This is a genomic window from Nocardioides sp., assembly GCF_047602075.1.
Classification (GTDB): Bacteria; Actinomycetota; Actinomycetes; order Propionibacteriales; family Nocardioidaceae; genus Nocardioides.
This window is the reverse complement of sequence record NZ_JASGIF010000002.1, coordinates 1,197,808-1,255,478: the sequence shown is the minus strand read 5'-3', so window position 1 is coordinate 1,255,478 and position 57,671 is coordinate 1,197,808. Positions and strand designations below refer to the sequence as shown.

48 protein-coding genes and 1 pseudogene (2 of these 49 only partly in view) are annotated in these 57,671 nt (G+C 70.1%); 24 read left to right on the top strand and 25 right to left on the bottom strand.

Translation table 11 applies throughout. The features are described from left to right. From QM714_RS18695 to QM714_RS18680, 4 genes are all read right to left on the bottom strand, one after another. On the bottom strand, nucleotides 1-417 hold the 5' portion of the coding sequence (locus tag QM714_RS18695; protein WP_415102843.1) for a 2'-5' RNA ligase family protein. Its footprint begins 111 nt before the window's first position; only the first 417 of its 528 coding nucleotides appear in the window; its start codon is at nucleotides 415-417; its stop codon lies off the left edge, out of view. Nucleotides 418-434: 17 nt separating this feature from the next. Continuing rightward, nucleotides 435-1,499 carry a tryptophan--tRNA ligase gene (gene trpS, locus QM714_RS18690; protein ID WP_415102842.1) on the bottom strand — a complete coding sequence of 355 codons (1,065 nt, stop codon included), beginning with the start codon at nucleotides 1,497-1,499 and terminating at the stop codon, nucleotides 435-437. A 35-nt stretch (nucleotides 1,500-1,534) separates the two neighbouring features. After that, on the bottom strand, nucleotides 1,535-2,767 hold the full coding sequence (locus QM714_RS18685) for an MFS transporter (RefSeq protein WP_415102841.1): 1,233 nt from the start codon (nucleotides 2,765-2,767) through the stop codon (nucleotides 1,535-1,537). 95 nt (nucleotides 2,768-2,862) lie between these two features. Next, nucleotides 2,863-5,091: an NADP-dependent isocitrate dehydrogenase gene (locus QM714_RS18680; protein ID WP_415103062.1), complete on the bottom strand. Its 2,229-nt coding sequence runs from the start codon at nucleotides 5,089-5,091 to the stop codon at nucleotides 2,863-2,865. A gap of 179 nt (nucleotides 5,092-5,270) precedes the next feature. Here QM714_RS18680 and QM714_RS18675 point away from each other — a divergent pair, with 179 nt between their 5' ends. After that, nucleotides 5,271-6,494, top strand: coding sequence for an MIP family channel protein (locus tag QM714_RS18675; RefSeq protein ID WP_415102840.1), 1,224 nt, complete (start codon nucleotides 5,271-5,273; stop codon nucleotides 6,492-6,494). Between the two features lie 291 nt (nucleotides 6,495-6,785). Here QM714_RS18675 and QM714_RS18670 read toward each other — a convergent pair whose 3' ends face one another. Next, on the bottom strand, nucleotides 6,786-7,550 hold the full coding sequence (locus tag QM714_RS18670) for a hypothetical protein (protein ID WP_415102839.1): 765 nt from the start codon (nucleotides 7,548-7,550) through the stop codon (nucleotides 6,786-6,788). Between the two features lie 126 nt (nucleotides 7,551-7,676). Between QM714_RS18670 and QM714_RS18665 the strand changes: the two genes are divergently transcribed. Then, entirely contained in the window at nucleotides 7,677-8,666 is a 990-nt protein-coding gene (locus tag QM714_RS18665) for a malate dehydrogenase (protein WP_415102838.1), read from the top strand. Nucleotides 8,667-8,715: 49 nt separating this feature from the next. Here QM714_RS18665 and QM714_RS18660 read toward each other — a convergent pair whose 3' ends face one another. The 5 genes from QM714_RS18660 to QM714_RS18640 all read right to left on the bottom strand — a co-directional run bounded on the left by QM714_RS18660 (nucleotide 8,716) and on the right by QM714_RS18640 (nucleotide 13,595). After that, nucleotides 8,716-9,117: a DUF3017 domain-containing protein gene (locus QM714_RS18660; protein ID WP_415102837.1), complete on the bottom strand. Its 402-nt coding sequence runs from the start codon at nucleotides 9,115-9,117 to the stop codon at nucleotides 8,716-8,718. Between the two features lie 6 nt (nucleotides 9,118-9,123). Beyond that, nucleotides 9,124-9,975: a bifunctional methylenetetrahydrofolate dehydrogenase/methenyltetrahydrofolate cyclohydrolase gene (locus QM714_RS18655; RefSeq protein ID WP_415102836.1), complete on the bottom strand. Its 852-nt coding sequence runs from the start codon at nucleotides 9,973-9,975 to the stop codon at nucleotides 9,124-9,126. A gap of 72 nt (nucleotides 9,976-10,047) precedes the next feature. Then, nucleotides 10,048-11,664, bottom strand: coding sequence for a bifunctional phosphoribosylaminoimidazolecarboxamide formyltransferase/IMP cyclohydrolase (gene purH / locus QM714_RS18650; RefSeq protein ID WP_415102835.1), 1,617 nt, complete (start codon nucleotides 11,662-11,664; stop codon nucleotides 10,048-10,050). Next, nucleotides 11,661-12,281, bottom strand: a complete 621-nt coding sequence (gene purN, locus QM714_RS18645; protein ID WP_415102834.1) for a phosphoribosylglycinamide formyltransferase — start codon at nucleotides 12,279-12,281, stop codon at nucleotides 11,661-11,663. The genes purH and purN overlap by 4 nt, the downstream gene beginning before the upstream one ends. Before the next feature lie 36 nt (nucleotides 12,282-12,317). Beyond that, nucleotides 12,318-13,595: a DUF6350 family protein gene (locus QM714_RS18640; RefSeq protein WP_415102833.1), complete on the bottom strand. Its 1,278-nt coding sequence runs from the start codon at nucleotides 13,593-13,595 to the stop codon at nucleotides 12,318-12,320. Between the two features lie 142 nt (nucleotides 13,596-13,737). On the opposite strand from QM714_RS18640, the gene QM714_RS18635 reads away from it, so the two are divergent. Continuing rightward, nucleotides 13,738-15,615 carry an RNA polymerase sigma factor gene (locus QM714_RS18635; RefSeq protein ID WP_415102832.1) on the top strand — a complete coding sequence of 626 codons (1,878 nt, stop codon included), beginning with the start codon at nucleotides 13,738-13,740 and terminating at the stop codon, nucleotides 15,613-15,615. A gap of 16 nt (nucleotides 15,616-15,631) precedes the next feature. Here QM714_RS18635 and sucD read toward each other — a convergent pair whose 3' ends face one another. The 3 genes from sucD to QM714_RS18620 form a co-directional block, all read right to left on the bottom strand. Next, nucleotides 15,632-16,513, bottom strand: a complete 882-nt coding sequence (gene sucD, locus QM714_RS18630) for a succinate--CoA ligase subunit alpha (RefSeq protein WP_415102831.1) — start codon at nucleotides 16,511-16,513, stop codon at nucleotides 15,632-15,634. Between the two features lie 20 nt (nucleotides 16,514-16,533). Then, on the bottom strand, nucleotides 16,534-17,697 hold the full coding sequence (gene sucC, locus QM714_RS18625; protein ID WP_415102830.1) for an ADP-forming succinate--CoA ligase subunit beta: 1,164 nt from the start codon (nucleotides 17,695-17,697) through the stop codon (nucleotides 16,534-16,536). 72 nt (nucleotides 17,698-17,769) lie between these two features. Continuing rightward, nucleotides 17,770-18,630 carry a sulfotransferase gene (locus QM714_RS18620; protein WP_415102829.1) on the bottom strand — a complete coding sequence of 287 codons (861 nt, stop codon included), beginning with the start codon at nucleotides 18,628-18,630 and terminating at the stop codon, nucleotides 17,770-17,772. Nucleotides 18,631-18,881: 251 nt separating this feature from the next. Here QM714_RS18620 and QM714_RS18615 point away from each other — a divergent pair, with 251 nt between their 5' ends. Further along, entirely contained in the window at nucleotides 18,882-19,955 is a 1,074-nt protein-coding gene (locus QM714_RS18615; RefSeq protein WP_415102828.1) for a M23 family metallopeptidase, read from the top strand. 15 nt (nucleotides 19,956-19,970) lie between these two features. Here the strand turns inward: QM714_RS18615 and pcrA are convergent, their stop codons facing one another. The 4 genes from pcrA to QM714_RS18595 all read right to left on the bottom strand — a co-directional run bounded on the left by pcrA (nucleotide 19,971) and on the right by QM714_RS18595 (nucleotide 25,923). Then, nucleotides 19,971-22,409 carry a DNA helicase PcrA gene (gene pcrA / locus QM714_RS18610; protein WP_415102827.1) on the bottom strand — a complete coding sequence of 813 codons (2,439 nt, stop codon included), beginning with the start codon at nucleotides 22,407-22,409 and terminating at the stop codon, nucleotides 19,971-19,973. Between the two features lie 90 nt (nucleotides 22,410-22,499). After that, a complete protein-coding gene (locus QM714_RS18605; RefSeq protein WP_415102826.1) occupies nucleotides 22,500-23,570 on the bottom strand; it encodes a TIGR03032 family protein in 1,071 nt (356 codons plus the stop codon). Continuing rightward, nucleotides 23,567-25,333 (bottom strand): ELWxxDGT repeat protein, encoded by a 1,767-nt coding sequence (locus QM714_RS18600; RefSeq protein WP_415102825.1) that lies wholly within the window; start codon nucleotides 25,331-25,333, stop codon nucleotides 23,567-23,569. The genes QM714_RS18605 and QM714_RS18600 overlap by 4 nt, the downstream gene beginning before the upstream one ends. A gap of 248 nt (nucleotides 25,334-25,581) precedes the next feature. Further along, nucleotides 25,582-25,923 (bottom strand): hypothetical protein, encoded by a 342-nt coding sequence (locus QM714_RS18595; RefSeq protein ID WP_415102824.1) that lies wholly within the window; start codon nucleotides 25,921-25,923, stop codon nucleotides 25,582-25,584. Between the two features lie 118 nt (nucleotides 25,924-26,041). On the opposite strand from QM714_RS18595, the gene QM714_RS18590 reads away from it, so the two are divergent. The 5 genes from QM714_RS18590 (at nucleotide 26,042) to QM714_RS18570 (ending at nucleotide 30,745) form a co-directional block, all read left to right on the top strand. Further along, on the top strand, nucleotides 26,042-27,037 hold the full coding sequence (locus QM714_RS18590; protein ID WP_415102823.1) for an ABC transporter ATP-binding protein: 996 nt from the start codon (nucleotides 26,042-26,044) through the stop codon (nucleotides 27,035-27,037). After that, a complete protein-coding gene (locus QM714_RS18585) occupies nucleotides 27,018-27,938 on the top strand; it encodes an ABC transporter permease (RefSeq protein ID WP_415102822.1) in 921 nt (306 codons plus the stop codon). The genes QM714_RS18590 and QM714_RS18585 overlap by 20 nt, the downstream gene beginning before the upstream one ends. Continuing rightward, a complete protein-coding gene (locus QM714_RS18580) occupies nucleotides 27,935-28,849 on the top strand; it encodes an ABC transporter ATP-binding protein (protein ID WP_415102821.1) in 915 nt (304 codons plus the stop codon). Before QM714_RS18585 ends, QM714_RS18580 begins: the two co-directional genes overlap by 4 nt. After that, on the top strand, nucleotides 28,846-29,553 hold the full coding sequence (locus QM714_RS18575; RefSeq protein WP_415102820.1) for a hypothetical protein: 708 nt from the start codon (nucleotides 28,846-28,848) through the stop codon (nucleotides 29,551-29,553). The genes QM714_RS18580 and QM714_RS18575 overlap by 4 nt, the downstream gene beginning before the upstream one ends. 115 nt (nucleotides 29,554-29,668) lie before the next feature. Beyond that, nucleotides 29,669-30,745, top strand: a complete 1,077-nt coding sequence (locus QM714_RS18570; RefSeq protein ID WP_415102819.1) for an NAD/NADP octopine/nopaline dehydrogenase family protein — start codon at nucleotides 29,669-29,671, stop codon at nucleotides 30,743-30,745. Nucleotides 30,746-30,879: 134 nt separating this feature from the next. Here QM714_RS18570 and QM714_RS18565 read toward each other — a convergent pair whose 3' ends face one another. Then, on the bottom strand, nucleotides 30,880-31,524 hold the full coding sequence (locus QM714_RS18565) for a LuxR C-terminal-related transcriptional regulator (RefSeq protein WP_415102818.1): 645 nt from the start codon (nucleotides 31,522-31,524) through the stop codon (nucleotides 30,880-30,882). After that, nucleotides 31,517-32,935, bottom strand: a complete 1,419-nt coding sequence (locus QM714_RS18560) for a PspC domain-containing protein (protein WP_415102817.1) — start codon at nucleotides 32,933-32,935, stop codon at nucleotides 31,517-31,519. The genes QM714_RS18565 and QM714_RS18560 overlap by 8 nt, the downstream gene beginning before the upstream one ends. Nucleotides 32,936-33,078: 143 nt before the next feature. On the opposite strand from QM714_RS18560, the gene QM714_RS18555 reads away from it, so the two are divergent. From QM714_RS18555 to QM714_RS18540, 4 genes are all read left to right on the top strand, one after another. After that, nucleotides 33,079-34,410, top strand: coding sequence for a PspC domain-containing protein (locus tag QM714_RS18555; protein ID WP_415102816.1), 1,332 nt, complete (start codon nucleotides 33,079-33,081; stop codon nucleotides 34,408-34,410). 20 nt (nucleotides 34,411-34,430) lie between these two features. Beyond that, a complete protein-coding gene (locus QM714_RS18550) occupies nucleotides 34,431-34,766 on the top strand; it encodes a hypothetical protein (RefSeq protein ID WP_415102815.1) in 336 nt (111 codons plus the stop codon). Continuing rightward, nucleotides 34,763-34,990, top strand: a complete 228-nt coding sequence (locus QM714_RS18545) for a PspC domain-containing protein (RefSeq protein WP_415102814.1) — start codon at nucleotides 34,763-34,765, stop codon at nucleotides 34,988-34,990. The genes QM714_RS18550 and QM714_RS18545 overlap by 4 nt, the downstream gene beginning before the upstream one ends. A 139-nt stretch (nucleotides 34,991-35,129) precedes the next feature. After that, on the top strand, nucleotides 35,130-35,672 hold the full coding sequence (locus QM714_RS18540) for a YbaK/EbsC family protein (protein ID WP_415102813.1): 543 nt from the start codon (nucleotides 35,130-35,132) through the stop codon (nucleotides 35,670-35,672). Nucleotides 35,673-35,728: 56 nt separating this feature from the next. On the opposite strand, the gene QM714_RS18535 is transcribed toward QM714_RS18540, so the two are convergent. Continuing rightward, nucleotides 35,729-37,426: an aminotransferase class V-fold PLP-dependent enzyme gene (locus QM714_RS18535; protein WP_415102812.1), complete on the bottom strand. Its 1,698-nt coding sequence runs from the start codon at nucleotides 37,424-37,426 to the stop codon at nucleotides 35,729-35,731. A gap of 153 nt (nucleotides 37,427-37,579) precedes the next feature. Here QM714_RS18535 and QM714_RS18530 point away from each other — a divergent pair, with 153 nt between their 5' ends. From QM714_RS18530 to QM714_RS18500, 7 genes are all read left to right on the top strand, one after another. Further along, nucleotides 37,580-39,349 carry an ABC transporter ATP-binding protein gene (locus tag QM714_RS18530; protein WP_415102811.1) on the top strand — a complete coding sequence of 590 codons (1,770 nt, stop codon included), beginning with the start codon at nucleotides 37,580-37,582 and terminating at the stop codon, nucleotides 39,347-39,349. Then, nucleotides 39,346-41,103: an ABC transporter ATP-binding protein gene (locus QM714_RS18525; RefSeq protein WP_415102810.1), complete on the top strand. Its 1,758-nt coding sequence runs from the start codon at nucleotides 39,346-39,348 to the stop codon at nucleotides 41,101-41,103. Before QM714_RS18530 ends, QM714_RS18525 begins: the two co-directional genes overlap by 4 nt. A 231-nt stretch (nucleotides 41,104-41,334) precedes the next feature. After that, complete coding sequence (locus tag QM714_RS18520; protein ID WP_415102809.1) at nucleotides 41,335-42,492, top strand: ABC transporter ATP-binding protein; 1,158 nt, start codon at nucleotides 41,335-41,337, stop codon at nucleotides 42,490-42,492. Nucleotides 42,493-42,527: 35 nt separating this feature from the next. Beyond that, on the top strand, nucleotides 42,528-43,730 hold the full coding sequence (locus QM714_RS18515) for a spermidine/putrescine ABC transporter substrate-binding protein (RefSeq protein ID WP_415102808.1): 1,203 nt from the start codon (nucleotides 42,528-42,530) through the stop codon (nucleotides 43,728-43,730). Beyond that, complete coding sequence (locus QM714_RS18510; RefSeq protein WP_415102807.1) at nucleotides 43,723-44,643, top strand: ABC transporter permease; 921 nt, start codon at nucleotides 43,723-43,725, stop codon at nucleotides 44,641-44,643. The genes QM714_RS18515 and QM714_RS18510 overlap by 8 nt, the downstream gene beginning before the upstream one ends. Further along, nucleotides 44,640-45,530 carry an ABC transporter permease gene (locus QM714_RS18505; protein ID WP_415102806.1) on the top strand — a complete coding sequence of 297 codons (891 nt, stop codon included), beginning with the start codon at nucleotides 44,640-44,642 and terminating at the stop codon, nucleotides 45,528-45,530. The genes QM714_RS18510 and QM714_RS18505 overlap by 4 nt, the downstream gene beginning before the upstream one ends. 3 nt (nucleotides 45,531-45,533) lie before the next feature. Further along, a complete protein-coding gene (locus tag QM714_RS18500) occupies nucleotides 45,534-47,186 on the top strand; it encodes an amidohydrolase (protein ID WP_415102805.1) in 1,653 nt (550 codons plus the stop codon). 637 nt (nucleotides 47,187-47,823) lie between these two features. Here QM714_RS18500 and QM714_RS18495 read toward each other — a convergent pair. Then, nucleotides 47,824-49,100 (bottom strand): annotated as a pseudogene (locus tag QM714_RS18495) (DUF4921 family protein). Between the two features lie 79 nt (nucleotides 49,101-49,179). On the opposite strand from QM714_RS18495, the gene QM714_RS18490 reads away from it, so the two are divergent. The 3 genes from QM714_RS18490 to QM714_RS18480 are packed head-to-tail and all read left to right on the top strand — an operon-like array spanning nucleotide 49,180 to nucleotide 53,354. Beyond that, entirely contained in the window at nucleotides 49,180-50,214 is a 1,035-nt protein-coding gene (locus QM714_RS18490) for an LLM class F420-dependent oxidoreductase (RefSeq protein WP_415102804.1), read from the top strand. A gap of 22 nt (nucleotides 50,215-50,236) precedes the next feature. Beyond that, the gene (locus tag QM714_RS18485) at nucleotides 50,237-51,226 is read left to right on the top strand and encodes a glycerophosphodiester phosphodiesterase family protein (RefSeq protein WP_415102803.1); all 990 of its coding nucleotides are present in this window, start codon (nucleotides 50,237-50,239) and stop codon (nucleotides 51,224-51,226) included. Nucleotides 51,227-51,254: 28 nt separating this feature from the next. Next, on the top strand, nucleotides 51,255-53,354 hold the full coding sequence (locus QM714_RS18480; RefSeq protein ID WP_415102802.1) for an MMPL family transporter: 2,100 nt from the start codon (nucleotides 51,255-51,257) through the stop codon (nucleotides 53,352-53,354). Here the strand turns inward: QM714_RS18480 and QM714_RS18475 are convergent. Then, a complete protein-coding gene (locus QM714_RS18475; protein WP_415102801.1) occupies nucleotides 53,303-54,247 on the bottom strand; it encodes an NAD-dependent epimerase/dehydratase family protein in 945 nt (314 codons plus the stop codon). The genes QM714_RS18480 and QM714_RS18475 overlap by 52 nt on opposite strands. 148 nt (nucleotides 54,248-54,395) lie before the next feature. Here QM714_RS18475 and QM714_RS18470 point away from each other — a divergent pair, with 148 nt between their 5' ends. Further along, the gene (locus tag QM714_RS18470) at nucleotides 54,396-55,118 is read left to right on the top strand and encodes a TetR/AcrR family transcriptional regulator (RefSeq protein WP_415102800.1); all 723 of its coding nucleotides are present in this window, start codon (nucleotides 54,396-54,398) and stop codon (nucleotides 55,116-55,118) included. Between the two features lie 10 nt (nucleotides 55,119-55,128). Here the strand turns inward: QM714_RS18470 and QM714_RS18465 are convergent, their stop codons facing one another. The 3 genes in view from QM714_RS18465 to QM714_RS18455 are tightly spaced (at most 17 nt apart) and all read right to left on the bottom strand, a layout consistent with a single transcriptional unit that may run on beyond the window. Beyond that, complete coding sequence (locus QM714_RS18465; RefSeq protein WP_415102799.1) at nucleotides 55,129-56,160, bottom strand: substrate-binding domain-containing protein; 1,032 nt, start codon at nucleotides 56,158-56,160, stop codon at nucleotides 55,129-55,131. 17 nt (nucleotides 56,161-56,177) lie between these two features. After that, entirely contained in the window at nucleotides 56,178-56,981 is an 804-nt protein-coding gene (locus QM714_RS18460; RefSeq protein WP_415102798.1) for a gamma-glutamyl-gamma-aminobutyrate hydrolase family protein, read from the bottom strand. Nucleotides 56,982-56,984: 3 nt separating this feature from the next. After that, nucleotides 56,985-57,671: the 3' portion of a substrate-binding periplasmic protein gene (locus QM714_RS18455; protein ID WP_415102797.1), read on the bottom strand. It continues 27 nt past the right edge of the window; 687 of the gene's 714 nt are visible here — the last part of the coding sequence; the start codon falls outside the window, past its right edge — the gene reads right to left on this strand; the stop codon is at nucleotides 56,985-56,987.

The window sequence follows — 57,671 nt, the reverse complement described above, 5'->3', positions numbered from 1 at the left end:
GTCGGCGAGCTCCGCGTGGGCGCGGTCCAGAGCCGGGTCGGGGAGTTGGTGGGCCACTGTCACATGAGGGTGGTACTCGAACTGCAGGCTCACATCCAGTGGCCCACGACGAACCTGCTCGGCCAGCCGGGTGCAGCGGTCGAAACCGTGGGCGACCGTGACGAAGACCACCGGCGAGATCGGTCGGAAGGTGCCGGTGCCCTGGAGCCGGACCCCGAACGAGTCGAACCCGGCAGCGACCGCCGCCAGGTGGTCGCGGATCAGGCCGAGGTCGGTCCCCGTCGTCTCGATCGGGGGAACCAGCGTGATGTGGGTCGGGATCTGCGCCGCCGCCACGTCACCGATCGAGATGCGGTAGTCCTGCAGCTCTCGGCCCCAGGGCTCCGGGATGGGGAGCGCGACTCCGATGGTGGGCATCGAACCTGACCTTAGCCCTAGCGCGTGGCTCGCGAGGTGAAGCCGACCCGCTCGTAGACGTCGCGCAGGGTCGCCTCCGCGACCGCTGCGGCCCGGCTCGCGCCGTCGTCGAGGATCGCCTGCAACTCGTGCGGGTCGTCGAGCAGCTCCAGGGTCCGGTCACGGAAGGGCGTCACGAAGCCGACGACCACCTCGGCCAGGTCCTTCTTCAGGTCGCCGTAGCCACGGCCGGCGTACTCGCTCTCCAGATCGGTGATGCTGCGACCGGTCAGCGCGGAGTAGATGGTGAGCAGGTTGCTGACTCCGGGCTTGGCGTCGGGGTCGAATCGGATCTGGGTGTCGGAGTCGGTCACCGCCGAGCGGATCTTCTTCGCGCTCGCCCTCGGATCGTCGAGCATCTCGATGATGCCCTGCGGGGAGGAGGCCGACTTCGACATCTTGGCGGTCGGCTCCTGGAGGTCACCGATCTTCGCGGTCGCCTTGAGGATGTAGGGCTCCGGGAGCCGGAAGGTCTTCTTGTAGCGGTGGTTGAATCGCTGCGCGAGGTCGCGGGTGAGCTCGAGATGCTGGCGCTGGTCCTCGCCCACCGGGACGTAGTGCGGGCGGTAGAGCAGGATGTCGGAGGCCTGCAGGATCGGGTAGGTGAACAGTCCGACGCTGGCCGCGCCCTCGCCGCCCTTGGCCGACTTGTCCTTGAACTGCGTCATCCGGCGCGCCTCGCCGAAGCCGGTCAGGCACTGCAGCACCCAGCCCAGCTGGGCATGCGCCGGCACCTGGCTCTGGACGAAGACCGCTGACCGCGCCGGGTCGATGCCGGCGGCCAACAGCTGTGCCGCGGCGGTGAGGGTGCGTCGGCGCAGGGTCTTGGGGTCCTGCTCCACCGTGATCGCGTGGAGATCGGCGACGAAGAAGAACGGTTGGTAGTCCTCCTGCAGGTCGACCCACTGCCGCAACGCGCCGAGATAGTTGCCGAAGTGGAACGAGTCGGCGGTCGGCTGGATGCCCGACAGCACCCGCGGCCGGGCCGACCCTGCGGATGCCGCGGCGACCGCGGTCTCCGGCTCGAGGGACACAGAAGGCATGGCCGGAATTGTGTCACTTGACGCCCGATCGGCGGTCAGCGGCTCCACTGAGCTCGGCGGGCCCGCAACGCGAGCATCGCGCTGAGCAGCACCACCGAGAATCCGGCCACCGACAAGACCGCGCCGACGTACGCCGTCGAGACGTACCCGAAGCCCGCTGCGATCACCACGCCACCCAACCAGGCACCCAGAGCGTTTGCCACGTTGAGGGAAGCGTGGTTCATCGCCGCGCCCAGGGTCTGGGCGTGCCCGGCGACATCCATCAGGCGCAGCTGCAGGTTCACGACCAGGACCGAGCCGATGGTGGTGACCGCGAAGGCCGGTCCGATCGCTACCCATCCGTAGGGGATCACCAGGCCGAAGGCCAGCAGCGCCAGGGCGAGGCCGAGGGCCGACGCGAGCAGGGAGCGCAGCACTGACCAGTCCGCGAGCCGTCCGGCCGTCCAGGTGCCGAACACCATGCCGAGCCCGAAGACCAGGAGGAACACCGGAACGGCACGATGCGAGAGGCCGGCGACGTCGGTGACCAACGGGGCGACGTACGACATCACCGCGAACATCCCGCCGAAGCCGATGGCACCGGCGAGCAGGGTGAGCCAGACCTGGGGGCTCCTGAAGCCGGAGAGCTCCCGGCGACCCGAGGAGTCGGGGTCGGCCGGACAGCGGGGCACGAACCAGAGGACGAGCGCGACGGTCACCAGCGCAAGGAACGCGGTCGACACGTAGGCCCATCGCCAACCCAGCGACTGCCCCAGCCAGGTCGCGGCCGGGACGCCGACCACGTTGGCTACGGAGAGCCCGAGCATCACGCTGGCTACAGCTCTCCCCTTGCGGCCCACCGGAGCGAGCTCCGCGGCCACCAGCGAGGCGACCCCGAAGTAGCCACCGTGGGGCAGGCCGTCGACGAACCGGGCCACCGTCAACGACGCGAACCCGGGCGCCAGGGCGCTGACCAGGTTGAACAGCGCGTAGACGGCCATCAATCCCACCAGCAGCGAACGGCGCGGCAGCCCGGCCCCGAAGTAGGCCAGCAGCGGAGCCCCGACCACGACGCCGAGGGCGTAGGCGGAGATCACGTGACCGGCCTGCGGGATGGAGACGCCGACCCCGGCGGCGATGTCGGGCAGCAGACCCATGGTGACGAACTCGGTGGTGCCGATCGCGAAGCCGCCGATGGCCAGGGTCAGCAGGGCGAGGCCGAGGTGCCGCGCCCGCACCTCGGTGGATCCGGGGGTGGGCGACGTCTCGGGGGCGATCGTTCGAGTCATCTCCACGCTAGTGTCCAAGAGCGGCGCGCGGTGACCTATTCCTCGCTGTCCATCTCCGGGACGTCATACCTCCCGGTCGCCATAGCGACCAACCGCTATGACGTCCCGCCCAGCAGCTCCAGGGCGGCGTTGAACGTGGCCGAGGGGCGCATCACCGCCGAGGTCAAGGTGTCGTCGGGGCGGTAGTAGCCGCCGATGTCGGCCGGGGAGCCCTGGACGGCGAGCAGCTCGGCGACGATAGTGTCCTCCTGCGCCGTGAGCGCCTCGGCGAGCGGGGCGAACGCCGCGGCGAGGTCGGCATCGTCGGTCTGCGCGGCGAGCTCCTGGGCCCAGTAGAGCGCGAGGTAGAAGTGGGAGCCGCGGTTGTCGATGCCGCCGACGCGGCGGGCGGGCGACTTGTTCTCGTCGAGCAGCGTCCCGGTGGCCCGGTCGAGCGTGTCGGCGAGCACCTGGGCCTGCACGTTGCCGTTCGCCTGCGCGTAGTGCTCGAAGCTGGCCGCCAGTGCGAAGAACTCACCGAGGCTGTCCCAGCGCAGGTAGTTCTCCTTGAGCAGTTGCTGGACATGCTTGGGCGCCGACCCGCCGGCCCCGGTCTCGAAGAGGCCACCACCGTTCATCAGCGGCACGATCGACAGCATCTTCGCCGAGGTGCCGAGCTCAAGGATCGGGAACAGGTCGGTGTTGTAGTCCCGCAGCACGTTGCCGGTCACCGAGATGGTGTCCTCGCCGCGGCGGATCCGTTCCAGGGAGTACGCCGTCGCTGCCGCCGGCGCCATGATCTCGATGGTGAGACCGTCGGTGTCGTGCTCGAGGAGGTAGTCGCGCACCTTGGCGATCAGGTTGGCGTCGTGGGCGCGGCCCTCGTCGAGCCAGAACACCGCGGGGGCGCCGGTAGCGCGGGCGCGGGTGACGGCCAGCTTGACCCAGTCTCGGATCGGCGCGTCCTTGGTCTGGCAGGCGCGCCAGATGTCGCCGGCCCGCACCTCGTGCGCCATCAGCACCTCGCCAGCACTGTCGACCACCTGGACGGTGCCGTCGACGGGGATCTCGAAGGTCTTGTCGTGGCTGCCGTACTCCTCCGCCGCCTTCGCCATCAACCCGACGTTCGGCACCGAGCCCATCGTGGCGGGGTCGAAAGCGCCGTGTGCCCGGCAGTCCTCGATCACGGTCTGGTAGACGCCCGCATAGGACGAGTCCGGGATCACGGCGAGTGTGTCGTGCTCCTGGCCGTCGGGACCCCACATGTGGCCGGAGGTGCGGATCATCGCCGGCATCGAGGCGTCCACGATCACGTCCGAGGGGACGTGCAGGTTGGTGATCCCCCGGTCGGAGTCGACCATCGCCAGCTCCGGCCCGTCGGCGAGTCCGGCCGCGACAGCAGCCTTGATCGCCTCACCCTCGGGCAGTGACGCCGCACCTGCGAGGAGGGCACCGAGTCCGTCGTTGGCGGACAGGCCGGCGGCGGTGAGCGCGTCGCCGTACTCCTCGAAGAGCCTGGGGAAGAACGCCCGCACCACGTGACCGAAGATGATCGGGTCGGAGACCTTCATCATGGTGGCCTTGAGGTGCACCGAGAAGAGCACACCCTCGGCCTTGGCCAGGGCGATCTGGGTCGCCAGGAACTCGTCGAGCGCCACCACGTCCATGAACGTTCCGTCGACGACCTCGCCGGCCAGCACAGGCACGGACTCCTTCAGCACCGTGACGGTGCCGTCGGTGGCCACCTGCTCGATCCGCAGGGTGTCGTCGGCGGGCAGCACGACGGACTTCTCGTTGGTGCGGAAGTCACGGTGACCCATCGTCGCCACGTTGGTCCTCGACGCTGGCGACCAGGCCCCCATCGAGTGCGGGTGGCTGCGGGCGTAGTTCTTCACCGACGCCGGGGCACGGCGGTCGGAGTTGCCCTGCCGCAAGACCGGGTTCACCGCCGATCCCTTGACCCGGTCGTAGCGACCGCGGGCGTCCCGCTCCTCGTCGGTCGCCGGGTTGTCGGGGTAGTCGGGCACCGCGAAGCCCTTCTCCTGCAACTCGGCGATGGCGGCTTTGAGCTGCGGGATGGAGGCGCTGATGTTCGGCAGCTTGATGATGTTGGCCTCGGGCCGTTCGGCGAGCGCACCCAGCTCGGCTAGCGTGTCGGAGACCCGCTGTTCGTCGGTCAACACCTCGGGGAACTGCGCCAGGATGCGCCCGGAGAGCGAGATGTCCCGGGTCACGACCGGCAGCCCGGCGTGGGCGGCGTACGCACGCACGATCGGTAGCAGGGAGTACGTCGCCAGCAGCGGCGCCTCGTCGGTGTGGGTGTAGATGATCTCGGGGGCCGACATCTGGGGGGTCGGGGCAGAGTCCGTCACCCGTGGGACGGTAGTAGCCGCAGCGGGGCTTGGCGACATCGGGGTCGCCCCACGGACAGCACGCTGTCGTCCCCGGAGAGCGCGCCGTCATCTAGAGTGCAGTGGTTGTCGAGAGCCCGATCGACGGGCGCACCAACGAAGGGGATGGGTAGATGTCCGAGACGGCGCAGGAGCCGAGCGCTCCGACGCTTGCCCAGAAGGTCGCGGCCGAGGTGCTCGGCACGTTCGTGCTCGTCCTCTTCGGAGTCGGCACGGCGGTCATCAGCCAGGGCGATTATGTCGCCACCGGGCTCAGCTTCGGCCTCGCGGTGCTGGTGATGGTCTACGCCGTGGGCCGCATCTCCGGCGGCCACTTCAACCCAGCGGTGTCCTTGGGCGCCGCGATGGGTGGCCGGATCTCGTGGCGGGAGGCGGGCATCTACATGCTGGCCCAGCTCGGCGGAGCGCTGGTCGCGGGGCTCGTGCTCTTCGTGCTCCTGCACGGCTTCACCGGCTTCGACCCGACCGGCCACATGGGCCAGAACTCCTTCGGCGATGCCGGCAGCGGCTTCGCGTGGTGGGCGGCCTTCCTCCTCGAGTTGATCTTGACGGCCGTGTTCGTCACGGTGATCCTCGCGGTCACCGACATCCGCAACGAGCACCCGTCCCTCGCCCCGCTGGCCATCGGTCTGACCCTCACCGCGATCCACTTCGCCTCGATCGGTGCGACCGGCACCTCGGTCAACCCGGCCCGCTCGATCGGGCCGGGTGTCTTCGCCGGATCCGAGGCTGTCCAGCAGCTCTGGCTGTTCATCCTGGCGCCGCTGGTGGGCGCTGCGATCGCGGGCGCCTGCTATCACCTGGTCTTCGGGCGTGACGACGAGCCGGTCCCGGGCTCTGGTCTGCGCTTGCGCCGCCCGCAGCCGGCGTACACCGACGCCTACCAGCAACAGTGGAACCAGCAGGCCTATCAGCACCAGCAGCAGTGGGGCCAGGGTGCGCCGCAGGGCTACCAGCAGCCCTACCCTCCGGCCGGCGCGCAGCAGCCGTGGGATGCGCAACACCAGCAGGCGTGGGAGAGCCAGCAGACCTGGTCCGGTGGCCAGCATGCGCGGGGCCAGGACCCGGACGGCTCCGCATCCGGCGGCAGCCAGACCTGGGAAGGTCAGACCTGGGAAGGCAAGCAGTGGGAGGGTCAGCAGGCAAGCTGGCAGCCTCCGCAGGACCCGCAGTCAGCCACTCAACAGCCGTGGACGCCGCAGGCCTTCCCTCCGGCACCCACCGAGCCCTACTGGTCCCAGCAGTTGCCCGAGAACTGGGACGACACCGGTGACACCAGCGGCCGGGACGACGACGGCGAGGGGCACACCCAGGTCCGGCCCCCCGAGGACTCCTGAGAGGTCCCGCCCGTCGGGCGAATGCCGGCTGGCGGTCGGGTTGCGACCGACGGGGCAGCGACGTGGAGAGGCGGCCGGTGGTCGGGGTCGTAGCCGGGTTGCTGGTTCGCTGTGGTGGCCCCGGCCCATCTTCCGCGGTGCTGTAGTGGGTTGGGGCCCGGTATACAGGGCACTTTGCCACCACAAGACCGCGGCAGACGCAAGAACACCGCGGCAGACGCTCACCCAGGTCAGCACCATCCACGACCAGCAACGGTCCCCGGGCGGTTCCGGAGGAGGAACGAGCCAGGGTCAGTTCGTGTGATCGACCAGCGTCCAGTGCTCGGTCTGCGCGCCTTGGACACGGTCGGCCTGGAGCAGACCGATGCCGGCGGCGTACCACTCCCGGGACCGATCGGCAGAGGTGAGGGTGCTCATGGTCTCGACCACGATCAGGTGGTCGTGAGATGTGCCGTCGACGACGGCGCTCTCGTCGGCTGACAGGACGACCACGCGATCCTCGAACCTGCCCGGCGCCGATCCGAGCTCGTAGCCGTCACCGACCCGGGGGTGGGCCGCCATCGCCAAGCCGGCGCGAGCACCGTCCACTCCGGCGCGCCACGAGTGCGCGGAGTCCGCCGGACGTCCGACGACCCGCTGGCCGAACAGCCAGACGTTGCCGGCGCGGTCTTGGGCGTACCACGTCATCATTCGCCAGCGGCGGGTGCCATCCGGAGCGGTGACGGCCGTGCTGACCCGCGTCGTCGGCACGCCGTCGATCTCGGCTGATCCGGGCAACACCGTGCTCTCGACGCGGGTCGGCTGGGACGAGCCTTCTCGGAGCACGTCGTAGCGCCAGCGTGAGCCCGGCGTCAACGGGAGATAGGGATTGTCGATGCCGGTCGCGAAGTCCGCCGGGTCGGGCGACGTCGTAGGGACCTGCAACTCGTCCACCCCGGTCGGCGGCGCCACCCCAGCACCGCTGGCGCAGCCGCTCAACAGGAGTGTCGCCGCCGCCAGCAGGAGGATGGTGAGGGGTCTCCCGCCGAACTGGCCAGTGGGCGACGACGACGGCATGGGCACAGCATGCCTCACCCACCCTCATGACCCCTCCCCATTCGGGCGATCGGGGCCGCGCGTCTGACGACGCCGGGGCGCTGCTAGCGTCGGAGGCACCACCGATCGCCCTCGTGAGGAGCCCCCGTGAGCACGTCTCCCATCAAGGTCGCCGTGACCGGCGCCGCCGGCCAGATCGGCTACAGCCTGCTGTTCCGACTCGCCAGCGGTGCTTTGCTGGGCGCCGACCGGCCCATCGAGCTGCGACTGCTGGAGATCGAGCCGGCGCTCAAGGCGCTCGAGGGTGTGGTGATGGAGCTCGACGACTGCGCTTTCCCCACCCTCGCGGGCGTGCAGATCGGCGCCGACCCGATGGAGATCTTCGACGGGGTCAACCTGGCACTGCTGGTCGGCGCCCGTCCACGCGGCCCGGGCATGGAGCGCGCCGACCTGCTCGAGGCGAACGGAGCGATCTTCACCGCGCAGGGCAAGGCCCTCAACGCGGTGGCGGCCAGCGACGTCCGCGTCGGCGTGACCGGCAACCCCGCCAACACCAACGCGCTGATCGCGATGAGCAACGCCCCGGACATCCCGAAGGAGCGGTTCTCCGCACTGACCCGCCTCGATCACAACCGGGCGATCTCGCAGCTCTCCGCCAAGGCGCAGGTCCCGGTCACCGAGATCAAGAAGATGACCATCTGGGGCAACCACTCCGCGTCGCAGTATCCCGACGTCTTCCACGCCGAGATCGGTGGCCGCAACGCCGCCGAGGTCGTCGACGACCAGGCCTGGATCGAGAACGACTTCATCCCGACCGTCGCCAAGCGCGGTGCGGCCATCATCGAGGCACGTGGCTCCTCCTCGGCCGCCTCGGCGGCTTCGGCCACGATCGACGCGGCCCGCGACTGGTTGCTCGGCTCGGCGGAGGGCGACTGGGTGTCGATGGCGGTCGTCTCCGACGGGTCGTACGCCGTGCCCGAGGGGCTGATCTCCTCCTTCCCCGTGACCACCGTCGACGGCAACTGGACCGTCGTCCAGGGGCTGGAGATCGACGACTTCTCCCGGGGTCGGATCGACGCGTCCACCGCTGAGCTCGCCGACGAGCGCGACGCGGTCACGGCTCTCGGCCTGATCTGACCCGAGCCTAGCGAACCCCGAGCCGGGCCCAAGTCCGAAGCCCGGGTCGCTAGCGGGGCTGGTTGGGAATCGACGAGGTCAGCAAGATCAGGGCCACCCCGACCGAGATGAGCAACGCGGCGTCGATCGCTTTGTGCCGCACCGCGAGCATGCCGGCGTCACCTGGCCGCAGCACTAGACGCACGGCGGCCGCGAACAGCAGTGCCGAGCCCAGCAGCCGGATGCCGGTCCGCCAGGAGCCGGTAGCGGCGACGACCACACCAGCGATGGCCAGAGCGAGCACGACCAGGAAGAACGCGCCACCGATCGTCGACGGGTAGCGTCGCCCCTCCCCCGGCATCATCTCCCCCGGGACGACCTCCACCGGTCCCCGCTCCGGCTCCACCAGCCGCTCGGCTGAGACCGCGGGGATCTCCTCGGTCTGGTCCAGACGGTCCTCGGGGTCGGTCAAGGTGGGTCAGCCCAGCGACTTCTCGGCGATCGAGACGATGTTGGACAGCAGCATGGCCCGGGTCATCGGGCCCACGCCACCGGGGTTGGGCGAAACCCAGCCGGCGACGTCCCACACGTCGTCGGCGACGTCACCGGCGATCTTGCCGTCCACGCGGGAGACCCCCACGTCGAGCACCGCGGCGCCCGGCTTGACCATCGCACCGGTGATGATGCCCGGCACACCGGCCGCGGCGACCACGATGTCGGCGGTGCGCACGTGCGCAGCGAGGTCCTGGGTGCCGGTGTGACAAAGCGTGACCGTCGCGTTCTCGGAGCGCCGCGTGAGCAGGAGTCCCAGCGGCCGACCGACGGTGATGCCGCGACCGACGACGACCACCTCGGCGCCGGCGATCTGCACACTGTGTCGGCGCAGCAGCTCCACGATGCCGTACGGCGTGCAGGGCAGCGGTGCGTCCTGGCCCAGCACCAGCCAGCCCAGGTTGGTCGGGTGCAGGCCGTCGGCATCCTTCGCTGGGTCGATCAGGCCGAGCACCCTGTTCTCGTCGCGGCCGCGCGGCAGCGGGAGCTGGACGATGTAGCCGGTGCAGGCCGGGTCGGCGTTCAGGCCGCAGACGGCGTCCTCGATCTCCTCCTGGGAGGCCACCTCGGGCAGGTCGACGCGGATCGATTCGATGCCGACCTCGGCACAGTCCTTGTGCTTGCCGTTGACATACCACCGCGAGCCCGGATCGTCGCCGACCAGGACGGTGCCGAGCCCGGGCGTCACTCCCCGGTCCTTCAGCGCCTCGACCCGCTCGATGAGCTCACCCTTGATCGTCTTGGCCGTAGCGGTCCCGTCCAACTTCTGCGCAGTCACAGCGGGCATCCTCTCACCCGGGCGCCGTGACCGTCCGTACAGGTCCGACGCGAGGCGGCGGTGAGGAGGAGATCAGTGGAAGAAGTGCCGGGCGCCGGTGAAGTACATCGTCACGCCCGCCGTCTGAGCGGCCGCCACGACCTCCTCGTCGCGCACCGAGCCACCCGGCTGCACGACGGCACGGATCCCGGCGTCGGTCAGGATCTGCAGTCCGTCCGGGAACGGGAAGAAGGCGTCCGAGGCGGCGATCGAGCCCGCAGCGCGGTCACCGGCACGGGAGACCGCGAGCCGAGCGGAGTCGACGCGGTTGACCTGGCCCATCCCGACACCGACCGAGGCACCGTCGCGGGCCAGCAGGATCGCGTTGGACTTGACCGACCGGCAGGCTCGCCAGGCGAAGGCAAGGTCGGCCAGGGTGTCGGCGTCGGCGGACTGGCCTGCGGCCAGGGTCCAGGTTGCCGGATCGTCGCCGTCCGCGTCGACCAGGTCCCGACGTTGCATGAGGAGGCCCCCGGAGATGGGACGGGTCTCCACTCCCCCGGCCAGAAGAGGCCCACACTCGAGCAGCCGGATGTTCTTCTTCGCCGCGAGCACCTCGACGGCACCGTCCTCGAAGGCCGGCGCGACCAGGACCTCGGTGAAGATCTCGGCCACCTGCCGCGCCATCTCGAGGGACACCGGTCGGTTGGTGGCGATCACGCCGCCGTACGCCGACACCGGGTCGCAGTCATGCGCCTTGCGGTGCGCCTCGGCGATGTCCGCGCCGATCGCGATGCCACACGGGTTGGCGTGCTTGATAATCGCGACCGCCGGCTCGCCGAAGTCGTACGCCGCACGCCGGGCCGCGTCCCCGTCCACATAGTTGTTGTAGGACATTTCCTTGCCATGCAGCTGCCGAGCCTGGGCCAGCCCGGGAGCGGGGACGAAGCCACTGGCGTAGAGAGCCGCCGGCTGGTGCGGATTCTCGCCGTAGCGCAAGACCGCGGCTCGCTCCCAGGTGCCGCCGAGCCAGGCCGGGAAGCCGGTGCCCTGGGAGGTGTCGGTGCCCTGGGAGGTGTCGGTGAGCACGCTGCCCATCCAGGAGGCGACGTTGACGTCGTACGTCGCGGTGTGCACGAATGCCTCCGCGGCGAGCGTCCGACGCTCGGCGAGGCTGAAGCCGCCGGCAGCAACGGCAGCCAGCACGTCGACGTAGCGGTCCGGCGACGTCACGATCGCGACCGACGGGTGGTTCTTGGCCGCCGCACGCACCATCGACGGCCCGCCGATGTCGATCTGCTCGACGCACTCGTCGGGGGTGGCGCCGGAAGCCACCGTCTCGGTGAAGGGGTAGAGGTTGGACACCACCAGGTCGAACGGCTCGACATCGAGCTCCGCCAACTGCTCGACGTGAGAACTGCGTCGTCGGTCGGCGAGGATGCCGGCATGCACCCGCGGATGCAGGGTCTTGACGCGACCGTCGAGGCACTCCGGGAACCCGGTGAGCTCCTCGACCCGGGTCACCGCGACCCCCAGCGACTCGATCAGGGCGGCGGACCCACCGGTCGAGACGAGCGCGACGCCGGCGGCGTCGAGGCCGCGCACCAGTTCCTCCAGCCCGGTCTTGTCGTAGACCGAGACCAATGCCCGGCGGATCGGCACGCGGCCGTCGGGGACATCGCCTGCTGCTGCCTGCTCGCGACTGCTCATCGCCCGAACCTGACCTTCCTGTCAGTGATAGTGAACCCCTCTCGGGCCAGCCGCCCCACGCTGTCGACGAGCATCGTTCGCTCGGCGACCTTGATCCGCTCGTGCAGGGTCTCGACAGTGTCGTCGGGCTCGACCGGCACCGTCACCTGGGCGACGATCGGGCCGGAGTCGACGCCACCGTCGACGACGAAGAGGGTCGCCCCGCTGGCCTTGACGCCGTAGGCGAGCGCGTCCGACGGAGCGTGCATGCCCGGGAAGGCCGGCAGCAGCGCGGGATGGGTGTTGAGCACCCGGCCGTCGAAGGCGGCCAGGAAGTCCTCGCCGACCAGCTTCATGAAGCCCGCCAGGACCACCAGGTCGGGCTCGAAGCGGCTGACGATGTCCCGCATCGCGCGGTCCCAGCCCTCCCGTGTCTCGAACTGGCTCACCTTGCGGACGAACGTCGGCAGCCCGGCACGCTCCGCCCTGGCCAACCCTTCGATGTCGTCCCTGTCGGCGCCGACCGCGACCACGCGGGCGCCGTACGACGGCTCGGCGGCCGCGTCGAGGAGCGCCTGAAGATTGGTCCCCGCCCCCGACACCAAGACGACGAGTCGTGCGACGGCGGGGCTTGGCACGGCGGCAGTGTATCGACCGGCTGCAGGAGGGTCCGCTCACGTCTCGGTAGGAGCCTCCGGCAAGGTTCCGCCCGCGGGGGCTGCCGGGCGCTGGCGACGGCGCTGCCACCAGGTGGCGACCAGCGCACCCACCAGCCCACCGAGCGCGAAGGCGGGCAGGGCGTGGCCCAGCACGGCGATCGTCTCGGGGCCGACCGTGCGCATCCGGCCGGGGCCGACCGAGCCACCCGACAACACGGCAAGCAGCGCGAACCCCAGAGCCGCGATCATCCCGCCGACGCCGCCACGGACGGCGGCCTGGTCCCACCTGAGCGTGGGGCGACGGCGCTGCGCGCGGCCCGCAGCGAAGGCGGCCACCAGCACCGGTGCCAGCATCAGGTAGGGGGTCCATGCCGGTGGGGGACCCGCGTCCGGCAGGGCGGCCAGGAGCGGAAAGAGCGGCAGTGGCCCGAGCACGACCGCGGTCGGTGACACCAGTGTCCCCGCGCCGACCGCGAACCCGGGGCCGAGCAGGTAGGACCCGGCGAAGACGGTGGCGTTGGGGATCAGCAGGGCCGAGACGAGGAGGTACATCCCGGTGTCGGCGGGATCCAGATGCAGTTGCGACAGCACATTGGCCGCGGAGGCACCGTCGAGCGCGAGAGCGACCAACCAGCTGGCGAGCGCGACGCCGAGGAACGTGACCAGGATGCGGGCCGCAGTGGCCAGGGTCGCGCGAGCGGTCTCCGGCACGAAGGTCGCCCAGATCGCCAGCCGCCCCGACCTCGCCGCGATCGCCGGGCCGCCGATCGCCAGCCCGAGCACGAGCGACCAGGCCAACGCACGGGCACCCGAGGGTGCGGTCTCCGCGGAGCCGGCGAGCCGTGCGGTGGCCAGCACGACACTGCAGTAGCCGACCGTGAACAGCAGGGTGGCCGAGGGCACCGTCCAGTCCCGCTCGCCGTCGGCGATGCGGTCGGCGTCCGGCCCGTGCCCCGAGACCGAGTCACCCACCCGCTGCCCGGCCCGCCAGCAGGTCCAGGCACAGGTGAGGGTCAGCAGGAGGGGTACGGCGCTGATCGCGACGCCGCCGACGTGCACTCCCGAGCCGTGCGCCATCAACCACACCAGGCCGGCGGCGCGCAGCCCGTCTCGGGGCACTCCGTGGACACCGTCATCGGCGAGATACCAGCCGACGACCCCCACTCCGAGGCACGCCACCAGGGTGGTCGCCGCGGCCAGGACCCCGCCGAGCAGACCGATCAGCAGCAGAGGCCGCCGATGGCGGAGGTCGAGCGTGGCCGCCTCGCCACGCGCGGACAGGAGTGAGGTCATGGCCCCGTCATCATCGCCCGACGAGCTGCCCCGGTCGCGCTCCCACGCCGTGCACCTTCCCACGCGCGCGGCACCCGCGGTCGGCCGACCCGACTCCGACAGATGTGCGAGCGTTCACCGGCTCACGTACCGTGGACGAGTCATGCTCGACCCGACCCGCTTCGACGCGCTCTACGCCGACGCCTATCAGCGACTGCTGCACCAGACCTACGCCCTGACCGGCGACCAGCGTGCCTCGCAGCTGGCGGTGCGTGATGCCTTCATCTCGACGTGGCACCACTGGCCGAAGGTGTCTCGCACCGCCGACCCCGAGCGCTGGACGCGGCCGATTGCATGGACCAACGCCCACCGCCGCCACGGCGCCCGGATGTGGCATCGCGACAAGAGCACCGGCACCGAGCAGGCCGCCACCTTGGATGCGCTGGGCAAGCTCACCTCGCCGCAGCGGCGGATGCTGGTGTTGGCGCACCTGACCTCCGGCTCGATGGCGGAGATCGCCCGAGAGGCGGGCTTGCCACCGAGCGAGGCCGAGCACACGCTGCAGACCGCGACGGCGACATTCGCGACCCATCGCGAGATCGAGTCGACCGCCGTCCGCACTGCTCTGGAGGAGCTCTCGACGCCGCTGGAAGCCCTCCGTCCGCCGCGGGTGACCATCATCCGCCGGGCTGGCACCGCCCGGCGGCGCACCTACACCGGGCTCGGCGTGGCGGTGGGACTGGCTGCCCTGCTGGTCAGTGGCGTCGCCGTGCACGCGGACGACGGGGTCCAGCCCCGGCTGACCCACCAGGTCACCAGCACGAGCCCCTCGCCGACCGTTCCCGAGACACCCACCCCGGCACCGGCCGAGCTCTCCCCGGACACCCTGCTCGCCGCCGATCAGGTCACCCGGGTGGCGCCGACGATGACGTGGCGGATCGCCTCCACCTCGGAGAACACCCGGGGCAACGGCAGGGTGCTGCCCTGCCAGACAGCCCGCTTCGCCGACCCACATGCGGAGGGCTTCTTGGTGCGCACGTTCACCGCCAAGCCGAAGCGCAGCGCCGGCTCGGGCACCGCGGTGCGGCTGGCGCAGTCGAAGCAACAGGCGACCGCAATCCAGACCGCCGAGCTCTCCGACGACCCGCGTCGGGCGCGGGCCACCTATCGGACCACGACGGCCTGGTTCGCCGGGTGCTCGACCGGCCGCACCTATCTGGAGCGGATCGGCCGGGTCGACGGCGTCGGCGACCAGGCAACGGCGTTCGTGATGCGATCCTGGGACGGCGGCCCGCCTGCGATGCTGGTCGGCGTCGCCCGCACCGGTCAGGTGACCACGACCACGGTCGCCCGGTTCGCCACACCCACCCCCAACGTCCGAGCCGGCCTTACCCTGCTCGCCGCGGCGGTGAACGCCCAGTGTGGCCAACCCGCAACCGGCCACTGTGCCGGCCCACCGACCATGACCGAGGTCTCGCCGCCACCGACCGGATCGGTCCCGGGCATGCTCAGCGAGGTGGACCTGCCGCCGGTGACGGGCATGACCGAGCGCTGGGTCGGCACCGAGCCGAAGCGGGCCGTCAGCAATCCCGCCGCCACCCAGTGCGATCGGGCCGTCTTCTCCCACCCGCCGATGGCTGTCGCGTTCAGTCGCACCTTCCTCGTTCCCCGCGCCGACCTTCCCGCGACGTTCGGACTGACCGAGACCGTCGGCACCCTGCCCGCCGCCAAGGCCGCCGCCTTCGTCGCCGACGTCCGCGACCGCATCACCAAGTGCCCCGACAAGCAGCTCGGCACGAAGGTCGCCCGACTCGCCCAGCACAGCGACAGCCACGGTGACCTGTCCGTGTGGCGCCTCACCGTCGAGGTCTCCGACAAGCGAGATGTGACCTATCTGATGGGCATCACCCGCTCCGGCACCGCGGTCGGTCAGGTCGGCTTCATCCCCGCCCCCCACGCGACCATGTCGACCACCGACTTCATCGCCCTCGTCGAGCGCGCCCAGCAGCGGCTCGCCAAGCTGCCCAAGCCCGGCCGCTGATCGGCCCGGCAAGGATCTACCCGGCGGCGATGATCTCGCGCATCAGGTGGGCGGTCTCCGAGGGCGTCTTGCCGACCTTGACGCCGACCGCCTCCAGGGCCTCCTTCTTGGCCTGGGCAGTGCCGGAGGAGCCGGAGACGATCGCGCCGGCGTGGCCCATCGTCTTGCCCTCGGGGGCGGTGAAGCCGGCGACGTAGCCGACGACCGGCTTGGTGACGTTGTCCTTGATGTACGCCGCCGCCCGCTCCTCGGCGTCGCCGCCGATCTCACCGATCATCACGATGGCGTCGGTCTCCGGGTCGTCTTGGAACGCCGCGAGGCAGTCGATGTGGGTGGTGCCGATGATCGGGTCGCCACCGATGCCGACGCAGGAGGAGAAGCCGAGGTCGGAGAGCTCGTACATCATCTGATAGGTCAGCGTGCCGGACTTCGACACCAGTCCGATCCGGCCGGCTCCGGTGATGGTGGCCGGGATGATGCCCGCGTTGGACTTGCCGGGGCTGATCAGGCCGGGGCAGTTCGGACCGATGATGCGGGTGCCCTTCGCGGCGGCGTACGCACGAAACTCGGCGGTGTCGTTGACCGGGACGCCCTCGGTGATGACGACCACCAGCGGCATGCCGGCGTCGACGGCCTCCTCCACCGCGGCCTTGGTGAACGCCGGCGGCACGAAGACCACCGACACGTCCGCGCCGGTCCGGGCGATCGCGTCGGCGACGGTGCCGAACACCGGCAGGTCGGTGCCCTCGATACTCACCGTCTCGCCGGCCTTGCGCGGGTTGACCCCGCCGACGATGTCGGTGCCGGAGGCGAGCATGCGGGTGGTGTGCTTCATGCCCTCCGACCCGGTCATGCCCTGGACGACGACCTTGCTCTTGTCTGTCAGGAAGATGGCCATGATGTGTCCGTGTGCCCCTCTCAGGCGTTCGCCAGCTCGGCGGCCTTCTCGGCCGCGCCATCCATGGTGTCGACGATGGTGACCAGCGGATGGTTGGCCTCGACCAGGATGCGGTGGCCCGCCTCCACGTTGTTGCCGTCGAGGCGGACCACCAGCGGCTTGTCCGCATCGTCCCCGAGCATGGCCAGCGCGTGCACGATGCCGTCGGCGACGGCGTCGCAGGCGGTGATGCCGCCGAAGACGTTGACGAAGACCGCCTTGACCTGCGGATCACCGAGGATGATGTGCAGGCCGTCGGCCATCACCTGCGCGGACGCGCCGCCACCGATGTCGAGGAAGTTGGCCGGCTTGACCCCACCATGGGCCTCCCCGGCATAGGCCACCACGTCGAGGGTGGACATCACCAGGCCGGCTCCGTTGCCGATGATGCCGACCTCGCCGTCCAGCTTGACGTAGTTGAGGCCCTTCTCCTTGGCGGCCAGCTCGAGAGGGTCGACCTCGTCGCGGAGCTCGAAGGCCGCGTGGTCGGGCTGACGGAAGTCGGCGTTGCCGTCGAGGGTGACCTTGCCGTCCAGCGCCTCAAGGCTCCCGTCGCCGAGCTTGACGAGCGGGTTCACCTCGACCAAGGTTGCGTCCTCGCGGATGAAGACGTCCCACAGCCGCTGAATGGCCTCCATGGCCTGGTCGGCCACCTCCGCAGGGAACCCGGTGGCGGCGACGATCTCGGCCGCCTTGGCGGCGTCGACACCCACGAGCGGGTCGATGGAGACCTTGGCCACGGCCTCCGGCTTCTCGACGGCGGTGATCTCGATCTCGACGCCACCCTCGACCGAGGCGATGCAGAGATAGTCGCGCTCGGCGCGGTCGACCAGGAAGGAGAAGTAGTACTCGTCGGCGATGTCGGCAGCCGGCGCGATCAGCACCCGGCGCACGGTGTGGCCCTTGATGTCCATGCCGAGGATCTCGCCCGCCTTGACCACGGCATCCTGCGGATCCGTGGCGAGCTTCACTCCGCCGGCCTTGCCCCGACCGCCGGTCTTGACCTGCGCCTTGACGACCACCCGGCCACCGAGACTCTCCGCCGCGGCGGCGGCCTCGGCCGGATCGGTGATGACCACGCCGAGCGTCACCGACACGTTGTGCTTGGCGAAGAGCTCCTTCGCCTGGTACTCCATCAGGTCCACGATCCAGCCCCGTCCTTACATAGGTCGACGTCGAGAGACTTCAGGCAGCCTATTCCCGCTCTCAGCCGACGACTACGGCGGATCGGCCACTGGTTCCCCGGTCTCCTCTTCGTCGGTCTCGCCCGAGCGGTCGGTGCGCGGCCGGAACGAGTGGCGCACGTCGAGGACCGCGCGGACCGTCTCCACGTCGAACGGCTCGCCGAGCCACTCGAAGAGTCCATGGAGGACCTCGGGGTTGGCGGTGAACTCGTCGTACTTGATGTGGTACGCCGCGTCCCCGAGCTGGTCGCGCAGCCTCATCAGCATCGCCTCGCGCTCCTGGAGCTCGGCGAGCGCGTCGGGATCCTTGGACCACCAGGCGCTGTGCGAGACAGACTCCAGGTCACGGGTGTTGATAACGAACCTCGCACCCGGGAAGACGTCTTGGAGCCAGCGGACGAAGTCCGGGGTGTCGGGCTCACCCCACAAGATCTCCTTGAAGCCGGTGACCCGGGTGTCCGGCTCCGGCCGCAGGATGGTCGCCACCGCGAGCTTGCGCGCGTGCCGGAGCGCCGCGCCGTGGGCATAGTTGTCCATCCCGAACAACGGGGACCGCGATCCGGACGAGCCCTTCTCGACCCCACGCTCGCCTTGCTTGCGGCGCTGCACCCGGCGCTCGGCGACGCCGGTCTTGTCGTAGGCCCACACGTGGCGCAGGATCTGGCGGTTCTCGCCGCGGATCAGATAGCCGGGGATGCTGTTCAAGATGCCCTGCGCGAGGGTCGATCCGGAACGGCCGTAGGTGAGCACGAAGAGGTACTCCACCCGCGTGTCACGCTCGAAGACCGACACCCGGTGCCGCGCGCGGTCGCGCTCGCCGCGGAGACGCGCTATCGTCTCGTCGCGCTCGCGAAGGTGACTGCGCGCCAGACGTCGCGTGATTCGCTCCCACACCCGCCTGAGCCTAAACGAGACAGTCCCGGACGCCCGAACCCGTCCGCACGAGGCGACTGGTCTGGTCCAGCAGGTGGCCCCCACCCTGGGTTCACGCCGAAGATGCGCTTGGCTAGGCGCTGGTTTCGCGATTCCGGTCCGTCGGGAACCGCCGTCATTCACAATCGAACAGACCCCGGTTTTTCTGTTCGTGATCAATCCGTTACAGTCAGGGACCGTTGTCACGATCCCCCGTCAGTGAGGACCTCCATATGGGTAGCCACCGAGCCGCACGCAGCGGCCTCGGCCGGAGCACCATGGGGGCCTCTGCAGCGCGCCCGAGCGCCGGCAAGCGGATCGCTACCGCGAAGCCCCGAGCCGCCTCCACTTCGGAGATCCAGCGCTCGGAGATCCAGCATTCCGTGCCCGGCAAGCGGATGGCCCGGCCGGCCCCTGCGGTCGACGTCTCCGTCAGCTCGACTCCGGACACGCCCACCTTGAGCACCGCTTCTCGGCGTACGACCAGGTCCGAGGTGGCAGCTCCCGGCAAGCGGCGCGCAGCCAGGCACACCGGCTCTCGTGGGCCGCTCTTCCGAGCGCTCCCGTCCGGCCCGGTCCTCGCCGGCGTTGCTGTGATGGCGGTCGCCGTCGGTGGCGCACTCACGTCGGGCGCGAGTGGTGACCTGATCAGCGCCGCCTCCGGGGAGACTGCCGGCCGCACCGTGCAGGCCTCCGCGCTCACCGGGGTGGCGGGCCAGTCGACCACCAGTCTGCTCAAGGGTCGCACCGCGACGGTCAGTCGCGACAGTGAGCGCGACGACACGCAGAGTGACGCCGCGACCAGCCCGCTGGAGCAGGAGACCGAGCAGCAGGCCAAGGAGCGGGACAAGCAGCTTGAGACGCTGCGCGAACAGGCCGAGAAGCAGTCGGACAAGATCGCGCTCAACCAGTGGGTCCTCCCGGTGGACCACTACCACATCACCAACACCTTCGGGATGGCGCGCAGCTACTACTCCTCCGGCTACCACACCGGTCTCGACTTCGCGGCCCCCTACGGCACCGAGATCCACGCCGTTGCTGGCGGAGTGGTCTCCTCGGCCGGCTACGACGGCGCCTACGGAAACAAGACCGTGGTCACCCTCGACGACGGCACCGAGATCTGGTACTGCCACCAGTCGGAGTTCGCGGTCAGCGCGGGCGACACGGTGACCCCGGGTGAGCTGATCGGCTACATCGGCGAGACCGGCAACGCCTTCGGCGCCCATCTGCACGTCGAGGTCCACCCGGGTGGCGGCGACGCCGTCGACCCGTTCCCGGCCTTCGTGCAGCACGGCGTCACGCCGTAGTTCGACAGTCCACGCTCAGAGCTTCTCGACCGGCGCATAGCGCAGCAGCAGGCGGCGCACCCCTTCGGAGCCGAAGTCGATCGAGGCGACGGTCTTCTCGCCGGTGCCCTCCAACGAGACGACGGTGCCCATCCCCATCGAGGGGTGGAGGACCCGGTCGCCGGGGTTCAAGGACGGGATCGATCGGGCCGGCTTCGCCTTGGCGGCCGCATCGAGCCGCAGCGCAGCTGAACTGAAGTTGCGCCGCCCCGCAGCGGTCGGCTGGCCCAACCCGGCGGCGTCGGCGAGCTCCGGCCGGCCCCACTGCGGCCGCCCCCACTGGGTCTGGGCGGCCTCCTCGCGGCGCCACTCGACCAGGTCGACCGGCAGCTCGGAGAGGAACCGGGAGGCCGGGTTGTGCATCGGCGCACCCCAGGCCGAGCGGATCAGAGCGCGGGAGACGTAGAGCAGCTGCTGGGCCCTGGTCACCCCGACATAGGCGAGCCGCCGCTCCTCCTCCAGCTCCGGTTTGTCGCCGAGTGCTCGCGAGTGCGGGAAGACGCCGTCCTCCAGGCCGGTGAGGAAGACGACCGGGAACTCCAGGCCCTTGGCGGTGTGCAGTGTCATCAAGGTGACCACGCCGGCGTCCTCGTCGTCGGGGGCGTCGGGGATCTGGTCGCTGTCGGCGACCAACGCGACCCGCTCGAGGAAGTCCGACAGGCCGGGGGTGACCAGCCCGGCGTCGACGTCGGCCGGATCAGCCGACGGGCCGGCCACCGGGTCCTCGCTGAACTCCCGCGCCACCGCGACCAGCTCGCCGAGGTTCTCGATCCGAGTCGCGTCCTGGGGATCCTCGGAGGCCTCCAACGCCGCGAGGTAGCCGGACCGGTCCAGCGTCGTCTCCAAGACCACGTCGGCTCGCTCGCCCGCTTCGACCAGCTGCTGCAGCTCCTCGATCACCTCCACGAAGGCCTGGATGTTCTTCAGTGATCGAGTGGCGACGCCGGGGGCCTGGTCGGCGCGCCGCAGCGCCTCCCGGAAGGTCAGCCCGTCCCGCTCGGCGAAGGCGGAGATGCAGGCCTCGGCCCGGTCGCCGATGCCACGCTTGGGGGTGTTCAGGATCCGGCGCAGCGAGATCTCGTCGGCCGGGTTGGCCAGCATCCGCAGATAGGCCAGCGCGTCACGGACCTCGCGCCGCTCGTAGAAGCGAACGCCTCCGACGACGCGATAGGGCATGCCGAGCCGGATGAAGATCTCCTCGAACACGCGCGACTGGGCATTGGTGCGGTAGAACACCGCGACCTCTCCCAGTCGAGCCTTCCCGTCATCGGTGAGCTGGTCGATCTCCTCGGCGACGAACCTGGCCTCGTCGCGCTCGTCGTCGGCGACGTAGCCCACGATCGGGGCTCCGTCGCCCGCGTCGGACCAGAGCCGCTTGGGCTTGCGGCCGTCATTGTTGGCGATGACCGCGTTGGCGGCGTTGAGGATGGTCTGGGTGGAGCGGTAGTTCTGCTCGAGCAGGATCGAGGTGGCGTTGGGGAAGTCCTGCTCGAAGTCGAGGATGTTGCGGATGTTTGCGCCCCGGAACGCATAGATCGACTGGTCCGCGTCGCCCACCACCATCAGCTCAGCCGCAGGCACCCGGCCCTCCTCCCGCTCCGCCGTCTCGAGGAGGCCGTCCTCGGGGTCGTCGGCGCAGAGTTGGCGGATGAGGGCGTACTGCGCGTGGTTGGTGTCTTGATACTCGTCGACCAGCACGTGCCGGAACCGCCGCCGATAGGTCTCCCGCACCTCGGGATAGGTGGCGAAGAGGTGCACGGTGGTCATGATCAGGTCGTCGAAGTCGAGGGCGTTGGCCTCGCGCAGCCGACGCTGATACCAGGAGTACGCCGCGGCGCAGGTCTCCTCGAAGGAGTTCCGTGCGTCCTTGGTCGCCTCCTCCACGTCGAGCAGCTCGTTCTTCTTATCCGAGACCCAGTGCAGCACCGCGCCAGGCTGGTAGCGCCGGGGATCGACATCGAGGTCCTTGAGGACCAGCGTCATCAGGCGTTTGGAGTCGGCGGCGTCGTAGATCGAGAAGCTCGACTTGAAGCCGATCCGGCTGATCTCCTTGCGCAAGATGCGCACGCACGCCGAGTGGAACGTCGAGACCCACATGATCCGCGCCCGCCGGCCGACCAGCGCCTCGACCCGCTCCTTCATCTCCGCGGCGGCCTTGTTGGTGAACGTGATCGCCAGGATCGACCCCGGATGAGCCTGCCGCTGGGCCACCAGCCAGGCGATCCGACGGGTGAGCACCCGAGTCTTGCCCGAGCCGGCACCGGCCACCACCAACAACGGCGCCCCCTGATGGGTCACCGCGGCCCGCTGCGGCTCGTTGAGGCCCTCGAGCAGCTCTTCGACGGTCGGGCCGGGGTGGGCCGGGCGGGGCTCCTCGGCCAGCTCGAGGCCGGGGATCGGGACGGTGTCACTCATGTCATGGCCCAGCCTAGGCTGCGCCAGGGACAACACGACCGACGGTCGAGCTGGCCGGCCATGCCTGGCACGTTGCTCGTGCGCAGATGGCTACTGCGCGGGCAGGACCCAGATGTCGTCACCGTCGCCAGCCGTGTCACCGAAGGTGGGGCAGCGGACGCCGGAAACCGCTTGGACGTCGAAGATCTCCTCCACCCCGGTGGCGAACTCGAAGGTGGCGACGGTGCTGCCGGTGGCGAGCTCGACGATGCCGACACCGCACTTCAACTGGTCGTGGTAGGACGCGATCGGGGCGCCGCCGAAGACCGCAGTGTCACGGATCCGGGACAGGCCCACGAACGCGAGGCCGCCATGGAGGGCCAGTCCACGGGCATAGCCGGGGAAGGTGGCCACGACCGTCCGCTCCCCGGTCGCGAGGTCGACCGCCTCGAGCCGGCCCATGCCGGAGTTCAGCACCAGCAACCCGTCGTCGTACCACCGTGGCGAGTGGGGCATCGCCAGGCCGCTGGTCACCGTCCCACCCGAGGCCACGTCAAGGACCGCACCACTGTCGTTGCGGGAGCGTCGCCAGCCACCGGGCTCGTCGGAGGCAGCCATCACGGTGACGAAGGCGGGCGCGCCGTCGCGCATGGCGAGGCCGTTGAGGTGGCAGCGGTCTTGGGCCGCCAGTGCGGAGATGAAGGGCGGTCGCCACCGCGGGACGAAGCTGTAGCGCGAGTCGAGGCCGGCCAGACAGGAGAACCGCGTGTTGACCACCCACAGATCCGGCTCCCCCGTCGCCGAAGCCCCCCAGGCGATCTCATGGCACTGGATAGAGCCGGTGACGATCGACGAGCGCGGGAGCCAGCAGCGGTCGTGGCGACCGGCGGGTGGCATCGACGGAGCCAGGTCGGAGTGGTCGCGCAGCAGCCACACCTGCCCCTTGCCGCCGACAGCCAGCCGGTCCTCGCCGACGGCCAGGCCCATCGCCTGGTCGAACCGGCGGAAGGACAAGGTCGGCCTCCCCTCAGCGACACCGACGGCGACGACCTGCCCGGCCTGATAGGTCGAGATCAGCAACGAGCACCCCGCCGCCTCCAGCACGTCCGCAAAGTCCGTGCTGTGGTGGAACCGGACTTCGGTGGCAGGAGCCGACGCGGACGGCCCGGCCGGCGCGCTCACCGCAGCCGAAGGGTGTAGTGCTTGGTCGCGCTGCTGGTGGCTCCGGTGCACGAGGTGAACGCGAAGCGGAGCCCGATCCGGACCTTCCCGGTCCGCCTGAGCTTCTTGGTCGTCGACTTCGTGAGCTTCAGCGTGAGGGTGTGGCCGCCCACGTCGTCGAGGTTCTGTGCGGACCGCCGGACCCAGGACCCGCCCGCCGACCTGACGACCAGCCGTCCCGGGATGTCGACGACGACCCTGACCCTCGCCGTGCGCGCGTTCTTGGCATTGGCGGACGAGGCCACGAGCCCACGGCCCAGGTTGAGGTCCTCGACCATGGCCGTGCCCGCCTCGGTGCCGTCCGAGCGCCACAGCTCACGGCCGTGGACACCGTCGTCGGCGGCGAAGAAGATCGTCCCCCCGACCGCGGTCAGCCGCGCGGGGTAGCCGTAGCCGTTGGCATCAGGTGAGACGTCCTTGACCAGGACCGTGCCGCCCTCGGTGCCGTCCGAGCGCCACAACTCGCGGCCATGGACGCCGTCTCGGGCCGTGAAGAAGAGCGTCCCATCGGCTGAGGTCAACTCGTAGGGGGAGGAGTCGTAGTCGCCGGGGCGGATGTCCTTGACCAGGACCGTGCCCGCCTCGGTGCCGTCCGAGCGCCACAACTCCTGCCCGTGATCGTCGTCGGGGGCCGCGAAGAACAGGGTGCCGTCGACGTCGGTCAGGCCGCTGACACCGTAGTAGTCCTCGTCCGTCGAGCCCAGGTCCTTGACGATGACCGTGCCCGCCTCGGTGCCGTCCGAGCGCCACAGGTCGGTGCCGTCGGCGTCGTGGGCTGCGCTGAAGAAGAGCGCTCCGCCCGACACGGTGAGGTACGACGGGTTCCCGCCGCGCGATCCCGGCCAGAGGTCGGCGACGAGGGCCGTGCCGTCCTCGGTGCCGTCGGAGGTCCACAGCTCCCGGCCGTGCACGCCATCCCGCGCGTTGAAGAAGACGCTGTCGCCGTCGGCGACGATGTTGCGCACGCTGCTGTCGTAGGAGCCCGGCCGGATGTCCTTGACGATCGCGGTGCCCGCCGCGGTGCCGTCCGAGCGCCACAGCTCCTGCCCGTGGGCGTCGTCCTCGGCGGTGAAGAACAAGGTGTCACCGGCAGCGGTCATGTTGCCCGGCCCGGTGTCGTAGTCGCCGGCGGAGGAGCCGACCTCCTTCACCAGGGCAGTCCCCGAGGAAGTGCCGTCCGAGCGCCACAGCGAACTGTCGTCGCCGTCGTCGACGGTGAAGAAGAGCGTGTCGCCGACCGCGGTCAGGCTGTCGAGCCCGTTGCCGTAGTAGCCGCCGTCGGCCTTCGGGAAGGCCTTGACGAGGACGGTCCCTGATCGAGTGCCGTCCGAGCGCCAGAGCTCCTGACCCTTGCCCTTCGCGGCGTCGGTGGTGAAGAAGAGCGTGTCCGCGATGCCAGCCATGGACGTGCGGCCGTAGTCGTAGTCGTAACCGTCCCCGCCGCCGACCTTCTTGAGGAAGACGGTCCCGGCCGTGCTGCCGTCCGAGCGCCACAGGCCCTGCCCGTGGGTGCCGTCGGTCGCGGTGAAGAAGAGCAGGTCGCCGACGCCGACGAGGTTGCTCGGTGAGCTTCCGGGGGCCGGCGCATCACCACAGTCCAACTGACGCGCGACGGCACTGCTGGCGCTCGCCGCACCCGGCGCGGCGGCGCCTGCGGGAGCGGCCACCGCGGCTGCGGTCCCGGCACCGGCCAACGTCACCGCGGCGGCGGTCGCGGCCCGCATTGCGCGACCTGCGCGAAGGGCACGGACCCGGCGCCGCTGCGCCTTCGCGCGCGCCACCCGCGACCGTGAGACCTGCTCCCTGAGCGAACGCTGCCGTCGACTCATCCCTATTCCCCCTTCGACGGGCACCCCGACGGGAGCCACGCGAGCCCAGTATGCGCACCAAGAGCGCCCGCTGTCACCGCTTTCGGTCCCGCGATTGTCGCTCTGGGACTACGACGTGACGGCGGTGCCGGGGGTTCCCAAGCTCACCAGAAGATGGCGACACCGATGTTGCCGAGGGTGAGGATCAGCAGTCCCCAGAACAGGCCGTCGGGGATCCGCTCCTTGCGCATGTTGGCCATCGCCAACACCAAGATCACCAGGGCGATCACGAATTTCACGGCGATCTTGGCGTGGTTCACCGGGTGGTCCTGGCCCTCCAAGATCCCCACCAGCAGCAGGCCGGCCAGGAAGGCCAGCCCGATCCCGTCGCGGATGGCGGCGTTGATCCGCTTCACGGGCTCACGCATCTGCACGACCAGGCCACCGAGGAGGGCGCCCCAGCCGATGAAATGCAAGAAGAGCGCGACGTGGAGCAGCAGATCCATGGCGGTCAGGCTACCGTGATGGCTCATCGACGCTGGGGGGCGCGTCAGGGCCCCCACCATCAACGTCAGGGGGATCCCGGGTGGTGCTGCCACGACGACGCACGACAGGCTGTCCGACGTGAGTGACAGCAGCGGCGGAGGTCTGCCGGCCGACGAGACGGTGGCCGCGGGCGGCGACGGGAGCGTCGTACGCACGCTCGGCCTGACCAAGGACTACGGCTCGGTGCTCGCCCTGCACGCACTCGACCTGGAGATCGGCGGCGGCGTCACCGGACTCGTCGGTGCCAACGGAGCCGGAAAGTCGACGCTGGTCAAGATCCTGTTGGGGCTGCTCAGACCGACCTCGGGTCGGGCCTGGGTGCTGGGTCACGACATCAGCAAGGCAGGCCTGACCATCCGGTCGCTGGTGGGCTACATGCCCGAGCACGACTGTCTTCCACCCGACGTCAGCGCAAGCGACTTCGTCGTCCACCTGGCCCGGCTGTCCGGCCTGCCCCGCACAGCTGCCCGAGAGCGAGCCGCCGAGGTGCTGCGCCACGTCGGGTTGGCGGAGGAGCGCTATCGGCCGATGGGGGGCTACTCCACCGGCATGAAACAGCGCGCCAAGCTCGCCCAGGCGCTCGCGCACGACCCCCGGCTGGTGCTGCTCGACGAGCCGACCAACGGGCTCGACCCCGCTGCGCGCGACGACATGCTGCACCTGATCTCCCGGATCGGGCACGACTTCGGCATCGCCGTGGTCGTCACCTCCCATCTGCTCGGCGAGCTGGAGCGGGTCAGCGACCATGTCGTGGTCCTCGACGGCGGCCGACTTCTCCGCGCCTCGGCCACCGACGACTTCTTGGACCAGACCGGCACCCTGCTCGTCGAGGTGCTCGGCGAGAACGCTCAACACCGGATGGGCGAGGCGCTGGCCGCCCGGGGGCTGCTGTGTCGACCGCGCGGCAATCTGGTCGCCATCGATCCGGTGCCACCCGGCGCACCGGATCCGCACGATCTGGTCCGTGACCTGGCCTGCGAACTGGGCGTCGGGCTGGTGCGGGTCCAGGCCGACCACCGCCGCATCGAGGACGTCTTCAGCGAAGGAGGGGCGCATGTCGGCCATCCCGCCTGAGCGGCCGCCCGCGGTCCAGGGCGCGCCACCGCGCCGCGGAGTCATCCACGACCTGGGCTACCGCCCCTATGACGGCACCCGGCTCGGCCCCGGCGCGATCGCCTTGGCGCTGTTCAGCACCGGGCTGCGCAACGTGTTCGGCCTGGGCCGATCCGGCAAGTCCAAGGTGCTGCCGTGGACTCTGCTGGCGCTCAACCTGCTGCCCGCCGTGATCGTCGTCGGCGTCATGGTGATGGTGAAGCTCGACTCACTGCCGGTCGGCTTCGCCCGCTACGCCACCACCACTCAGATCCTGGTGTCGATCTTCGTGGCCGCCCAGGCGCCGATCCTGTTCTCCCACGATCAACGACACGGCTCGATCGTGCTCTATCTCGCTCGGCCGCTGCGGCCGGCGACCTATGCGCTGGTGCGACTGGCGTCGCTGTGGGCGGCCGTGTTGGTCTACCTGGTCGTCCCGGTGCTGATCTTGTACGTCGGCGCGTTGCTGGCCGAGCTGCCGGTGTGGGAGCAGACCGTCGATGCGCTCCAGGCTCTCCTGCTGGTCTTCCTCCTGGCCGGGATGTTGGCCGGTCTCGCCGCAGTGATCTCGTCGTGGTCGGTGCGCCGAGGCTTCGCGGTCGTGGCCACCATCATGGTGCTGCTGCTCGGCAACGGCATCGTCGCCGTGATCCAAGGAATCGCCTGGGACCAAGGCCAGGACCGGATCGGAGAGGTGGCCGGCCTGTTCTCGCCGTACTCCCTCTATCGCGGCCTGATGGAGCTGTTCGACCTGCCCCAGGCAACGATCACCCCACCGGAGGGTGCCGCCATGCTGACGGCGTACGTCGTTGTCACCCTCGCCACCATCCTGGTCTGCATCGGGCTGCTGGTGTGGCGCTTTAAGAAGGTGGCCGACCGATGACGGTTCTCCAGCTGGACGCCGTGTCACGGTGGTACGGCAACGTGGTCGCCGTCAACGGCGTGTCGATGGACCTCGGGCCGGGGGTGACCGGACTGCTCGGACCCAACGGCGCCGGCAAGTCCACCCTGATCGCGATGATGGCCGGCTTCCTCGCCCCGTCCGCGGGGTCGGTGACCCTCGACGGCGAGCCGATCTGGCGCAACCGCGAGGTCTACCGCAAGCTCGGGCTGGTGCCAGAGCGGGAGGTGAGCTTCGGCTACCTCACCGCCCGACAGTTCGTGCGCGCCAACGCCGAACTGCACGGGCTCACCGACCCCGGAGCCGCCACCGAGCGGGCGCTGACCACGGTAGAGATGGTGGAACCGGCGGACCGCCGGATCGGCACCTACTCCAAGGGCATGCGCCAGCGCGCCAAACTCGCCTCGGCGCTGGTGCACGACCCCGCCGTGCTCCTGCTCGACGAGCCGTTCAACGGCGTCGACCCACGACAGCGGCTGCACCTGATGGGGCTGCTGCGCCAGATGGGTGCCGAGGGCCGCACCGTGCTGTTCAGCTCCCACATCCTCGAGGAGGTCGAACAAGTCGCCCGCCATATCGAGGTCGTCGTCTCCGGGCGGCACGCAGCCTCCGGCGACTTCGGCGCGATCAGGCGGCTGATGACAGACCGGCCGATGCGCTATGTCGTGGTCACCTCCGACGACCGGGCGCTGGCCAGCGCCCTGATCGCCGAGCCGTCCGTGCTGGCCGTCGGTCTGCGCCCTCGCGGGGGTCTCGACGTGGAGGTCTCCGACATGGGCGGCTTCGCTCACGTCCTGCCCCGACTCGCCCAACAGCGCGGGGTCCGTCTGCTCGAGCTGAGCCCGACCGACGAGTCGCTCGAGAGCGTCTTCGCCTACCTGGTGGCCTCATGAACCCGACCATCGTCCGGCTAGCCGGCCAAGCCCTGCTCGGCCGCCGCCGCGGTCTGCTGCTGCTCGCCCTACCGATCGTGCTGATCGTGCTCGCGACGATCATTCGCGTGCTCACCGAGCCGGGCGTCGGCTCCGACGTCATCGACGCGCTCGGCTTCGGGCTCGCCCTGCCGCTCGTCGCCCTGTTTGCCGCCTCGGCCGTGCTCGGCCCGGAGATCGACGACGGCTCGGTGGTCTATCTGCTCGCCAAACCGGTGAGCCGCCATGTGGTGGGCTTCAGCAAGTACGCCGTCGCCGCGCTGGCCACCATCGCCTTCGGTGCCGTCCCACTGCTGGTGGCCGGCCTGATCACCGACTCCACCGAGCCCGACGCGGCCGTGGGCTGGCTGGTCGGCGGGGCGATCGCCGGAGCGACGTACACCGCTGTCTTCGTGGCCGCCGCCGCGACCACCCGGCACGCGGTGGTGGTCGGGCTACTGTTCGTGCTGCTCTGGGAGGGGTTGCTCGGCAACCTGCTCGACGGGATCCGGTGGCTCTCGATCGGTGCCTGGGGCCGCGAGATCGCCCATGCCGTCGGTGACGCGGTGTCCGCGCCCGGCACCGGACTCCCCTACGCCCTGATCGCCTCCGCCCTCGTCATCGCCGTCTCGGTCTGGTTCACCGGGGATCGGCTGCGGTCCTTCTCGATGCGCGGGGAGACCTGAGCCAGGCTGAGCCCGATCCACGGTAGGCACTGGCCGGCCATCTCGCGGGCCCGAGTCGGGGCTGCCGGTGGCGTGTGCCGACGCTACGGTGGGCGCACGACGAAGGGAGCAGGCGATGCGGGTAGCAGTAGTGGGATCGGGCAACGGTGGCGTGGCCACCGCCTTCGACTTCGCCCACCACGGGCACGAGGTCGCGCTGTTCAGCCCTGCTGACCATCCCGCCAACATCGACGCGGTCGCCGAGGCGGGCGGCATCTCCGCCAGCGGGGACCTGGAGGGGTTCGCTCCGGTGGTCTACGCCGGACACGACGCCGCCCAGGCACTGGCGGGTGCCGATCTGGTCATGCTCGTCGGGCCGGCGTACGCCACCGAGTCGCTGACCGAAGCCATCCGAGACCACCTCCAGCCGGGCATGGCGGTCGTCATCTGTCCGACCTCCACCTCTGGATCCATCGTCTTCAAGAAGGTGGCCGGTCTGCCGCTGACCGACGAGTCGATCCTGGTCGGCGAGACGAGCACGTTGCCGTACGCCGTCCGCGTCACCCAGCCGGGCACGGTGCGGGTGTTCTTGAAGCTGCGTGCCGGGCTCTACCTCGCGGGGCTGCCCAGGTCGGGCACCGACCGGCTCTACGAGATGCTGCACGGCGTCTACCCGGCCGTCGAGAAGGCGGAGAGCGTCTTCCAGACCACGCTGCAGAACGGCAACCCGGTGATCCACCCGGCCGTGACCATCCTCAACGCCGGCCTGATCGAGCGCACCCATGGCGCATTCTTGTTCTACGAGGAGGGTGTCACCGAGGCCGTGGGCCGGCTGATCGAGGCGGTCGACCTAGAGCGGCTGGCGATCGCCTCCGCGATGGGGGTGCGGGTGCTCTCCGAGCCGGAGCTCGGCTCCGCTCAGGGATACATGGAGGAGCTCAACTACTCCACCGGCTACTCCACGGCCCCCGGCTTCCTCGGCATCGGCGCTCAGCACCAGCTCGACAACCGCTACCTCACCGAAGACGTCGGCTACGGGCTGGTGTTCCTCACCGACCTGGCCCGAAGGATCGGCGTGCCGACTCCCGCGATGGACTCGGTGATCACCATCGCCGGCGTCCTGCTCGCCCGCGACTTCCGCGCCGAAGGCACCCGCACGCTCGCCACCCTCGGCCTCGACGGGCTCAGCCCTGCGGAGCTCGCCGCCCTGTAGGTCGTCTGCCGCGCCCTTGTGGCGTCTCCAGCGGGTCTATTGGGGCTAGGTGCCCGGTCTACGTGACACTCAGCACCCATAGGGGCGCAGAAGACGGGTGACCGCGCCCAGCACAGCGGAGGAATCCATCGCGTCTAGAGCAGGCGGCGGTCGGAGGCCCAGCGGGTGAGCTCGTGGCGCGAGGAGAGCTGAAGCTTGCGGAGGACCGAGGACATGTGGGTCTCGACGGTCTTGATCGAGATGAACAGCTCCTTGGCCACCTCCTTGTAGGAGTAGCCGCGGGCGATCAGGCGCATCACCTCGCGCTCCCGCTCGGTGAGCCGGTCGAGGTCTTCGTCGACGGCGGCGAGTTCGATCGAGCCGGCGAAGGCGTCGAGCACGAAGCCGGCGAGCCGGGGCGAGAAGACCGCGTCGCCGTCGGACACCCGGCCGATGGCGGCCACCAGCTCCGGACCGGTGATGGTCTTGGTGACGTAGCCCCGGGCGCCGCCGCGGATGGTGCCGATGACGTCCTCGGCAGCGTCGGAGACCGACAGGGCGAGGTAGCGGGTGTCAGGACACGGGTTCTGCCGCATCACCTCGACTCCACCACCGCCGGGGAGGTGGACGTCGAGGAGCACGACGTCGGGTCGGTGCTCGCGGATCGCGGCCACCGCCTCGGCGACGTCACCGGCTTCGGCGAGCACCTCGACATCGTGGCCGATCTCGGCACGGACGCCGGAGCGGAACATAGCGTGGTCGTCGACGACGACGGCCCGGACTCGGCGACGGTCAGTCATCGGCCTCTCCTCGTGGCTGCTCGGTGCCTCGTGACTGCTCGGTCCTCGGCAGTCGCAGGCGGACCTCGGTGCCGTCGCCGGGCGACGTGCGCACCTCCGCGGAGCCGCCGTGGCGCTCCATCCGGTCCACGATGCTGTGTCGCACACCGTACCGGTCGGCAGGGATCTCCTCGGGCTCGAAGCCGACCCCGCGGTCGCGGACGAAGACTTCGACGGCGGCATCCGTGACCTCGGCATAGACGTCGACGCGGCCGGTGCCCGCATGCTTGGCGGCGTTGGTGACCGCCTCCCGGGTCGCCGCGACGAGCGGCTCCAGCGGCTCGGCCATCGGAGCGTCACCGACGGTCACGACGTCGACCGTCACTCCGTGGTCGTCCTCGACAACGCCCGCGACCGACCGCAGCGCGGCCGCGAGGGTGGCGCCGTCGGTCGGCGTGACGTCGTAGAGCCACGCTCGCAGGTCGCGCTCCTGCGATCGGGCGAGCCGCGCCACCAACGCGGCGTCGGCGGAGTTCTTCTGAATCAGCGCCAGTGTCTGCAGCACCGAGTCGTGCAGGTGAGCGGCAACGTCGGCGCGCTCCTGGGTGCGGATCCGCTCGGCCCGCTCGTCGGTGAGGTCGGTGGCCAGGCGATAGATCCACGGTCCGATCACGATCGCCAGCCCGGTCACCGCGACCAACCCGGCGACAACCAGGTCCCAGGCCACGGTGAGGCCACCGGCCCGCAGCGCCAGCACCACGAGGGCGCCGCCGAGCAGCGCGAGGCCGGCTGCGACCCGGGCATACGCCGCCCACCCGCCGGCGCCGAAGACCGCCCGGATCGGGTCGAGTCGGCCGGTGGAGTCGAGCCAGCGCTCTCGTTGGGCCTCGTCGGCCTGCCGCCACAGCAGGGCGACTCCGGCAAGGGCCAGACCAAGCGGCCACCAGCTCCAGCCGGTGTTGAAGATCGCACCGACCAGCAAGGCCACTCCGACGCCCAGCGCACCCAACGCGACGGCCGGCCCGGCATCGGCGAGGATCCGCACCGGCCGGGGTCGCTTGCCGGTGCGGGTGGCGCTCTCCAGGCCGGGGGCGTCCGCGGCGAACGCCGGCTGGGCGGGCAGGAAGATCCAGAGCGCGCCATACAGCGCCACCCCGGCGCCACCGAGCACCGCCAGCACCACGAAGGCGGCCCGCACCCACAGCACCGGCAGGCCCAGGTGGTGGGCCAGCCCGGCAGCGACACCGCCGAGCACCGACTGCCCGGTGTCGCGATAGGCACGCCGGAAGGTCGGCGCGGGACGACGCTGACCCGGCGCGGGCCCAGCCGGCCCAGGACCAGCCGACCCAGGACCAGCCGACCCAGGACCGGCGAGGGCTGGGGTCGGCAAGGTCGGTCCGGGCAGCGCCGAACTTGGGGAGGAGTCACTCATCTGACCGTCATCGTCACACACGGCTCGGGGCCGGACCATGAGGCGAGACCCTGGTCCACCCCTGACCCGGGCCCCGAGCCCTCCGGAGACGATCAGGGTCGTCCCCGATGGTGCGCGAGAGCCCGCGGGACCAGAGTGGAGACATGACCACCATCCCGCCCGATGCCCCGACCGACCCCGGGCCCAGGCCCGACGACCGTCAGCGTCCGACGGCGGACCAGCTGCGCGACGTACGCCGTCTCAGCCGCACCGTCGGACCCCACCGCAAGGTGGCCGGTGTCGCCGGCGGCCTGGCCCGCCATCTCGACATCGACCCGGTGATCCTGCGGGTCGCGTTCGTGGTGCTGGCGCTCTTCGGCGGCGGCGGGATCCTGCTCTACATCGCGCTCTGGCTGCTACTGCCCGACGACGAGGGCTCACCGGCTACCGTCCGGCTCGACTCGCGCTCCCTCTCGGTCGTGCTGGTCGTGGTCGGTGTCATCGCCGCACTCTCGCTGATCGGCACCTCCTGGGGAGGCGTGCACGCACCCTGGCCGGTGATCCTGATCGGGCTGCTGGTCGCACTCGTAGTGATGAACCGCCAGCCGCGCGCGCCGCAGCCGCCTGTCGCCCCACCTGCGCCGTACGGTCCGCCACCGGCACCGACCGTCCCGCCTGCTCCCGGAGCCACCGCCCCCGGTGCCACGTCATCCGAAACGGTCGCCCCGGCGACCAGCGGGTATGACGTCCCTGGCAGCGCGACGGCCACCACCACCGCGCCGTACGCGGCGGTCGCCCCGGCGACCCCGGGGTACGACGTCCCGGCCGGTGCTGCGGAGACTCCACCGCCGTACAGCTGGACGCCGCCGACGCCGGCGCCGATCCCGCCGACACCGCGGAAGCCGGGTCCGATCCTGTTCTGGTTCACCCTCGCCCTGATCACGCTGGCGCTGGGTGTGCTCGGCATCGCCGATGTCGCCGGAGCCGACATCTCCGTCTCGGCCTACCCCGCCCTGGCCACCGCGCTCGCCGGTGTGATGCTCGTGGTCGGCTCGTTCTACGGTCGAGCCGGCGGGATCATCCTGGTCGGCCTGCTCAGCGCCGCCACCCTCGCGGGGACCACCGTCGGCGAGCATGTCGTCGACCAGAGCATTACCAAGACACCTTCGACGTCCACCGACGTCCGCAGCCACTACTGGCACCCGGCCGGCGAAATGGTGCTGAACCTGTCCGAGGTCAGCGACCCGGCCGCGCTCGACGGTCGCACCATCACCGTCGAAGGTGGCGCCGGTCGCCTGGTCGTGATCGTGCCCGAAGAGCTCGATGTTCGTGCCACGGCTGAGGTCGACGGGCCCGGGTCGGTCGAGGTGTTCGGTCAGAGCGACGACGGCGTAGAGAACTACGTCACCGCCTTCCACAACGTCCCCGACGAGGCCGGCTCGCTGGTGATCCGCAGCGAGCTCGGCGTTGGCCAGATCGAGATCCGGGCCTCCTGAGGGCCCGAGAGGAGACCATGATGAGCACCACCGAACCCACCCGCGGCACCCACCCGGTCGTGATCGGCCACCTCGTGATGGGCCTGGCCTTCTTGGGCCTGGTCGGCATCTGGGCGGCGGTGGAGTACGGCGGGGTGTCCACCGAGGACCTGCGCTGGCTGCTCCCCCTGCCCTGGGTCTTCGCGGGCGCCACCGGCCTGCTGGCCGTCACCCTGTCCGGCCGACGACGCACGGCCGCACCGTACGCCGCGGCGACGACCGAACCGCCGTACGCCGAGCACGAGTTCGACACCGACCACACCACTGGTCCGGACGACACCGTCACGGACCTCGACCACGAGGAGGAGCAGCGATGAGCGCGCCCACCCCACCCCCTGCCACCGGCCCCACTGGCCAGCCCAAGCGCCTGGTGCGCCGCACCGACAACAAGATGATCGCGGGCGTCTGCTCGGGCGTCGCCGACTACCTCGGCATCGACGTCACGCTGGTTCGCCTCCTGACGGTCCTCGGCGCCATCTTCGGGTTGGGCAGCCTGGTCGTCGCCTATGTCGTCATGTGGATCCTGGTGCCAGAAGGCTGACACCGGCACTCGAGGTCCTCATGCACGCAGCCCGGCGCGCGGCGCCGAGCCCACGGGGGATGTCGTGCTCCGCGGTCGTGGGGGCGACCGCGGAGCACGACGCTGTCTTGAGAGCGTGCGCCAACGGCATGATGGGCCCATGACAGTTCTCCGGCTCGGCACCTTGCAGGGCAGTCCGGTGGCCGACCATCCCGAGCTTCTCGCGGAGCCGGTGCGGGCGGCGTTGGCCGGTTGGCCGCACGCCGACGGCGTCAACGTCGTCGCGATCGACCCCGCCCTCGCCGACACTGCGACCTGCTCGGACGCCTACCAGCTCCCGTTGTCCGCAGGCGCCAACTGTGTCGTGGTGGCGGGGCGACGAGACGGCGCTGAGCGGGTCGCGGCGTGCGTGGTGCCAGCCGACCGTCGTGCCGACGTCAACGCACTGGTCAAGCGCACCATCGACGTCCGCAAGTGCTCGTTCTTGTCGATGGATCGCGCAGTGGCCGAGTCCGAGATGGAGTACGGCGGCATCACGCCGGTGGGTCTCCCCGACCAGTGGCGGATCCTGGTCGACGAGTCGCTCCTCGACGTCGACGTGGTGATCGTCGGGTCAGGTCTGCGCCGCTCGAAGATCCTCCTCCCCGGCCACCTGCTGGCGAAGCTCCCGCGCGCCGAAGTCCTCCCCCAACTGGGCATCTGAGACGCCCAGCCGACACGGCAGCGTCATCCGCTCCCATCGCTCGGGGCGACCAGGAGCTATGACGTCTGGAGCGAGGCGGCGGGCAGCTCAAACCAGCAGAGCTGGTCGAAGTCGTCCGAGAGGTGGCCGGACTCGGCGTCCTCGGGGGGCGCGGCCGCCTCCAAGATCGCTCGCGCCTCGACGAGATAGCCCGCGAGCGCGGAGGCCGGAGCGGTCGCGGTGTGGTGCGGATAGGTCATCGAGCCGGCGTCGTCGTACGACACGTCGGCCAGCCGCAGCGGCGGCTCGATGGCGCCGTCACGGTGGTGCCACAGACCGGTCGCGGCATCGAAGCGATAGTCGCCGAGCAGTCGCCAACCGTGCCGGGCGACCAGACGGACCGCGTCGATGATGTACTCCAGCACCTCGTCGTCGATGAAGTAGTTGAAGTTCACCCGGACCCACCCCGGCTTGATCCCCTCACATCCGGTCGCGATCTGCCGCTCGAAGCGATGCGACTGCTCCAGGCCGATGCCGAGCAGTCGGTGGCCGTAGGGACCGGCGCACGAGCAGCCGCCCCGGGTCTGGATCCCGAACAGGTCGTTGAGCAGCGCGACCACGAAGTTGTGGTGGAGATATCTCCCCGACGGCCCACGCACGACGAAGGAGACGATCGAGAGCCGTCGGGCGTCCAGGTTGCCGAGCAGCTCCAGGGTCGGCTCCTCCTGCCACGCGGAGACGACACGGCGCAGGAGATCCTCCTCGTGGTGGCGGATGGTCTCGACCCCGACCGCCTCCTTGAGCTGGAAGACCAGCCCGGCGCGGATCGACTCCACGATCGCCGGAGTGCCGCCCTCCTCGCGGTGCGCGGGGTCGGCGAGGTAGACGTGCTCGCTCGGGTTGACGTACATCACCGTGCCGCCACCCGGCACCACCGGCACCCGATTGGTCAGCAGCTGCCGCCTGACGACCAGCACGCCCGGTGTGCCTGGGCCGCCGATGAACTTGTGCGGGGAGAGGAAGATCGCATCCTTGTACGCCGCCGCCGCGCCCCCCGGCGGGGCCGTCATGTCGATGTCGACGTACGGCGCGCAGGCGGCGAAGTCCCAGAACGACAAGGCGCCGTGCTCGTGGAGCAGCTCGGCGATGTCGTAGGTGTCGGAGACGATGCCGGTGACGTTGGAGGCGGCGGAGAAGCTGCCGATCTTGAGCGGCCGGTCGGCGAAGCGCTCCAGCTGGCGGCGCAGCTCCGCCTGGTCGATGTGTCCGTCGGCGTCCTCGGGGATGGTCACCACGTCGGCGATCGACTCTCGCCAGGGCAGCTCGTTGGAGTGATGCTCGAAGGGGCCGATGAAGACGACCGGTCGCTCCTCGACCGGGATCTGGTCGACCAGGTGGTAGCGGTCGTCCAGGTCGGCCGGCACTCGCAGTGCGAGGATGCCGATCAGCTTGTCGATCGCCGCCGTGCTGCCCGCCCCGGTGAAGATCACCACGGTGTCGTCGTCACCCCGCACCGCGTCGTGGATCAGGCGGCGTGCGTCCTCGCGGAGACGGGTGGTCTGCAAGCCGGTCCCACTGGCCTCGGTGTGGGTGTTGGCGTAGCGCGGCAACACCTCGTCGCGGATGAAGTCCTCGAGGAAGGAGAGGCTCCGCCCCGACGCGGTGTAGTCGGCATAGGTCACCCGACGCGGACCATAGGGTCCGGTCATCACCTGGTCGTCGCCGATCACGCCCGCGCGGATCCGCGCCAGCAGCGCCTCGCCGTACTCACTCACCCGCACACTGTATGCCGCCGAGGCGCCCTCGGGACGTCATCCTCTCCGGTCGTTCGGGCGACCGGAGAGGATGACGTCCGATCGGCGTCGCGGCGATACCCGGAGGCGAAAACGATTGGCGAGAAGAGGGCCGGAAAACGTAACGTGGGATGAGTGCGCCCGCTCCCCGTGACCGACCCCGGAATCGCGGACGACAGGTCGCCGGACCACTTCTTGTGGTGGATCGCCAAACAGCAGTGGCCGACCCTGGCCGGCGGCATGTTCTACGGGATCATCTGGATGTCCGCGCAGGCCGTGATGCCCGCCATCCTCGGCCGAGCGATCGACCGCGGCGTCGCCGATCGGGACATGTCGCAGCTGGTCTGGTGGAGCGGGGTGATGCTCGCGATCGGACTGGCGCAAGCCATCAGCGGAATCATGCGACACCGGTTCGCGGTGACCAACTGGCTGACCGCGGCCTACCGCGTGGTCCAGTTGGTGGGTCGCAAGGCCGTCCATCTGGGCGGCACCCTGCCACGGCGGGTGTCGACCGGCGAGGTGGTCGCGATCGGCATCAACGACATGTCCAACGTCGGTCAGGTGATGGACGTCAGCGCTCGCTTCAGCGGTGCGGTGGTCTCCTTCTTGCTGGTCTCGGTGATCTTGCTGCAGACCTCGGTGACTCTCGGCCTGCTGGTGCTGATCGGGGTGCCCTTGCTGGTCGTCGCGATCGGACCGCTGCTCTCCCCGCTGCAGCGGCGCACCGCACACCAGCGGCACCTGATGGGCGAGCTCGCCAACACCGCCAACGACATCGTCGGCGGCCTGCGCGTGCTGCGCGGGATCGGCGGTGAGCAGACCTTCTCCGAGCGCTACCGCCGCGAGTCGCAGCAGACCCGTCGCGCCGGCGTAGCGGTGGCCCGGTTGCAGTCGATCCTGGACGCCCTCCAAGTGCTGCTGCCCGGTGTCTTCGTGGTGATCGTGGTCTGGCTGGGCGCGCGGTACGCCGTCACCGGGCGCATCACGGCCGGAGAGCTGGTCGCCTTCTACGGCTACTCCGCGTTCTTGATGATCCCGCTGCGCACGGCCACCGAGTTCGCCAACAAGATCATCCGGGCCCGCGTCTCGGCCGCCCGGATCTGCCGGGTGATGGCGCTCGAACCGGACTACCACGAGCCCGCCACCCCGGCCGCCTCCCCGGAGATCGGCGCCGACCTCGTCGACGCCCGCAGCGGTGTGCGGGTCCGCCCCGGTGCGCTCACCGCCTTGGTCGCCGACCAGCCGGAAGTAGCGGCAGCTCTGGCCGACCGGCTCGGCATGTGCGCGGCAGAGGCCGACGACGCCGTACGCCTCGGCGACGTGCCGCTGACCGCGCTGTCCCCCGAGGAGGTGCGCCGCCGGATCGTGGTCTCCGACACCGGGGCGGTGCTGTTCTCGGGTCGGCTCGGCGATCGGCTCGACGTGCACGGCCGGGACCGCCTCCCGGCCAGCGTCGACGGTGAGGACGCCGGCAGGAGCAATCTCAACCATGCCCTCGAGACGGCGTCCGCCGGCGACATCTTCGACGCGCTCCCCGACGGACTGGACACCGTGGTCGCCGAGCGCGGACGGACCTTCTCCGGCGGCCAGCGGCAGCGGCTGGTCCTGGCGCGAGCGCTGACCGCCGACCCGGAGATCCTGATCCTGGTCGAGCCGACCTCGGCTGTGGACGCCCACACCGAGGCCCGGATCGCGGCGCGGCTGCGTGACCACCGGCGTGGCCGAACCACCGTCGTGGTCACCTCGAGCCCGCTGATGCTGGATGCCGTCGACGAAGTGATCTGGCTGGAGGACGGCAAGGTGTCGGCCGTCGGTGAGCACGGCGACCTGCTCGCCCGCGTGCCGGCCTACCGCGCCACGGTGACCCGCGAGTCGGTCGAGATGCCGGAGCAGGTCGCCCGGTGAGCAGCACGACGACCCTCCCGGTGGCGGACGCTCCCGCGCTGCGCAGCTACGTGCGGACGCTGGGACGGCGACACCCCCGGCTGATCGGCACCGCCTTGGCCTTGCACGGGCTCGCGGCGGTCGCCGGCTTGGCCGCGCCTCGTCTGCTCGGTGATCTGGTCGAGGACGTCAAGGACGGCACCAGCCTCGGCCACGTCAACACCGTCGCCATCCTGCTGGCGGGCTTCCTGGTCGCTCAGACGGTGCTGACTCGCTTCGCCAGACTCGTCAGCCAGGTGCTCGGTGAGCAGGTGCTGGCCGAGCTCCGTGAGGACTTCGTCGACAACACCCTGGCGCTGCCGGTCGGCGTCGTCGAGTCGGCCGGCTCAGGCGACCTGCTCACCCGCACGGGTCGCGACGTCGAGCAGCTGGGCTGGTCGGTGCGGTGGGCGCTGCCGGAGTGGACCATCGCGCTGGTGCAGGGCGTGCTCACCTTCGTGGCCGCGGTCCTGGTCGGCTGGTGGGTGCTGCTCCCCTGTCTGCTCAGCGTGCCGCCGCTGGTCCTCGGCCTGCGGTGGTATCTCGCCCGCGCCAAGGACGGCTACCTGCGCGAGAGCGCGACGTACTCCACGATCAACGCCACCCTGACCGAGACCGTCGAGGGCGCGCGCACGGTCGAGGCGCTCGGCCTGGGCGAGACCCAGGTCCGCCAGATCGACGCTGACTGCGGGGCGTCGTTCCGCGCCGAGCGCTACACGCTGTGGCTACGCACCGTCTTCTTCCCAGCGATGGAGATCTCCTATCTGCTGCCGACGGTCGCCACGCTGTTGTTCGGGGGCTACCTCTACTACCACGGCCACGTCTCCCTCGGTGACGTCACCGCAGCGACCCTCTACGTGCAGATGCTGATCGACCCGGTAGACCGGATCGTCAGCATCCTCGACGAGCTGCAGATGGGTGCCGCCTCGCTGGCGCGCCTGCTCGGCGTCGCCCAGGTGCCCGACGATCGGACCGTCACCGGGGCGCAGCCACTCGACGAAAAGCTCGACGCGACCGACGTGCGGTTCGCCTACGTCGAGGGCCGCGACGTGCTGCACGGGGTGACCCTCGATGTCGGGGTCGGCGAGCGGATCGCCATGGTCGGCCCCTCCGGGGCCGGCAAGTCCACCCTGGGCCGGCTGTTGGCCGGCATCCATCCGCCGCGCACCGGCTCGGTGTCCCTCGGGGGTGTGGGCCTGACCGAGCTGCCACTCGACGATCTGCGCGGCCACGTCGCCCTGGTCACCCAGGAGCACCACGTCTTCGTCGGCACACTCCGGGAGAACCTCGCCCTCGCCGCACCCGACGGCGCCACCGACGACGAGGTTCGCGACGCCCTGGCCGCCGTCGACGCCTTGGAATGGGTCGACGCGCTCCCCGACGGCCTCGACACCGTGGTCGGCTCGGGTGGCCGAGCGCTGACCGCCGCCCAGGCCCAGCAGCTGGCGCTGGCCCGGCTGGTGCTGGCCGACCCGCACACGCTGGTCCTCGACGAGGCCACCTCGCTGATCGACCCCCGCGCCGCCCGCCACCTGGAGCGCTCCCTCGCCGCCGTGCTGCACGGGCGCACCGTCATCGCGATCGCCCACCGCCTCTTCTCCGCCCACGACGCCGACCGGGTCGCCGTCGTCGAGGACGGCGTGATCTCCGAGTTCGGCTCCCACGAGGAGCTCGTCGCCGCCGACGGCTCCTACGCCGCCCTCTGGGACTCCTGGAACGGCCACCAGCGCGACTGACCTGGGCCCGACCCATCTGCCGCGGTGTTGTCGTGGCTGAGGACCCGGTTTACGAGGCACTTTGCCACTACAAGACCGCGGCAGACGCAACAAGACCGCAGCAGATGGGCAGACATCGGAGCGGCATCCGTAGGCTGCTGCTTCGGAATCCTGCTCACAGGTTCATTACGACTGTTGCGTCCGTCCCCCGTGGTCGGTTTAGATCACTGAAACCGTTGGAGGAGCCCGCCAGTGACGACTGCCCCCATCCATGCCGAACCAGATACGCCCGAGGTGGCCCCGACCGACGCCGTCCAGCTCACCCGGGTCAGCAAGTTCTACGGCGACGTGGTCGCCGTAGACGACATCACGCTGACCGTGCGCAGCGGGGAGTTCCTCTCCCTGCTCGGTCCGTCGGGGTGTGGCAAGACCACGACGCTGCGGATGATCGCCGGGTTCGAGCATCCCGACACCGGCGACATCGAGGTCGCGGGCAAGAGCGTGCTCGGTGTGCCGCCCTACAAGCGCAATGTCAACACCGTCTTCCAGGCCTACGCGCTCTTCCCGCACATGTCGGTGGCGGAGAACGTCGCCTACGGCCTGCGTCAGGTCAAGACGCCCAAGGCCGAGATCCGCGACCGGGTCGCCGAGGCGCTCGACCTGGTGCAGATGCGCAGCTATGCCAACCGCGGCTCGACCCAGCTCTCGGGCGGGCAGCAGCAGCGGGTCGCGCTGGCGCGGGCGTTGGTGAACCGCCCCTCGGTGCTGCTGCTCGACGAGCCGCTCGGTGCCCTGGACCGGCAGCTGCGCGAAGAGATGCAGGTCGAGCTCAAGCTGCTGCAGACGCGGCTCGGCATCAGCTTCGTCTTCGTCACCCACGACCAGAGCGAGGCGCTGGCGATGAGCGACCGGATCGCGATCATGCGCGACGGCCGCATCGAGCAACTGGCCGACGCCGACACGATCTACTCCGTGCCCGCCTCGGCCTATGTGGCCGGCTTCGTGGGCCAGCAGAACTTCATCGACGGCCGTGCGACGGGGCCCGGGGCCGTGGACTCGGTGGTCGGCCCGATCCGGTCGACCCGCGCGACCAGCACCACGACCGGTGACCCGGTGCGCGTCGCCGTACGCCCCGAGTTCGTCGAGGTCACAGCGGCCCGCCCCGACGGAGCCACGGAGAACACCGTCGGCGGCACCGTGGTCGGGATCGCCCACCAGGGCGAGACCCGGCAGTTCCTGGTCGAGGTCGGCACCGAGCGACCGCTGTTGGTGCGCCGCCCGACGCCGACTGCGCCCGACCTCGCGATGGGAGATCAGGCGTGGTGCTACTGGAGCGCCGACCACGTCCACGTCTTCGCTGCCGACGAGCCCCCGCCCCCACCGCCCGAGGACGAGCCCGCCCAGCACTGAGCCACCCGCTGACCCAAGCATCACGAGGAGCAGACATGACCACCCCCGATCGCCCGTTGCGCGTCCTGGCCCACACCTCCCAGATCCCCCGGATCAAAGCGGAGCTCACCCGTCGACACTTCCTCGGGCTCGCCGCGGCCGCCGGAAGCGCCGGCCTCCTGGCCGCCTGTGGCGGAGGTGGCTCGCCGAGCGGCGGGAGCAGCAAGGTCACGAAACCGATCGCCAGCGGCGGCCCGCTCGAGGACACCGTGACGATGTACTCCTGGGGTGACTACGACGCCCCCGAGGTGCTCAAGGCCTTCACCAAGAAGATCGGGCCGACCATCACCTCGGACTCCTTCAACTCCAACGAGGAGATGATCGCCAAGCTGGTCGCCGCCAAGGGCACGTCGGGCTACGACATCGTGGTGCCGACCGGGCCGTACATCCCCCAGATGGTCGAGAACGGCCTGTTGGCGCCGCTCAACAAGGACCTGATCCCGAATCTCGAGCACATGGACCCGGCCTTCCTCGGCAGGGACTGGGACAAGGACAACGACTACTCGATCTGCAAGGCCTGGGGCACCACCGGCTTCGTCTACGACAAGACCGTGGTCAGCCGCGACCTGACCACCTGGGCCGACTTCCTCGACGCCGCGCAGAACGAAGCAAGCGGCAAGACCTCGGTCCTGGACGACCCCGGCGAGCTGACCGGCCTCTACTTCTGGGCCAACGACATCGACTGGAACACCACCGACGAGGGTGACCTGCAGGCGGCGGAGGACTTCTTGGTCGACAAGTTGGCCGAGCACATCTCGGCCTTCGACTCCTACCCCGGCGGCCAGGCGATCCCGCAGAGCACGCAGACCCTGATGCAGGTCTACAACGGTGACGCCCGGATCGGCATCCTCAACAGCAAGGACCCCGACAAGTGGCAGTGGGTGCTGGGTGCCCCGAAGACCGAGCTCTGGATGGACAATTGGTCGATCGTCGCCGGTGCGCCGCACCCGGAGGCCGCGCATGCCTTCATCAACTTCGTGCTGACTCCTGAGAACCAGCTCGCCAACGTGGCCTACATCGGCTACCACACCGGCGCGAAGGACATCGAGCAGGCGGCCAAGGACGCCAAGCTGCCGCTGCTCGACATGGTCTTCTTCTCTCCGGAGCAGTTGGACACCATGACCACCGGCGAGGTGAACGAGGCTCAGCAGCGTCACGTCGACATCTGGGACAAGGTCAAGGCGGCGGCCGGTGCCTGACCGCCGTACGCCGGGGGGGCCGCGCCGCTTGCGGGCTCCCGGCTTCGCGCTCGCTATCCCCGCGTGGGTGTGGCTGATCGCGTTCTTCGTCGTCCCGATCGGGACGATCGCGTGGTTCAGCTTCGGCTACAAGCCGGGCCTGTTCGGGACCCACGCCAACGACGTGCTCTCGCTGGACCGCTACCGCGAGGCGTTCTCCCCGACGTTCTTCACCACGTTCACCAACACCCTACGGATCGGCATCACCGGCACCCTGATCTGTCTGCTGATCGGCCTGCCGGCGGCGTACTGGATGGCGGTCAAGGCTCCGCCCCAGCGCCGTGGCCTCCTGCTGGCGTTGGTGATGGTGCCCTACTGGACCAACTTCTTGGTCCGCACGATCGGCTGGCAGGTGATCCTCGCCCCGCACGGCTGGGTCTCCGGCCTGCTGCAACGGCTGCAGTTCATCGACGAACCGCTCGCCGTGCTCAACACCCGCACGGCGGTGCTGATCGGCGTCGTCTACAACTATCTGCCGCTGATGATCCTGCCGCTCTTCGTGGCCTTCGACCGGGTCGGCGAACCGCTGCGCGAGGCCAGCAAGGACCTCGGCGCCAACCGCTGGCGCACCTTCGTCCAGGTGACCCTCCCACTGGCCCGACCGGGGATCATCGCTGGGACCGCCCTGGTCTTCATCCCGCTGATGGGCGACTACGTCACCGCCACCGTGCTCGGTGGCGCGAAGGGCAACATGGTCGGCCAGTTGGTGGCCAGCCAGTTCCAGACCGCGCAGAACTGGGCGCTCGGCTCGGCCATGGCGATGGTGCTGATCTTGGTCATCGCCACCACCGTGGCCGTCATCGCGCTGCTGCTATGGCTGGTCTCGTTGCCGCTGCGGTCCCGACAGCGGCTGGTCCTGGAGGACGTCGCATGACCCCGCCAACCGCTACCGCCGCCGCTACCGACGCACCGCCCCGCAACCCGCAGCCGCGCTCGTTGACCGACCGGCTGCTCGCAGCCTGGGGCGTCCTGGTGTTGGCCTTCCTGTTCGCGCCGATCGTCGTGGTGGTGATCTACTCCTTCAACGAGGGCCGGCTGCTGATCGCCTGGGACCACTTCGGCTTCGGCTCCTACACCGGCCTGCTCGACCGGCCGGAGATCCGGCACTCGGTGATCGTCTCGCTCCAGGTGGCGGTGCTGTCGGCGCTGGTCGCCACACTCCTTGGCACGACCGCAGGGGTCGCATTGGCGCGGCGCCCCGGACGCTGGGTCGTGCTCTTCCTCGGCCTGCTGCTGCTCATCTCGGTCACGCCGGAGATCGTCGACGCGGTGTCGCTGCTGCCCTGGATGGTCTATCTCGGCCAGGATGCCGGGCTGGTGATCTTCAACAACGGCCTGGTCCGCCTGGTGGTCGGCCACTCGCTCTTCTCCACCGCCGTGGTGGCCTATCTGGTCCGGGCCCGGTTGGTCGGGCTGGACGAGAGCCTGGAGGAGGCCTCCGCTGACCTGTACGCCGTGCCGTGGCGCACCTTCCGCCAGATCACCGTGCCGTTGGCGATGCCGGCGGTGCTGGCCGGCTTCCTGCTGTCCTTCACCCTCAGCCTGGACAACACCATCGTGTCGGCTTTCGTGCAGGTGTCCGGCTCGACACCGTGGCCCGTCTACGTGCTGAGCTCGTTGCGCTCCGGGTTGCGGCCGGAGATCGCCGCGATGTCCACGATCATGCTGCTAGTGACCCTGCTCGCCCTAGCCCTGATGACGATCGTGCTGCGCCGCGCCGGCGACTCCGCGACCGACATCGCCCGCAACATCGGAGGTTGAACCATGGTGGATCTGATCTTCTCCGCAGGCCCGGTCTTCACCGCCTCGGCGGTCCGGGAGCGGCCCACGGCCGTCGCGGTGACCGACGGCCGGATCGTCGCGGTCGGCCACGACGAGGTGCTCGACCTGGCGACGTCCAGCACCGAGCGGGTGGACCTGGCCGGACGGCTGCTGATGCCCGGCTTCCAAGACGTGCACGTGCATCCGGTCTTCGCCGGGGTCGACCTGCTGCGATGCGACCTGTCCGACCTCTTCTCCGCCGAGGACTGCCTGGCCCGCATCGCTGACTACGCCCGCGCCCACCCTGACCTGGAGTGGATCGTCGGCGGCGGCTGGTCGATGGCCGCCTTCCCCGGTGGCACGCCCACCGCGGAAGCATTGGACGCGGTGGTCGGCGACCGGCCGGCGTACCTCCCCAATCGCGACGGCCACGGCGCCTGGGCCAGCTCGGCGGCGCTGCGGCTGGCCGGCATCGACGCCGGCACGCCCGACCCGGTCGACGGCCGGATCGAGCGGGACTCTGCCGGTCGTCCGACCGGGACCCTGCACGAGGGCGCGATGAGCCTGGTCACCAAGCTGCTGCCGGCGACCACCGAGCAGGAGGCGTACGACGGCCTGCTGCTCGCCCAGTCGCAACTCCACGCGTGGGGCGTGACTAGCTGGCAAGACGCGATCATCGGCGACGTCGGCGACGGGGTGGACCCCGGAGCGGCGTACCTCCGCGCAGAGGCCGACGGAAGGCTGACCGGCCGCGTGGTCGGTGCCCTGTGGTGGGACCGCGGCCGCGGCCTGGAGCAGATTCCCGAGCTGGTCGAGCGACGCGCCACGCAGATGCGTGACCGGTTCCGGCCGACCAGCATCAAGATCATGGCCGACGGAGTGGCGGAGAACTACACCGCCGCGATGATCGAGCCCTACTGCGACGGACACGGCCACCCGACCGACAACTCGGGGATCTCGTTCGTGCCGCCCGAGGTGCTGCTGCCCGCGGCCGCCGCGCTCGACGCGGAGGGGTTCCAACTGCACTTCCACGCGATCGGCGATCGCGCCGTCCGCGAGGCGCTGGACGCGGTCGAGCACGCCCTCACGGTGAACGGTCGTCGGGACGCGCGCCATCACATCGCACACATCCAGGTCATCCATCCCGACGACATCGCCCGCTTCCGCGACCTCGGGGTGGCTGCCAACATGCAGACCCTCTGGGCAGCACTTGAGGCACAGATGGTCGAGCTCACCTTGCCGTTCCTCGGCGAGCCGCGCGGCTCTTGGCAGTACCCGTTCGGCGATCTGCACCGCTCCGGCGCCGTCCTCGCCGCGGGCAGCGACTGGGCCGTGTCTACCGCCGACCCGTGGCCGGCCATCCACGTCGCCGTCAACCGCCAGGTCCCCGAAGAGCATCGCGAGGACGACGTCGAGCACCCGGTCTTCCTGCCCGACCAGCGCCTCGACCTCGGCACCGCGTTGACCGCCTACACCGCCGGCTCTGCCTACGTGAACCACCTCGACGACACCGGCACCATCCGTCCCGGCGCCCTCGCCGACCTCGTCGTCCTCGACCGCGACCCCTTCGCCGAGCCCGCCGACCAGATCGGCTCCACCCGCGTCCTGCAGACCTTCGTCGACGGCCGCCGGGTGTTTGCGGCCGACGACGCCTGAGGATCGGAGTTCAGTTGTCGGGCGGTGGGGCTGCGGGTCGGGTCACCGGGTTGCCGGTGGTGTGGGGTTACGGCCGACAGGGCTTCTACGGGGAGAGGCGGTTGGCGGTCCGGGTTGCTCGCCGGGGTGGTGGTCCGCTGGGGTCACTCCTGTCACCGCTTTCACAAGGTATGTAGGGATCGCTCCGCTTACCTCGGCGAATGACGCATGGCAAGTGCAGGGATCACCACATACCTTGAGAAAACAGCAACCGGTGTGACTGCCGTGGCGACAGTCGCGAGCCCGGGCCCGAAGACGTCACCGATTGGGCCGAAACTGCATCCCGCCCCGTCCCCGATTGCGGTTTGGGCCCAAACGGCAACCCCTCGACCCGTCGAAGCCCGTCTCCCGCGCCGTTGTGGGGCCCAGCACTCATCTGCCGCGGGTCTATGGGTGCGCGGACCCGTCTGGTGCGCGGCTATCGGTGCTGAGTGCCAGGTAGACCGGGCACTCAGCACCCACAAGGGAGCAGGAGACACCACAACCCCGTGACAGACGCGCCCACCGGCTATCGCGCGGCCACCACTCACCCGGTTCGACGAGGACACGATCCACACGTCACGATGCGGATCGTTTGGGCGGCGTCGGGAAGCAGCCCTCAGCCGACCGTCACGTCCCCCAGCACAGCGCCGGAGGCGAGCAGTTCGGCCAGCCGGAGGCGCATCCGGTCGGCGACGGCCCACGGGTCGATGGTGTTGATGTAGAGCTTGGTGCCGCCCTCGAAGCCGGCGGGGGTGGCGATCCGCCACTTGAGAACCACACGGAGGGGGCGGGCAGCGGCACCGACGGGGGCTGGTGGTGCCACTCCTCGTTGGTCGGCACGTCCGCACCGGTGGCCACGTGGACGGCATGGAGGAGATCGGAGAAGCCCCGCACGGCGTCCCCGGACAGCTCCCACGGGCACACGTCGGACCGCGCCCACACCACCACGGCCGGCGACTGGTCACCGATCCCGGCGACCGCGACGGCGTGGTCGTTGTGGGCGATCACCAGACCTTGCTCGGCGGGATAGTCCACTCCCCAGCGCCGATACAGATCGGGCTCACGCGCCAGCCGAGGCAGCTGCCGCTCCAGGTCTGGGCCGAGCTCGTCGACGGCGACCAGCTGCTTGTGCAGGTGGTCGAAGGAGGCACCGGCCGGACGCAACCAGTTCTGGAACGCCGCCACGAGCACGACATGCGGGTTGGCGTCGTACAGCCGCTGCATCGCGCGGATCGTGAGCGCGACGTACTGCTCGTGCTCCTCGACCGAGAGCGACCCCGAGCCGGCAAGCTGGTCGTCGAGCTCGGCGCCGGGCGTGAAGTGCCGGCGAGCGACGACCACGTCGTGACAACCGGCGAAGAAACGCATCGACAGCCGCGCCACGTCCGTGTCCTCGACCACGTCGACGAGGGAGCGCAGCAGCGCAAGCAGGTGGGCACGGCCGGCCGGCTCGGAGAGGTACGCCGTCTGGTGGGCGACCGCTTCGGGCGAGGGCCGGTAGTCGTAGTTGGCCACCCAGTAGTCGTAGGACACGATCTCGAAGAGGTTCGGGATCAGCCGGAACTCCGCAGTCGTCTCGTGCAACTGCGAGGCGGGCACCTCAAGGAGCCGGTGCCAGCCGGCCAGATCCCTGACCAAGCGCTCCCGCTCGGGGGTCGTCTCGAGGTAGCGGCCCTCGCAGAAGGCGCAGTAGCGGCCGAGCTGGATGGGGTCGATCCGGTCCGGTCGGTGATCTCGTGGCGGCGCGAGTGGTCGATGACCGCGGCCGGGCACCGTCCACACCCGGGTGCCGGTGAACGGGTTGACCTGTTTGACGGTGCCGTCGTCGAGCCGCACCAAGGGACGCCGCGGTTCGTCCGGAGGGACCGACGGCGGTGGCGTCACCCGATCCATCCAACACCCACCCCACCACGGCCGGTCCCCCGGCGCCTGGTTGCTACCGTGCAGACAGCCGCCACGAGGATGGGGATCCATGAAGCTCTCGCACCCGTTGATGTACTCCGGCAACCCGCGGGAGGCCGCCGACCAGGTCGCCGCGTTGGAGGGCGCCGGGCTGGACGGCGTCTGGGTCGCCGAGGCCTACGGCTTCGACTCGCCCACCCTGATGGGCTACCTCGCCGCCAAGACCGAGCGCCTCGAGATCGGCTCGGCGATCCTCAACATCTACTCACGCACCCCGTCCGCGCTGCTCCAGACCGCCGCCGGGCTGGACAACGTCGCGGGCGGCCGCGCCATCCTCGGTCTCGGCGCCAGCGGCCCGCAGGTGATCGAGGGGTTCCACGGCGTCCCCTACGACAAGCCGGTCACCCGGACCCGCGAGATCGTCGACCTGATCCGACGCGGCCTGCGCCGCGAGACGCTGACCCACCAGGGCACCTTCACCCTCCCGCTGCCACCGGGCCAGGGCCTCGGGCTCGGCAAGCCGCTCAAGCTGCTCACCAAGCCGGAGCGGCCGTCGGTCCCGATCTACATCGCGGCGCTGGGCAAGAAGAGCGTCGAGGGCGTGGCGTCGTACGCCGACGGCTGGCTGCCGTTCCTCTTCCACCCCGAGAGGGCCGACCGGGTCTGGGGAGCGGCGCTGCGCGCGGGCACCGCGAAGCGGCTCGACGGGCTGGCTCCCCTCGAGGTCTGTGCAGGCGGGATGGTCGCCATCGGCGAGGGCCCGCAGACCAAGGCGCTGCTCGACTTGGTCCGGCCGCTCTACGCGCTGTACGTCGGCGGGATGGGGGCGCGCGGCAAGAACTTCTACAACGACCTCGCCTGCGAGTACGGCTACGAGAAGGAGGCCAAGCAGATCCAGGACCTCTACCTCGGCGGCAACAAACGAGACGCCGAGGCCGTGGTGCCCACCGCATGGCTGGAGGCGGGCAACCTGGTCGGCCCCGCCTCCTACGTCCGTGAGCGGATCGCCGCGTTCGCCGAGGCCGGCGTGACCAACCTCCAGATCACCCCGGTCGGGAAGGACCCGGCGGCGATCGTCGCCCAGGTCAAGGAATGGGTGTCCTGATCCACGCGGGGCGTGGTCCGCGATGAGGCTGCGCAAGGAGTTCGATCTCCAGGCGCACCGAGGCGGTCGCGGTCTGATCGTCGAGAGCATCCTGCCGACGTTCGCGAACGCGTTGACGCTCGGTGTGACCACGCTCGAGTGCGACATCCACGTCAGCATCGACGGGGCGCCGATGGTCGTCCACGATCGGCGGCTGTCGGCGAAGCTGTACGACGACACCGAGCCCGCGGTGGAGGGCGATCCGTTCTTCCCCTACGTCGGCGGGCTGGTCACCGACTACTCCGTCGCGCAACTGCGCACCATCGACGCGGGGTCGCACCATCGCCGCGAGCTGCCCGATGCCACGCTGGTGCCGGGTGCCCGGATCCCGCTGCTGGGCGAGCTCTTCGACCTGGTCGCCGAGCGTGGCGCCGACGAGGTCCGCTTCAACATCGAGACCAAGTTCGACGCCGTAGCGCCCCACGAGACCGCCCCCCGCGAGCGGTTCGCCGACACCATCGTCGCCGCGGCGCAGCAAGCCGGACTGGTCGACCGGATCAGCGTGCAGAGCTTCGACTGGGAGGTGCTGCGCCAGGTCCGCGAACGCGAGCCGGGGCTGCGGCTGAACGTGCTGGCAGCACCGAAGTACCTCAAAGTCACCAAGGACGGCCCGTCGCCATGGGTGGGCGGGGTCGATCTCGACGGCTTCCCCGATCTGGTGGCCGCGGTGGCCGCCGAGCGGTTCGACGCCATCTCTCCCGCGCACGGCTATCCCTTCGCCAGCGGCGTCGACGACCCGGCGTACCAGCCCTTCACCACGCCCGAGCTGATCGAGCGCGCGCATGCCGAGGGCATCGAAGTGATCCCCTACACACTGAACGACCCAGCCACCGCAGCCGCCCTGATCGAGCAGGGCGTGGACGGCCTGATCACCGACTTCCCCGACCGAATCCGAGGGGTGCTCGAGGCGCTGGGGATGCCGCTCCCTTCAGCTCACCCAGGGACACCCCCCGGGGCAAACCCTGATGACTGATGTCGGTGCTATCTGATGAGGTAGAACCATGCATCGCCGAATCGCCGGCACTCTCACCGGCCCCATCACGAAGTGGATCGTCGCCGCGGTCGTCCTGCTCTTGGCCATCGGACTCTCCGGGTTCGCCGGCAAACTCACGTCCGCACAGAGCAACGACGCGTCCTCCTGGCTGCCCGACAGCGCCGAGTCCACCCGCGCCCTGGACAAGATGACCCCCTTCCAGGATCCCAACGCGCTGACGACGGTGGTCGCCTACGAACGCTCCTCCGGACTCACCGAGGAGGACATGGCGACCGCCAAACAGCAGGCCGCCGAACTGGCCAAGCTCGACGGCGTCACCGGCCAGGTGATCGGACCGATCCCGTCACCGGACGGCAAGGCGATGCAGACCGTGGTCACCTTCGACTTCGGCGAGAACGGCTGGCAGGAGATGCCGGATGTGGTCGACAAGATCCACCAGATCGCACCCGAGTCCGACGGCCTGAAGGTCTACGTCACCGGGACCGGCGGCCAGGCCGCCGACCAGGCCGAGGTCTTCGAAGGCATCGACTCCACCCTGCTCTTCGCCACCATGGGCGTGGTCATCGTGATCTTGCTGATCACCTATCGCAGCCCTCTGCTCTGGCTGCTGCCGGTCGTCTCGGCCGGATCGGCCCTGGTCATCGCCCAGGCGGTGGTCTACTTCTTCGCCAAGCACGGTGACCTGACCGTGAACGGTCAGAGTCAGGGCATCTTGACGGTGCTCGTCTTCGGTGCGGGCACCGACTACGCCCTGCTACTGGTGGCGCGCTACCGAGAGGAGCTGCGCCGTCACGAGAACCGACACGAGGCGATGGCCTTCGCTCTCCACCGAGCCGCGCCGGCCATCGTCGCCAGCGCGTCGACGGTGATCTTGGGCATGCTCTGCCTGCTGCTCGCCGACATGAACTCCACCGCCGGTCTCGGGCCGGTGGCGGCGATCGGCGTCGCGGTCGCGTTGCTGGTCATGCTGACCCTGCTGCCGGCCCTGCTGGTGATCTTCGGCCGCTGGATCTTCTGGCCCAAGCGGCCGACCTTCGGTTCGCACGAGCCGACCAGCACCGGCATCTGGGCCGGGGTCGGCCAGTGGATCTCCCGGTTCCCCCGCCGCGTGTGGGTGGTGACCACCGTCCTGCTGGCGATCGCCTGCCTCGGCGTCTTCAAGCTGGACGCCACCGGGTTGACCACGGAGGACTCCTACACCAAGGACTTCGACTCCGTGGTCGGGCAGCAGATGCTCGCCGACCACGGGCTGGCCGACCAGTCCAACCCGGTGATGGTGGTCGCCAACGCCGACCATGCCGATCAGGTCGTCGAGGCGATGACCGGGATCGAGGGCATCGACACGCCCGGCAAGCCGGTGGTGCTAGGCGACCTAGCCTTCATCACGGCGCCCATCCAGGGCGACGCCAGCTCGTCGACAGCCTTCAAGACCGTCGACCGGGTCCGCGACGCGGTCCATGCCGTCGACGGAGCCGATGCACTGGTCAGCGGGAGCACCGCCATCCTCGACGACATCGAGCACGCCTCCGCTCGCGACAATCGCGTGGTGATCCCGGCCGTCTTGATCGTGGTGCTGCTGATCTTGGTGCTCCTGTTGCGGGCACTGGTCTCACCGGTGCTGTTGATCGCAACGGTGGTGCTCTCCTTCGGAGCCGCGATGGGGCTGTCGGCAGTGCTGTTCCACTACGTCTTCGGCTTCGCCGGAGCCGACGCCTCGCTCCCCCTGTTCGTCTTCGTCTTCCTCGTCGCCTTGGGCATCGACTACAACATCTTCTTGATGACCCGCGTCCGCGAGGAGACGGCCGTGCGCGGCACCCGTCCAGGCGCCCTGGTGGCGCTGGGTGCGACCGGGGGTGTGATCACGTCGGCCGGCGTCGTGCTGGCTGCGACGTTCCTGGTGTTGTCCACCCTGCCACTCGTGGCCTTCGTCGAGATCGGCGTGGCGGTGGCGCTCGGAGTGCTGCTCGACACGATCGTGGTGCGCTCGGTGCTGGTCACCGCGCTCAACCTCGACCTCGGCAGCAGGATCTGGTGGCCCAGCAAGCTGGATCGCGGTCAGGAGGCGCCGCCACCGGCGAGCCAGGAGACGGTCTCCGCCAACGCCTGACCCCAGTCGGTCGCGGTCAACCCGAACGTCTCGGCCGTTCGGGTCGCGTCCAGCACGAACGGGCGCTCGAACTGGTAGGCCGTCTCGTCCAGCTCGCGCACGGTCGCCGAAACGCGGGCGAGCAACTTGACGGGGTGAGGGACGCCTCGCACGGCCGGCTCGGGCCGACCCGCGATCGCGGCAGCCTCCTTCGCCACCTCTCGCATCGTGCGGGGGGCCGCGGTCGGCACATGCCAGGCGCTCCCCCAAGAGCGGTCGTCGGTGGCCAACGTGGCGGCCAACGCACCGATGTCGTCGAGGTAGGTCCAGGAGTGCGACACGTCCGGTGCCCCGGTGATCAGCCACACTCCACGACCCGCGATCGCCCGTTTGATCACGAAGCTGTTGAGCAGACTGACGCCCCCGCCCGCACCTGGCCCGAAGTAGTCGGAGGCGCGCAGTTCGGTGGCCCGCAGCCTGCCGGCCTCGTGCGCCTGCAGGGCCTGCTGCCACATCTCGGCCCGAAGTCGGCCCTTGGTCCCGGCTGGCCGTAGTGGCGTCTCCTCGGTCATCGGGGCGTCGACGTGACCGTAGCCGTAGAGGTTCGAGACGGTCACCAGGCCAGCGCCGGACTTCTCCGCGGCAGCCAATATCGCGGCGGCGACCGGGGGCCAGTCGCGCTCCCAGGTGTAGTACTTGCTCGGGTTGACCGCGTTGACCAGGCTTTCCACGCCCTGGGCGAGGTCGGTCAGCGCGGCCGGGTCGCTCGCGTCGACGGACGCGGCCCGCACGCCCTCGAGGTGAGGGTCCGTGCCCGAACGCGACGCCAGCGTGACTTGGTGACCACGCTCGACTAGGTGCCGGGCAGTCGCCCGACCGATGCCTCCGGCTCCGATGACGAGATGGTGTGCCATGACGGTGTCCTCCAGCCTGGTCGACCTACGTGCTCTGATCGAGCGGAATGCGAGAGCGGTGCTCTCGTTTTCATTGGAGCACGTTGACGGCAGTGAAAGCAAGAGCGGTGCTCGCGTTTGTGGCGACTGATCCCGTATCCTCCGTCAGATGACCGCAGCGGGAGGGATCAGGGCGCGCAACCGGGCCGCGATCGAGGCCGAGATCCTGCGGATCGGGCAGCAACACCTGGCGACGTACGGCGCCGCCGGACTCTCCCTGCGCGCGGTGGCCCGCGACCTCGAGATGGCCTCCTCTGCGGTCTACCGCTACGTGGCTAGTCGAGACGAGCTGCTGACGCGGCTGATCGTCGCGGCGTACGACGCCCTCGGCGACCATGTCGACGCGGCTCTCGCCACCTTGCCACGACGATCCACCCCCGCGCGGAGGTTTCGGGCAATCGCCGCCGCCACCCGTGGGTGGGCGCTGGCCAATCCGCACGAGTACGCCCTCATCTACGGCTCCCCGGTGCCCGGCTATCACGCGCCCGCCGAGCGGACCGGGCCCGCTGGCACCCGCGTCCAGGCCCGGCTGGTCGCCCTGGTGCCCGATCTGTCCGACGGCCGCCCGGAGACTGCGCGCGAGCGGCGCGCCCTGGGCGACCTCCCCGAGACGATCCAGGCCGAACTGCATCTGAGCAGTGCTGGCGACCAACCGATCGATGCGGGCACGCTGCGTCGCGCAATGACGGCCTGGGCGCTGGTGACCGGCACGGTGAGCGCCGAGGTCTTCGAGCAGTTCGGTGCCGACACGATCCCGGACTGGCCGGCCTTCTTCGACGCCGCCGTGGACGACGCGCTCGCGCTGGTGACCGGCGAACCCGCCCGCGGCTAGCGCAGCTTCACTAGCGTAGGCCCTGCCGGGTGCAGGCGGCAGCGACTCGGCCGGCGCAGAGCTGGTCGAGGGTGAAGATCTGGTCGCGGACGACGGCATCGGCGAGGTTGTCGATGGTGACCACGAGCGGCTGGAAAACGAAGGCTGGCACGTCCTTCACCTGCTCGGAGGCCTCGACCTTCTGGCCGGTGACCAAGTCGACGGCGATCTGGGCGGCTTGCTCGGCCTGGCGGGGGTAGGACTTGAAGACGGTCAGGGTCTGGGTGCCGACGATGATCCGGCGTAGCGCCGCCAGGTCGGCATCCTGCCCGGTGACCACCGGTCGGTTCTGCGGCAACACGTGGGCAGCCGCCAACGCCTGTGCCACCCCTTCGGCCTGTTGATCGTTGGCGGCGATGATCGCGTCGACCTCGGCTGCCGGGCGCTTCGCCAACTGGCTCCGCACCCAGGTCCGCGCCTCCTCGGCGCTCCAGGTCTTGGGGTCGAGCTCGGCAAGCACCGAGATCTTGGCCTTGTCGAGCACGCGGTGCACCGCCCGTTTGATCTCGACGCCGTTGGTGTCGGTCTGCGGCCCGTTCACCACCAGCACCGACCCCTCGGTCGGGATCCGGGCCACGGCGGCCTTGGCCATCTGCCGCCCGATCGCGCCCGCGTCGTAGGAGACGTAGAAGTCCGCACCCGGCACGAACCGGTCGTAGGCGATCACCTTCACCTTGGCCTGGTGCGCCTTGTTCACGATCGCCTCACCGACCTCGCCGTTGACGGCGTTGAGCACCACCACGTCGGCGCCGGCGGCGATCACGTCGTCGAGCTGCTCGGCCTGCCGCTCGGCGTCCCCGTCGGCGAGCTTCTTGACGTAGACACAGTCGGGGCAGTGGAAGCCGATGTAGTCCGCGAAGGCCGGCTCGTCGCTCTGCGTCCACCGGGGCGCTGCGTCGGCGGCGACCAGGAAGGCGACCACCATCTTGTCCTGGGCCCGGCAGCCCGTCAGTCCGACGACCGCCAGCAGGGCAGCAGTCAGCAGTGCGACGACACGGGGCATGCCGTCACGATATCCGCCTACCCCTCCGCTGCTTTCCGCCCACACGCGGTCACGAACCCGGCGAACAGCCGGGTCCGGTCATGGTCGCGGCCATCATCGTCCTCGGGGTGCCACTGGAGCGCGACCAGCCATCGGGCGGGGTCCTCGAAGGCCTCGACGATGCCGTCGTGCGCGCGCCCGGCGGCGACCAGGCCGACGCCGAGCCGATCGACGGCCTGGTGGTGTCCGGAGCGACCCACCACACGGTCGGCGTCGAGCAGCTCGGCCACTCGGGTGTCAGGCTCGAGCAGGATCTCCTCGTCGAGGAACATCGGCTCACCCGGGCCACCTCGATGCAGAGCGTAGTCCTCGATGTCGGAGATGATCGTGCCGCCGTAGGCGACGTTGACCAGTTGCGCGCCGCGACAGATCGCGAAGACCGGCACCCGCGCCTCGAGGGCGGACCGGATCGCGTCGAGGGCGTCCTGATCGGCGCGGATGTCGACGCCGTACTGATGGGGCACGCCCTCGTGCGGGCCGCCGTAGACACGACCGTCGATGTCGCCGCCGCCCAGCAACAGCAGCCCGTCACACCGCGCGACCGCCGCCGGGTCGGGCAGCGGGTCGCTGCTGTCGAAGAACTCGTACGACGCACCGAGGTCGAGCAGCGTCTCCAGTGCTACCCGGGTGAAGCGGGTGACCAGCTCAGCGGTCTGCGTGGTCATGTCGGGGAAGTTGAGCGAGGCCAGCACCGCGACACGGGCGACCGGATCGGCCGGCATCGGGCGCGCCGGCAACGCCTCCTCACGCAGCACGACGGCTGGTGAGCCAGGGTCAGCCAACGCTCATCCCTCCTCGAAGGGATAGTCCAGGGTTGGCAGCCACTCTTTCCAGACCGCACGCAGGCGTCCGTCGGCGATCACCCGAGCCAGCGCGCCGTCCAGCTCTGCCAGCAGGTCGGGGCGGTCCTTCGAGACCGAGATCCCCCAGCGGTTGCCGGTCTGCACGACGAAGGCAAGCTCGTAGTCGGGATGGGTCGCACCGAGGGGCACGAACACGACGTCGTCGTCGACGACCGCGTCGACCCCGCCGGACAGGAGCGCCGCCAGCATGTCGGCGTAGACATCCTCGGAGTCGCTGCCGAACGGGACTCGGATCGCGCCCTCGAAGGTCTCGGCCAGGGTCATGTTGGTGCTGTTCTCGATGGCGGCGACCCGTTTGCCGGCGAGATCTTCGGGGCCGTGGATCGGGTCGCCGCGCCGGATCAGCACGCCCTCGTGGAAGACGGCATACGGTCGGGTGAAGTCCATCACCTCAAGCCTGGTCGGGGTGATGCCCTGCCCACAGAGCACGGCATCGGCGTCGCCGCGCTGCGCTGCCGGCACCATGTCGACCCACGGCACTCGGACCCACTCCAACCGACGACCGAGCTCGGCGGCGATCAACTGAGCGACGGCCGGCTCGTAGCCCTGCCGACCCTGCTCCGGCGTCCACAGTGAGAACAGCGGCGGTGCCTCGGAGTCCATGCAGCT

Bases quoted from the DNA above. Each gene is read 5' to 3' on its own strand.
- trpS (WP_415102842.1), bottom strand. From the start codon at position 1,499: ATGCCTTCTGTGTCCCTCGAGCCGGAGACCGCGGTCGCCGCGGCATCC.
- QM714_RS18685 (WP_415102841.1), bottom strand. From the start codon at position 2,767: ATGACTCGAACGATCGCCCCCGAGACGTCGCCCACCCCCGGATCCACC.
- QM714_RS18680 (WP_415103062.1), bottom strand. From the start codon at position 5,091: ATGTCGGCCCCCGAGATCATCTACACCCACACCGACGAGGCGCCGCTG.
- QM714_RS18675 (WP_415102840.1), top strand. From the start codon at position 5,271: ATGTCCGAGACGGCGCAGGAGCCGAGCGCTCCGACGCTTGCCCAGAAG.
- QM714_RS18670 (WP_415102839.1), bottom strand. From the start codon at position 7,550: ATGCCGTCGTCGTCGCCCACTGGCCAGTTCGGCGGGAGACCCCTCACC.
- purH (WP_415102835.1), bottom strand. From the start codon at position 11,664: ATGAGCAGTCGCGAGCAGGCAGCAGCAGGCGATGTCCCCGACGGCCGC.
- QM714_RS18640 (WP_415102833.1), bottom strand. From the start codon at position 13,595: ATGACCTCACTCCTGTCCGCGCGTGGCGAGGCGGCCACGCTCGACCTC.
- QM714_RS18635 (WP_415102832.1), top strand. From the start codon at position 13,738: ATGCTCGACCCGACCCGCTTCGACGCGCTCTACGCCGACGCCTATCAG.
- sucD (WP_415102831.1), bottom strand. From the start codon at position 16,513: ATGGCCATCTTCCTGACAGACAAGAGCAAGGTCGTCGTCCAGGGCATG.
- QM714_RS18615 (WP_415102828.1), top strand. From the start codon at position 18,882: ATGGGTAGCCACCGAGCCGCACGCAGCGGCCTCGGCCGGAGCACCATG.
- pcrA (WP_415102827.1), bottom strand. From the start codon at position 22,409: ATGAGTGACACCGTCCCGATCCCCGGCCTCGAGCTGGCCGAGGAGCCC.
- QM714_RS18600 (WP_415102825.1), bottom strand. From the start codon at position 25,333: ATGCGGGCCGCGACCGCCGCCGCGGTGACGTTGGCCGGTGCCGGGACC.
- QM714_RS18595 (WP_415102824.1), bottom strand. From the start codon at position 25,923: ATGGATCTGCTGCTCCACGTCGCGCTCTTCTTGCATTTCATCGGCTGG.
- QM714_RS18585 (WP_415102822.1), top strand. From the start codon at position 27,018: ATGTCGGCCATCCCGCCTGAGCGGCCGCCCGCGGTCCAGGGCGCGCCA.
- QM714_RS18580 (WP_415102821.1), top strand. From the start codon at position 27,935: ATGACGGTTCTCCAGCTGGACGCCGTGTCACGGTGGTACGGCAACGTG.
- QM714_RS18575 (WP_415102820.1), top strand. From the start codon at position 28,846: ATGAACCCGACCATCGTCCGGCTAGCCGGCCAAGCCCTGCTCGGCCGC.
- QM714_RS18570 (WP_415102819.1), top strand. From the start codon at position 29,669: ATGCGGGTAGCAGTAGTGGGATCGGGCAACGGTGGCGTGGCCACCGCC.
- QM714_RS18565 (WP_415102818.1), bottom strand. From the start codon at position 31,524: ATGACTGACCGTCGCCGAGTCCGGGCCGTCGTCGTCGACGACCACGCT.
- QM714_RS18560 (WP_415102817.1), bottom strand. From the start codon at position 32,935: ATGAGTGACTCCTCCCCAAGTTCGGCGCTGCCCGGACCGACCTTGCCG.
- QM714_RS18555 (WP_415102816.1), top strand. From the start codon at position 33,079: ATGACCACCATCCCGCCCGATGCCCCGACCGACCCCGGGCCCAGGCCC.
- QM714_RS18550 (WP_415102815.1), top strand. From the start codon at position 34,431: ATGAGCACCACCGAACCCACCCGCGGCACCCACCCGGTCGTGATCGGC.
- QM714_RS18545 (WP_415102814.1), top strand. From the start codon at position 34,763: ATGAGCGCGCCCACCCCACCCCCTGCCACCGGCCCCACTGGCCAGCCC.
- QM714_RS18540 (WP_415102813.1), top strand. From the start codon at position 35,130: ATGACAGTTCTCCGGCTCGGCACCTTGCAGGGCAGTCCGGTGGCCGAC.
- QM714_RS18515 (WP_415102808.1), top strand. From the start codon at position 42,528: ATGACCACCCCCGATCGCCCGTTGCGCGTCCTGGCCCACACCTCCCAG.
- QM714_RS18505 (WP_415102806.1), top strand. From the start codon at position 44,640: ATGACCCCGCCAACCGCTACCGCCGCCGCTACCGACGCACCGCCCCGC.
- QM714_RS18500 (WP_415102805.1), top strand. From the start codon at position 45,534: ATGGTGGATCTGATCTTCTCCGCAGGCCCGGTCTTCACCGCCTCGGCG.
- QM714_RS18490 (WP_415102804.1), top strand. From the start codon at position 49,180: ATGAAGCTCTCGCACCCGTTGATGTACTCCGGCAACCCGCGGGAGGCC.
- QM714_RS18485 (WP_415102803.1), top strand. From the start codon at position 50,237: ATGAGGCTGCGCAAGGAGTTCGATCTCCAGGCGCACCGAGGCGGTCGC.
- QM714_RS18480 (WP_415102802.1), top strand. From the start codon at position 51,255: ATGCATCGCCGAATCGCCGGCACTCTCACCGGCCCCATCACGAAGTGG.
- QM714_RS18475 (WP_415102801.1), bottom strand. From the start codon at position 54,247: ATGGCACACCATCTCGTCATCGGAGCCGGAGGCATCGGTCGGGCGACT.
- QM714_RS18470 (WP_415102800.1), top strand. From the start codon at position 54,396: ATGACCGCAGCGGGAGGGATCAGGGCGCGCAACCGGGCCGCGATCGAG.
- QM714_RS18465 (WP_415102799.1), bottom strand. From the start codon at position 56,160: ATGCCCCGTGTCGTCGCACTGCTGACTGCTGCCCTGCTGGCGGTCGTC.